Origin of the sequence: Paraburkholderia sp. WS6, from assembly GCF_030464835.1 — a bacterium.
GTDB classification, from domain to species: domain Bacteria; phylum Pseudomonadota; class Gammaproteobacteria; order Burkholderiales; family Burkholderiaceae; genus Paraburkholderia; species Paraburkholderia madseniana.
Genome location: NZ_JALQCK010000015.1, coordinates 1 through 56,731, shown reverse-complemented (window position 1 = coordinate 56,731; position 56,731 = coordinate 1). Strand labels below are relative to the sequence as shown.

Annotated in this window: 52 protein-coding genes and 1 riboswitch (1 of these 53 cut by a window edge); of the genes, 29 read left to right on the top strand and 23 right to left on the bottom strand. The window is 63.3% G+C overall.

Features of this window, described 5'->3' with window-relative positions; all coding sequences use genetic code 11:
- The 4 genes from flgJ to flgL form a co-directional block, all read left to right on the top strand.
- On the top strand, positions 1-746 hold the 3' portion of the coding sequence (gene flgJ, locus M0D64_RS19215) for a flagellar assembly peptidoglycan hydrolase FlgJ (protein ID WP_171927629.1). The gene continues 253 nt to the left of window position 1, outside the view; 746 of the gene's 999 nt are visible here — the last part of the coding sequence; its start codon lies off the left edge, out of view; it ends in the stop codon at positions 744-746.
- Positions 747-1,156: 410 nt separating this feature from the next.
- Entirely contained in the window at positions 1,157-1,930 is a 774-nt protein-coding gene (locus M0D64_RS19210; protein WP_171927628.1) for a flagellar brake protein, read from the top strand.
- Positions 1,931-2,086: 156 nt separating this feature from the next.
- Entirely contained in the window at positions 2,087-4,063 is a 1,977-nt protein-coding gene (gene flgK / locus M0D64_RS19205) for a flagellar hook-associated protein FlgK (RefSeq protein WP_266258884.1), read from the top strand.
- A gap of 10 nt (positions 4,064-4,073) precedes the next feature.
- On the top strand, positions 4,074-5,294 hold the full coding sequence (gene flgL / locus M0D64_RS19200) for a flagellar hook-associated protein FlgL (protein WP_154559845.1): 1,221 nt from the start codon (positions 4,074-4,076) through the stop codon (positions 5,292-5,294).
- Positions 5,295-5,371: 77 nt separating this feature from the next.
- On the opposite strand, the gene fliR is transcribed toward flgL, so the two are convergent.
- From fliR to fliF, 13 genes are all read right to left on the bottom strand, one after another.
- Positions 5,372-6,154 (bottom strand): flagellar biosynthetic protein FliR, encoded by a 783-nt coding sequence (gene fliR, locus M0D64_RS19195; RefSeq protein WP_266258883.1) that lies wholly within the window; start codon positions 6,152-6,154, stop codon positions 5,372-5,374.
- Between the two features lie 46 nt (positions 6,155-6,200).
- Positions 6,201-6,470, bottom strand: coding sequence for a flagellar biosynthesis protein FliQ (fliQ, locus tag M0D64_RS19190; RefSeq protein WP_028198519.1), 270 nt, complete (start codon positions 6,468-6,470; stop codon positions 6,201-6,203).
- A 38-nt stretch (positions 6,471-6,508) separates the two neighbouring features.
- Entirely contained in the window at positions 6,509-7,351 is an 843-nt protein-coding gene (gene fliP / locus M0D64_RS19185; RefSeq protein ID WP_266258881.1) for a flagellar type III secretion system pore protein FliP, read from the bottom strand.
- Positions 7,351-7,995 carry a flagellar biosynthetic protein FliO gene (gene fliO / locus M0D64_RS19180; protein ID WP_266258880.1) on the bottom strand — a complete coding sequence of 215 codons (645 nt, stop codon included), beginning with the start codon at positions 7,993-7,995 and terminating at the stop codon, positions 7,351-7,353. Before fliO ends, fliP begins: the two co-directional genes overlap by 1 nt.
- The gene (gene fliN, locus M0D64_RS19175; protein WP_093640882.1) at positions 7,992-8,456 is read right to left on the bottom strand and encodes a flagellar motor switch protein FliN; all 465 of its coding nucleotides are present in this window, start codon (positions 8,454-8,456) and stop codon (positions 7,992-7,994) included. Before fliN ends, fliO begins: the two co-directional genes overlap by 4 nt.
- Positions 8,449-9,447, bottom strand: coding sequence for a flagellar motor switch protein FliM (gene fliM, locus M0D64_RS19170; protein WP_154559841.1), 999 nt, complete (start codon positions 9,445-9,447; stop codon positions 8,449-8,451). The genes fliN and fliM overlap by 8 nt, the downstream gene beginning before the upstream one ends.
- A 77-nt stretch (positions 9,448-9,524) precedes the next feature.
- Positions 9,525-10,031, bottom strand: coding sequence for a flagellar basal body-associated protein FliL (fliL, locus tag M0D64_RS19165; RefSeq protein ID WP_266258879.1), 507 nt, complete (start codon positions 10,029-10,031; stop codon positions 9,525-9,527).
- A gap of 955 nt (positions 10,032-10,986) precedes the next feature.
- On the bottom strand, positions 10,987-12,525 hold the full coding sequence (locus M0D64_RS19160; protein WP_266258878.1) for a flagellar hook-length control protein FliK: 1,539 nt from the start codon (positions 12,523-12,525) through the stop codon (positions 10,987-10,989).
- Between the two features lie 61 nt (positions 12,526-12,586).
- Positions 12,587-13,036 (bottom strand): flagellar export protein FliJ, encoded by a 450-nt coding sequence (gene fliJ, locus M0D64_RS19155; protein WP_154559838.1) that lies wholly within the window; start codon positions 13,034-13,036, stop codon positions 12,587-12,589.
- A 2-nt stretch (positions 13,037-13,038) separates the two neighbouring features.
- Complete coding sequence (fliI, locus tag M0D64_RS19150; protein ID WP_266258877.1) at positions 13,039-14,742, bottom strand: flagellar protein export ATPase FliI; 1,704 nt, start codon at positions 14,740-14,742, stop codon at positions 13,039-13,041.
- Entirely contained in the window at positions 14,736-15,419 is a 684-nt protein-coding gene (gene fliH / locus M0D64_RS19145) for a flagellar assembly protein FliH (protein ID WP_171927622.1), read from the bottom strand. The genes fliI and fliH overlap by 7 nt, the downstream gene beginning before the upstream one ends.
- Positions 15,406-16,401 (bottom strand): flagellar motor switch protein FliG, encoded by a 996-nt coding sequence (gene fliG / locus M0D64_RS19140; RefSeq protein WP_054040817.1) that lies wholly within the window; start codon positions 16,399-16,401, stop codon positions 15,406-15,408. The genes fliH and fliG overlap by 14 nt, the downstream gene beginning before the upstream one ends.
- Entirely contained in the window at positions 16,391-18,190 is a 1,800-nt protein-coding gene (fliF, locus tag M0D64_RS19135) for a flagellar basal-body MS-ring/collar protein FliF (protein ID WP_171927621.1), read from the bottom strand. The genes fliG and fliF overlap by 11 nt, the downstream gene beginning before the upstream one ends.
- Positions 18,191-18,427: 237 nt before the next feature.
- On the opposite strand from fliF, the gene fliE reads away from it, so the two are divergent.
- The 5 genes from fliE (at position 18,428) to M0D64_RS19110 (ending at position 21,693) form a co-directional block, all read left to right on the top strand.
- Entirely contained in the window at positions 18,428-18,763 is a 336-nt protein-coding gene (gene fliE / locus M0D64_RS19130; protein WP_171927620.1) for a flagellar hook-basal body complex protein FliE, read from the top strand.
- A gap of 295 nt (positions 18,764-19,058) precedes the next feature.
- A complete protein-coding gene (gene fliS / locus M0D64_RS19125) occupies positions 19,059-19,493 on the top strand; it encodes a flagellar export chaperone FliS (RefSeq protein ID WP_093640913.1) in 435 nt (144 codons plus the stop codon).
- Positions 19,490-19,816: a flagellar protein FliT gene (locus tag M0D64_RS19120; protein ID WP_154559833.1), complete on the top strand. Its 327-nt coding sequence runs from the start codon at positions 19,490-19,492 to the stop codon at positions 19,814-19,816. Before fliS ends, M0D64_RS19120 begins: the two co-directional genes overlap by 4 nt.
- Before the next feature lie 81 nt (positions 19,817-19,897).
- Entirely contained in the window at positions 19,898-21,328 is a 1,431-nt protein-coding gene (locus tag M0D64_RS19115; protein WP_266258875.1) for a flagellar hook-length control protein FliK, read from the top strand.
- Complete coding sequence (locus M0D64_RS19110) at positions 21,328-21,693, top strand: EscU/YscU/HrcU family type III secretion system export apparatus switch protein (protein WP_097390661.1); 366 nt, start codon at positions 21,328-21,330, stop codon at positions 21,691-21,693. Before M0D64_RS19115 ends, M0D64_RS19110 begins: the two co-directional genes overlap by 1 nt.
- A gap of 8 nt (positions 21,694-21,701) precedes the next feature.
- Here M0D64_RS19110 and M0D64_RS19105 read toward each other — a convergent pair whose 3' ends face one another.
- Together M0D64_RS19105 and M0D64_RS19100 are read right to left on the bottom strand one after the other, a co-directional pair.
- Positions 21,702-23,120: a coniferyl aldehyde dehydrogenase gene (locus M0D64_RS19105; RefSeq protein ID WP_266258874.1), complete on the bottom strand. Its 1,419-nt coding sequence runs from the start codon at positions 23,118-23,120 to the stop codon at positions 21,702-21,704.
- Between the two features lie 43 nt (positions 23,121-23,163).
- Positions 23,164-24,861 (bottom strand): isovaleryl-CoA dehydrogenase, encoded by a 1,698-nt coding sequence (locus M0D64_RS19100; protein WP_266258873.1) that lies wholly within the window; start codon positions 24,859-24,861, stop codon positions 23,164-23,166.
- Between the two features lie 308 nt (positions 24,862-25,169).
- Here M0D64_RS19100 and M0D64_RS19095 point away from each other — a divergent pair, with 308 nt between their 5' ends.
- Positions 25,170-26,819: a GMC family oxidoreductase gene (locus tag M0D64_RS19095; protein ID WP_266258872.1), complete on the top strand. Its 1,650-nt coding sequence runs from the start codon at positions 25,170-25,172 to the stop codon at positions 26,817-26,819.
- Positions 26,820-26,991: 172 nt separating this feature from the next.
- Positions 26,992-28,716: an OmpA family protein gene (locus M0D64_RS19090; protein ID WP_266258871.1), complete on the top strand. Its 1,725-nt coding sequence runs from the start codon at positions 26,992-26,994 to the stop codon at positions 28,714-28,716.
- A gap of 144 nt (positions 28,717-28,860) precedes the next feature.
- Here the strand turns inward: M0D64_RS19090 and M0D64_RS19085 are convergent, their stop codons facing one another.
- Entirely contained in the window at positions 28,861-29,835 is a 975-nt protein-coding gene (locus tag M0D64_RS19085; protein ID WP_266258870.1) for a LysR family transcriptional regulator, read from the bottom strand.
- 224 nt (positions 29,836-30,059) lie between these two features.
- Between M0D64_RS19085 and M0D64_RS19080 the strand changes: the two genes are divergently transcribed.
- The 13 genes from M0D64_RS19080 (at position 30,060) to M0D64_RS19020 (ending at position 43,758) form a co-directional block, all read left to right on the top strand.
- On the top strand, positions 30,060-30,857 hold the full coding sequence (locus tag M0D64_RS19080) for a glycosyltransferase family A protein (RefSeq protein ID WP_266258868.1): 798 nt from the start codon (positions 30,060-30,062) through the stop codon (positions 30,855-30,857).
- Positions 30,858-31,011: 154 nt separating this feature from the next.
- Positions 31,012-31,146: riboswitch (S-adenosyl-L-homocysteine riboswitch) on the top strand.
- A 33-nt stretch (positions 31,147-31,179) separates the two neighbouring features.
- On the top strand, positions 31,180-32,595 hold the full coding sequence (ahcY, locus tag M0D64_RS19075; RefSeq protein ID WP_266258867.1) for an adenosylhomocysteinase: 1,416 nt from the start codon (positions 31,180-31,182) through the stop codon (positions 32,593-32,595).
- A 152-nt stretch (positions 32,596-32,747) separates the two neighbouring features.
- Positions 32,748-33,101 carry a phage holin family protein gene (locus M0D64_RS19070; protein WP_028198543.1) on the top strand — a complete coding sequence of 118 codons (354 nt, stop codon included), beginning with the start codon at positions 32,748-32,750 and terminating at the stop codon, positions 33,099-33,101.
- Between the two features lie 11 nt (positions 33,102-33,112).
- Positions 33,113-33,943 carry a methylenetetrahydrofolate reductase [NAD(P)H] gene (gene metF / locus M0D64_RS19065; protein ID WP_266258866.1) on the top strand — a complete coding sequence of 277 codons (831 nt, stop codon included), beginning with the start codon at positions 33,113-33,115 and terminating at the stop codon, positions 33,941-33,943.
- A gap of 316 nt (positions 33,944-34,259) precedes the next feature.
- Positions 34,260-35,903 carry an ABC transporter substrate-binding protein gene (locus tag M0D64_RS19060; protein WP_266258865.1) on the top strand — a complete coding sequence of 548 codons (1,644 nt, stop codon included), beginning with the start codon at positions 34,260-34,262 and terminating at the stop codon, positions 35,901-35,903.
- Between the two features lie 202 nt (positions 35,904-36,105).
- The gene (locus M0D64_RS19055) at positions 36,106-37,734 is read left to right on the top strand and encodes an ABC transporter substrate-binding protein (protein ID WP_266258864.1); all 1,629 of its coding nucleotides are present in this window, start codon (positions 36,106-36,108) and stop codon (positions 37,732-37,734) included.
- Positions 37,735-37,866: 132 nt separating this feature from the next.
- Positions 37,867-38,877 (top strand): ABC transporter permease subunit, encoded by a 1,011-nt coding sequence (locus M0D64_RS19050; RefSeq protein WP_154559820.1) that lies wholly within the window; start codon positions 37,867-37,869, stop codon positions 38,875-38,877.
- Between the two features lie 7 nt (positions 38,878-38,884).
- Complete coding sequence (locus M0D64_RS19045; RefSeq protein ID WP_154559819.1) at positions 38,885-39,802, top strand: ABC transporter permease subunit; 918 nt, start codon at positions 38,885-38,887, stop codon at positions 39,800-39,802.
- Between the two features lies 1 nt (position 39,803).
- A complete protein-coding gene (locus M0D64_RS19040; protein ID WP_171927607.1) occupies positions 39,804-40,808 on the top strand; it encodes an ABC transporter ATP-binding protein in 1,005 nt (334 codons plus the stop codon).
- Complete coding sequence (locus tag M0D64_RS19035) at positions 40,805-41,824, top strand: peptide ABC transporter ATP-binding protein (RefSeq protein ID WP_266258863.1); 1,020 nt, start codon at positions 40,805-40,807, stop codon at positions 41,822-41,824. Before M0D64_RS19040 ends, M0D64_RS19035 begins: the two co-directional genes overlap by 4 nt.
- A complete protein-coding gene (locus M0D64_RS19030; protein WP_171927606.1) occupies positions 41,817-42,968 on the top strand; it encodes a TraB/GumN family protein in 1,152 nt (383 codons plus the stop codon). Before M0D64_RS19035 ends, M0D64_RS19030 begins: the two co-directional genes overlap by 8 nt.
- A 202-nt stretch (positions 42,969-43,170) precedes the next feature.
- The gene (locus M0D64_RS19025; RefSeq protein ID WP_266258862.1) at positions 43,171-43,449 is read left to right on the top strand and encodes a BrnT family toxin; all 279 of its coding nucleotides are present in this window, start codon (positions 43,171-43,173) and stop codon (positions 43,447-43,449) included.
- A gap of 51 nt (positions 43,450-43,500) precedes the next feature.
- On the top strand, positions 43,501-43,758 hold the full coding sequence (locus M0D64_RS19020) for a BrnA antitoxin family protein (RefSeq protein ID WP_097390646.1): 258 nt from the start codon (positions 43,501-43,503) through the stop codon (positions 43,756-43,758).
- 98 nt (positions 43,759-43,856) lie between these two features.
- Here the strand turns inward: M0D64_RS19020 and M0D64_RS19015 are convergent, their stop codons facing one another.
- From M0D64_RS19015 to pxpB, 6 genes are all read right to left on the bottom strand, one after another.
- Positions 43,857-45,662 carry a tetratricopeptide repeat protein gene (locus M0D64_RS19015; RefSeq protein ID WP_266258861.1) on the bottom strand — a complete coding sequence of 602 codons (1,806 nt, stop codon included), beginning with the start codon at positions 45,660-45,662 and terminating at the stop codon, positions 43,857-43,859.
- Between the two features lie 218 nt (positions 45,663-45,880).
- Positions 45,881-46,837 carry a DUF979 domain-containing protein gene (locus M0D64_RS19010; protein ID WP_266258860.1) on the bottom strand — a complete coding sequence of 319 codons (957 nt, stop codon included), beginning with the start codon at positions 46,835-46,837 and terminating at the stop codon, positions 45,881-45,883.
- Complete coding sequence (locus tag M0D64_RS19005; RefSeq protein ID WP_093640979.1) at positions 46,834-47,583, bottom strand: DUF969 domain-containing protein; 750 nt, start codon at positions 47,581-47,583, stop codon at positions 46,834-46,836. The genes M0D64_RS19010 and M0D64_RS19005 overlap by 4 nt, the downstream gene beginning before the upstream one ends.
- Before the next feature lie 302 nt (positions 47,584-47,885).
- Positions 47,886-48,638, bottom strand: coding sequence for a 5-oxoprolinase subunit PxpA (gene pxpA, locus M0D64_RS19000; RefSeq protein ID WP_266258859.1), 753 nt, complete (start codon positions 48,636-48,638; stop codon positions 47,886-47,888).
- 19 nt (positions 48,639-48,657) lie between these two features.
- Positions 48,658-49,710 (bottom strand): biotin-dependent carboxyltransferase family protein, encoded by a 1,053-nt coding sequence (locus M0D64_RS18995; protein ID WP_154559810.1) that lies wholly within the window; start codon positions 49,708-49,710, stop codon positions 48,658-48,660.
- Complete coding sequence (gene pxpB / locus M0D64_RS18990; protein WP_154559809.1) at positions 49,707-50,360, bottom strand: 5-oxoprolinase subunit PxpB; 654 nt, start codon at positions 50,358-50,360, stop codon at positions 49,707-49,709. Before pxpB ends, M0D64_RS18995 begins: the two co-directional genes overlap by 4 nt.
- A 207-nt stretch (positions 50,361-50,567) precedes the next feature.
- Between pxpB and M0D64_RS18985 the strand changes: the two genes are divergently transcribed.
- Entirely contained in the window at positions 50,568-51,080 is a 513-nt protein-coding gene (locus M0D64_RS18985; protein WP_115783482.1) for a winged helix DNA-binding protein, read from the top strand.
- 58 nt (positions 51,081-51,138) lie between these two features.
- Here the strand turns inward: M0D64_RS18985 and M0D64_RS18980 are convergent, their stop codons facing one another.
- On the bottom strand, positions 51,139-51,681 hold the full coding sequence (locus M0D64_RS18980) for a 5-formyltetrahydrofolate cyclo-ligase (protein ID WP_233464816.1): 543 nt from the start codon (positions 51,679-51,681) through the stop codon (positions 51,139-51,141).
- 77 nt (positions 51,682-51,758) lie between these two features.
- Between M0D64_RS18980 and M0D64_RS18975 the strand changes: the two genes are divergently transcribed.
- The 4 genes from M0D64_RS18975 to M0D64_RS18960 all read left to right on the top strand — a co-directional run bounded on the left by M0D64_RS18975 (position 51,759) and on the right by M0D64_RS18960 (position 56,674).
- Positions 51,759-53,726, top strand: coding sequence for a lytic transglycosylase domain-containing protein (locus M0D64_RS18975; RefSeq protein WP_266258858.1), 1,968 nt, complete (start codon positions 51,759-51,761; stop codon positions 53,724-53,726).
- Between the two features lie 81 nt (positions 53,727-53,807).
- Complete coding sequence (locus tag M0D64_RS18970) at positions 53,808-54,761, top strand: complex I NDUFA9 subunit family protein (protein WP_154559807.1); 954 nt, start codon at positions 53,808-53,810, stop codon at positions 54,759-54,761.
- Between the two features lie 30 nt (positions 54,762-54,791).
- Positions 54,792-55,445, top strand: a complete 654-nt coding sequence (locus tag M0D64_RS18965) for a glutathione S-transferase family protein (protein WP_266258857.1) — start codon at positions 54,792-54,794, stop codon at positions 55,443-55,445.
- Positions 55,442-56,674 carry a multifunctional CCA addition/repair protein gene (locus tag M0D64_RS18960; protein ID WP_266258856.1) on the top strand — a complete coding sequence of 411 codons (1,233 nt, stop codon included), beginning with the start codon at positions 55,442-55,444 and terminating at the stop codon, positions 56,672-56,674. The genes M0D64_RS18965 and M0D64_RS18960 overlap by 4 nt, the downstream gene beginning before the upstream one ends.
- Positions 56,675-56,731: the final 57 nt, after the last annotated feature.

The following is a 56,731-nucleotide window of genomic DNA, read 5'->3' as shown; positions in this document are numbered from 1 at the left end:
AGTTGTCGCAACAACTGTCGCAGAAGGGCATTGGTGTCGCCGACGCGATGCTCAAGCAGATGATGCGCAATCAGGGCATGCAGGTGGGCGGCGCGAGCGGTGCAGGCGGCGGCCTCGCCGGCATGGCCAATGCGCTCGGTGGCGGCAGCGGCGGCGACGAAGGCCAGACCGCGGCGCTGAACGCGCTCGCGAAGGCTTACGGCAACGCGCAGGCCAACGGCCAACTGGCGATGGGCAAGGGCTACTCGGCCAACAGCGCGCTGACTCCGCCGATCAAAGGCGACGGCAGCTCGCCGAAGGTCGACGCCTTCGTCGACAAGCTCGCCGAGCCGGCGCAAGCCGCCAGCGCGGCAACCGGCATTCCGGCGCGCTTCATCATCGGCCAGGCCGCGCTCGAATCGGGTTGGGGTAAGAGCGAGATCAGGAAGTCGGACGGTTCGACCAGCCACAACGTGTTCGGCATCAAGGCGACCAAGGACTGGACCGGCAAGACCGTCTCGACGGTCACGACCGAATATGTGAACGGCAAGCCGCAGCGCACAGTCGAAAAATTCCGCGCGTACGACTCGTACCAGGAAGCGATGACCGACTACGCGAGCATGCTCAAGGGCAACCCGCGTTATGCGCAGGTGATCAACTCCTCGCATGACGTGAATGGCTTTGCCAACGGCATGCAGCGTGCGGGTTACGCGACCGATCCGCATTACGCGAAAAAGCTGATGTCCATCATGCAGAAAATGGGCTGACCTGCCGTTAATGCAGGTGTGCAGTCGCACTCGACTGCGCAGCCGATCGGTTTATGCAGTCTGATTTTCTCGAATAAAGTATGCACGCGACGGGGCCAGGTGCATAACAAGACGGACGAGGCCGGCCGCCTACGGGCGGCCGGTCCACCCGCATAACCGGCGTGATTGTTGCCGGTATCCCATGCACGCGGATTCCACTGGCGGAATATCGGCGTTTAACGTTTGCGGCAAATATTTCATTACACGCCCCTAAATTTTGGCTGAATGCTGCCGCTAATTAGTTAGACCCGATACCGGAAAGCGTTTAATGTCCGGTTGAATGCGCGTGCTGCGGCTTCGATGAAGGCCGCGCGAAAGCCCCGGCAGGAGCCCTGGCACGCGCCCGCAAGAACATGCATACCGGCAAGCCTATGGATACTACCCAGTCGCACGGCCAGACCGACGCACCCGGCCAGTCGCACGCCACGCTAGACGAAAGCGCACCCGATTTCGGCCGTCGCAATCCGCTGGAGATCGGCGTTCAGTTACGCAACCTCGTCAATCGCGGCGATTTCCTCACCGTTGAATATGCGGGCGGTCAGCTCGTGACGCGCCTGCTCGATGTCGACGTGCGCGGGCGCACCTTCACGTTCGATTGGGGCGCACTCTCCGAACAGAACAAAGGCTTATTGGGCGCGCCGCGCTGCCAGTTCCACGCGTCGCCTGACGGCGTGCGCGTTGAGTTCGCCACAGGCACCCCGCGCGAAACCCGTTACGAAGGACTGCCCGCATTCGAGTCCGACTTCCCCGAAGTGCTGTACCACGTGCAGCGCCGCGAGTATTTCCGCGTCGATGCGCCGATTCTCGATCCGTATATGTGCAGCGGCCGTTTGCCCGAAGGCGATACGTTCCGCTTCGAAGTGCACGATCTGTCGCTCGGCGGCGTCGGCATGCGCACCTCGGATGAACGCGTGGCCGAATTGCCGATGGGCACGCGGCTGCAGGATTGCGAACTGTCGCTCGGCTCGCTTGGCCGCCTTTCGCTCGATCTGCAACTGGTGTCGCACCGTTCCACCGCATTGCCGAACGGCACGCAGCGCTATCAACTCGGCTTCCGTTTTCTGACGCTGCCGGGCAGCGCCGAAAACACGCTGCAGCGTCTGATTACGCAACTCGAAATGAAGCGCCGCTCGCTGGTGCGCTGAACGGCGAAAGAGCCTTGCTGCACGCGCCTCGCAAACGTTGAAACAAACGTCGAACAAGCATCGGAATGGCCCTCAATTTTTCCTCGTGGGGGCCGTTAAACAGGATGTTCAAGTAACGCGGCGGCAAGTGGTCGGTGTCGCCCTTCAGGATGACGCATGTCGAGCAACCTCATCAATCTCGGACTCAGTGGACTGAACGCAGCCCAGTGGGGACTCACGACGACCGGCCAGAACATCAGCAATGCGTCGACGCCGGGCTACACGATCGAAACGCCGGTCTACGCCGAAACCGGTGGCCAGTACACGGGTTCCGGCTTTTTGCCCCAGGGCGTCTCGACCGTCACCGTGACGCGCCAGTACAGCCAGTATCTGACCACTGAGTTGAACAATGCGCAGAGCTCGGGCGGATCGCTGTCGACGTACAACACGATGATCTCGCAGTTGAACAATCTTGTCGGTAGCCCGACAGCCGGCATTGCAAGCGCGATCACCAGCTACTTCACCGGTTTGCAGAACGTCTCGAACAACGCCTCCAGCCTGTCCACCCGCCAAGGCGCGATAAGCGGCGCGCAGACGCTCGTGAATCAGATCAATGCCGCGGGTCAGCAATACGACGCGATGCGCCAGAGCGTCAACACGCAGCTCAGCAACACCGTTTCGCAAATCAATAGCTACACGCAGCAGATCGCCCAATTGAACGGGCAGATCTCCCAGGCCAGCACGCAAGGTCAGCCGCCGAACCAGCTGATGGATCAGCGCGATCAAGCCGTGTCGAACCTGTCGCAACTGATTGGCGTGAACGTCGTGAACAGCAACGGCAGCTATAGCGTGTTCATGGGCAACGGCCAGCCGCTCGTATCGTCCACCAATAGCTACAACCTGGGTACGGCGCCTTCGACAGGCGACACCAGCGAACTGTCGGTGCAGTATCTCGGCCAGGCAGGTGCAAACCCGGCCGCTGCGCCGCAAAACCTGCCCGACAGCAAGATCACGGGCGGCACGCTTGGCGGCCTGCTGGCGTTCCGCAGCCAGACGCTCGATCCGTCCGAAGCGCAACTCGGCGCGATTGCGGTGAGCTTTTCCGCGCAGGTCAACGCGCAGAACGGCCTCGGCATCACGCTCGCTGGCGCCCAGGGCGGCGCGCTGTTTTCGGTGGGCGGCCCGACCGTCTACGCGAATACGAAGAACACCGGCAACGCGTCGCTGAACGTCTCGTTCGCGAATCCTGCGCAGCCGACCACCGGCGATTACACGCTGGCTTATAACGGCACCAGCTACACGCTGACCGACAATTCGACCGGCAGCGTGGTGGGCTCGGCGACCACGCTGGCCCTGCCGATCAACGGCCTGAATTTCTCGACCACCGGCACGATGAACGCCGGCGATTCGTTCACGGTAGAACCGACCCGCGGCGCGCTGAACAGCTTCAACACCGCGACTACGGACCCATCGGCGATTGCCGCCGCGGCACCGGTACTCGGGGCGGCAACGGCGAGCAATACCGGCACCGGTACGATCTCGCAAGGCTCGGTGACGGCCGGTTACACGATGCCGAATGCGACCACCACGCTGTCTTACAACGGCGCGGGTCTCTCAGGCTTCCCGGCCGGTTCGACGGTGACGGTAGCGGGCTCGCCCCCCACCTCTTACCCGATCGCCACTGCGGCGACCGTGGTGCCGTATTCGTCGGCTACGGGGGCAGCGCTGACGATCACCAACCCGACCGCCGGCCAGATGAACAACGTCTCGGTGACGATCAGCGGCGCACCGGCTGCCGGCGACACGTTCACCATCGGCCCGAACACCGGCGCGAGCAACGACGGCCGCAATGCACTGGCGCTGTCGAACCTCTCCGCGGCGAAGGTATTGGCGGGCGGCACGGTCACGCTGACGGGCGCGTATGCGAACTACGTCAACCAGATCGGCAACCAGACCAACCAGATTCAGACCTCGAGCACGGCGCAGACCGCGCTGGTGACGCAGATCACCACCGCGCAGCAGTCGGTCTCGGGCGTGAACATCAACGAAGAAGCAGCCAACCTGCTTCAGTATCAGCAGCTCTATCAGGCGAACAGCAAGGTCATCCAGACTGCGCAAACCCTGTTCCAGACGATACTCGGCATCTTCCAGTGAGGCGTTGAACATGCGCATCTCCAGTACGCAGTACTTCAATATGAACGTGGCGACGATGAGCGATCAGCAAGCTCAGTTGTCGCAGTTGTATCAAGAGATCTCGAGCGGCGTGAGCCTCTCCACGCCGTCGGACAATCCGCTCGGCGCGGCGCAGGCGGTGCTGCTGAGTTCGACGGCGACGAGCCTGTCGCAGTACACGACCAACCAGGGCGCTGCACTCTCTTCGCTGCAACAGGAAGATTCGACGCTCGGCAGTGTCAATACCGTGCTGCAGAGCATTCACACGCTGGTGCTGAGCGCCGGCGACGGTTCGCTGAACAACGGCGACCGCGGTTCGATCGCGACGCAATTGCAGAGCTTGCGCAGCCAGTTGATGACGCTCGCCAATGCGACCGACCCGCAGGGCAATGCCTTGTTCGGTGGTTATCAAACCACTGCGACGCCGTACACCACCAACGCGGCCGGTGTCGTGAGCTATTCGGGCGATACCGGTACGCCTTCCATGCAGATCACGTCCTCGCACACGATTCAGACCGGCGACAACGGTCTCGCGATCTTCGGGAGCGTGGCAGCGATCGGCACCAGCTCGGTGCCGGCCGCGACGGCCGGCAACACGGGCACGGGCGTGATCAGCACCGTGAGCCTGACGAATCCGACCAATCCGGCCAATGCGGATACGTACGCGATCAATTTCACGTCGGCGACCACCTACACGGTGACCCAGACCCCGCCGAGCGGGGCGCCGACCACGAGCGCGCCGCAACCGTTTACGGCCGGCTCGGCGATCACGCTTGGCGGCCAGACGGTGAACATCACTGGCGCACCGAACGCGGGCGACAGCTTTTCCGTGACGCCGGCCACGCAAGGCAGCATGGATGTGTTCGCCAATCTGAGCCAGTTGATCACCACGTTGCAATCGCCGCTGTCCGGCGGCGCCTCGACGGCCAGCTACCAGAGCGCACTGACCACCAGCATGACCCAGCTCGAAAACACGATGAACAACGTCGTGACCGCGCAGGCGGCGGTGGGTGGCCGCGAGCAGCAAGTGCAGGCGTTGCAGACCGTCACCCAGACCAACACGTTGCAGACGTCGAGCAACCTCGCGGATCTGACGCAGACGGACATGGCCAAGACGATCGGCCAGTACACGATGACGCAAAACGCGCTGCAAGCGGCGCAGCAGGCGTTCGTGAAGATCCAGAGCGTTTCGCTGTTCCAGTACCTGAATTAAGCGAGCAGTCTGAAACGAGGAAGGGCGGAAGCCGGTGTGAGCCGGCTCCGCCCTTCTTTGTTTTGGGTGGGGCCGCGCTACTTCAACCCCGCCGCCACACGCCCCATCTGATCGAGACCGACGTCGAACAGGCGCATGAAGAACGGAATCATGTTCGGGATCATCAGTTGCAGGAGCAGCATGCCGATCAGCATGGTCAGCGGAAAGCCGATCTGGAATACACCGATTTGCGGCGCGGCGCGGTTCAGGATGCCGAGCGAGATATTGGTGATCAGGAGCGCGACGACCACCGGCAGCGACAGCAACAGGCCCGCCGAAAAAACCGTGCTGCCGAAATTCGCCAGCGTGCGCCAGCCGGGCGCGCCCAGAATGTTCGCCGACACCGGCACGGACTGGAACGTGGTCAAGAGCGCGCTGATCATCTGCAAATGGCCATCGATCACCAGAAACACCAGCATTGCAATGACGTTCATGTAGCTCGACAGCACCTGGCTCGAACTGCTTGCCTGCGCGTCGAAGAATGTCGCGAAACCGAGGCCCATGCCGAGGCCGACAAAGTCGCCGGTGGCGCTGATTGCCTGGAACACGATCTGCATCGTCATGCCGAGCGCGATGCCGATCAGGAACTGGTTGACGATGATCCACACGCCTTCGGCGGAAAACACCGTGACCTGCGGCAGCGCGCCGAGCGTAGGCGCGACGATGATCGTGATGAAAGCCGCGAGGCCGATCTTCACGCGCGTCGGCAGCGAGCGGTTGCCGAGCACCGGCGCGGTCGCCACCAGCGCGAGAATCCGCACGAACGGCCACAGGAACGCTGTGAGCCAGACGTTCAGTTGGGCGTAGGTGACGGAAAACATGGCGGTGGGGAAGGGCGGAAGCGCCGGGCAGAGGCGGGGGCCGCGCTCAGTTGACGAGCGACGGGATGTTGGTGAGCGTCTGGCGCAGATAGTCGAGCATGGTCGTCAACATCCACGGACCGGCGATCACCATCGTGATGGCGATCGCGAGCAGCTTCGGAATGAACGACAGCGTGGTTTCGTTGATCTGCGTGGCGGCCTGGAACAGGCTCACCACCAGACCGACCACCAGCGCGACCAGCAGCAACGGCGCGGCAAGCAGCAGGCCGACATACATGGCCTGGTGCGCGAGCGTCATGACGGATTCCTGATTCATGGCGTAGTACCGGAAGCGTGAAGGATTGAGTGAGCCCGTTAAACAAAGCTCTGCGCGAGCGAGCCGAGCAGCAGTTGCCAACCGTCGACCAGCACGAACAGCATCAGCTTGAACGGCAGCGAGATGGTGGCGGGCGACACCATCATCATCCCCATCGACATCAGCACGCTCGCCACCACCATGTCGATGATGAGGAACGGGATGAAAATCGTGAAGCCGATCTGGAAGCCCGTTTTCAATTCGCTCGTCACGAACGACGGCACCAGCAGCGACAGCGGCACGTCTTCCGGACCTTGCATGGGCGCTGCGTGCGAGATGCGGGCGAACAAGGCAAGATCGCTTTCGCGGGTCTGGCGCAGCATGAAGGTCTTGAACGGCGCGAGGCCGCGGCTCACCGCCGTCTCCATCGGCATCGAGCCTTCGGAGAACGGTTTGTAGCCGTCGTTATAGGCCTTGTCGAGCACTGGAGACATCACGAACAGCGTGAGGAACAGCGCGAGACCGACCAGCACCTGGTTTGGCGGCGTGGTGGTCGTGCCGAGCGCCTGACGCAGCAGCGACAACACGATGATGATGCGCGTGAAGCTCGTCATCATCAGCACCATCGCCGGCAGGAACGACAGCATCGTGAGCAGCAGCATCGTCTGCACGCTCAGCGAATACGTTGTGCCGCCGTTCGGACCCGGGCTCGTGTTGAAGGCCGGCAAGCCGGCGGCTTGCGCGAACGACAGCGTCGGCAGCGCGAACATCAGCGCCGGCAACACGACTGGCGCGACGCGGCGCAGGACGGGAATGACTTTCGATGTGACGCAGGACATGCGAGTGGCGTGCGCTTGATGGTCTGATTGCACGGGGTGCGCTGATAGAAGACTGAACTGCATTACCGATCCCCGCTGCCTTGCCCATTGAAACGTTTGCCCACTTCGCCTTTTAAAGCATCGCGAAAGCGTTGGCCGAAGGTGCCGGGCAACGCGGCGCCTTTACTCGATGCATCCGATGCGCCGGATGTGGCCGGTTGCGTGCCTGCGACCGGATCGATTGCGGCCGAACCGGCAGGCATCGTGTGCAGCAGACGCACATTGCCGGGCGCCGTGCCGAGCACGAGCCACGTATCGCCGATCTCGACCACCGCGACCCGCTCCTTGCCGCCGAGCGAGGCGCCGCCGATCGTCTTCACGAGGCCGCCGCGATTGGCCGGCTGCAAGCCGAAGCGGCGCGCGAGCCACGCACAGGCGAACACCAGACCGATCACGACCAGCAGGCCGACGATGGTTTGCAACACGGCGCCGACGCCGAGCGCCGGAACGGCCGTGCCCGCGCCCACACCCGACGCGATTTTCGCGGCGTTGTTGACCGCGTTCATGTCGGCCGCATGCGCGGCTGATGGGGCGAGTGCCACCACGGAGGTCACTGCGAACATCAGCGCCGGGGTGGCCGCTGCCGTCGTTGCCATTGCTGCGAGCACAGCGCGATTGAGAACATCGCGCGACGCATGCAGCATGGCGCGACCGGCAACGCATTTCATCGATTCAGTTTCCGGATACGTTCGGACGGCGTGATGATGTCAGTCAGACGGATACCGAACTTGTCGTTCACGACCACCACTTCGCCCTGGGCGATCAGGCAGCCGTTGACCAGCACGTCCATCGGTTCGCCCGCCATACCGTCCAGTTCCACGACCGAGCCCTGTGCGAGTTGCAGCAGGTTGCGGATCGCGATCTTGGTGCGGCCGAGTTCGACGGTCATCTGGACAGGAATGTCCAGGATCATGTCGATGTCGTTGCGCGTCGAGGTCGGTTCGACCTTCGAGAGCGGCTGGAACACGCCGGCCGTGGTCGCGCTGACTTCCGTGTTGTCGTTCTGCTCGGCCAGCGCGCTGGCCCAGTCGGCCATGGCCGCTTCGTCTTCGGCGCTGGTTGCGTCGGCGGCCAGTTGCGGCTCGCCAGCGGCCAGTTCGGCCTCAGTCTTTGCGTTCAGGTCACTCATATCCACCATCCTTCATCGTGTCGGCTGCGCTGATCATTTTCTGGACCCGCAACGCGTACTGACCATTGAAAATTCCGTAGCCGCACTCCATCACCGGCACGCCATCGACTTTCGCAGTGATGTGTTCGGGGATGTTGATCGGCAGAACATCGCCTTTGCGCATGTTCAGGATCTGTTCGAACGTGACCGGCACCTGGGCTAGGTCGGCGGTCAGTTCCACTTCTGCTGCCTGCACCTGTTGCGACAACACGCGGACCCAGCGGCGGTCGACTTCGAGCGCCTCGCCCTGGATCGGCGACGAGAGAATGTCGCGGATCGGCTCGATCATCGAATACGGCATGCAGATGTGCAGCGTGCCGCCCGTCGTGCCGAACTCGATCGAGAACTGCGTGACGATGACGATTTCGTTCGGCGTCGCCACGTTGGCGAACTGCGTATGCATTTCCGAGCGCACGAATTCGAACTGCAGCGGCCGCACGCTTTTCCACGACGCCGCGTAGTGCTCGAACGTGAGGTTGAGCAGCTTCATGATGATGCGCTGCTCGGTTGCCGTGAAATCGCGGCCTTCGACGCGGGTATGGAAACGCCCGTCGCCGCCGAACAGGTTGTCGACCACGAAGAACACCAGGTTCGGGTCGAACACGAACAGCGACGTGCCGCGCAACGGCTTCACGTGGACCAGGTTCAGGTTGGTCGGGATCGGCAGGTTGCGGGTGAACTCGCTGTACTTCTGCACCTTCACCGGACCGACGGAAATTTCCGCCGAGCGCCGCATGAAGTTGAAGATGCCGACGCGCAACAGACGCGCGAAGCGGTCGTTGATGATTTCGAGGCCGGGCATCCGGCCGCGGACGATGCGTTCCTGCGTCGCGATGTTGTACGGGCGTACACCCGCACGATCGGTCTGCTCGGCTTCCGAGTCGGACTCGCCGGTGACGCCCTTGAGGAGGGCATCGACCTCCTCCTGGGACATGAACTCTTCGTGGCCCATTCCTTATTCCTCGTGCGTCCCGAAGCGGTTGATGATGGCGGCGCTTAATAACGCCACTGAGAACGTCACGGAGAACGTCACTGCACGACGAATTCGGTGAACAGCACGTCCTGGACGTGGATCGGCGCGGCGCCCTTATCGGTCGGCTGTTCGATCAGCGTCTGGAGTTCGGTGGCGAGCGCGCGTTTGCCTTCGAGCGGCGCGAGTTCTTCCGGATGTTTGTTCGACAGTGCGAGGAGGATGCGGCTGCGCACTTCCGGCATATGGTCGGAGAGTTCCTGCTGGGTTTTCGGGTCGTTGAGCTTGAGCGTCAGGCCGATTCGCAGGAAGTGTTGCTGGCCGTCGTCCGATTGCAGGTTGACTGTCATCGATTCGAGCGGGAAGAAGAGCGGCACGGCGAGCGGCGCCGGTGCGCTGGCGGTTGGCGCTGACGCGGGGGCCGGGCTGCGCTTGGACATGAAGAACCACACACCCGTGCCGGCAGCGCCTGCGGCGATGATCGCGATGAGGACGATCAGGATGATGCGCTTCAAGGGGCCCGGGGAAGCGGGCGCGGCTTGCTGGTTTGCGGTCGTGGTTGCCATGAGGTTTGCTTTGCTTGCCTTTAGTGCTGGTGATGGTGATTGTTGTTTATTTGCCTGCGGCGCGATGGGTCGAAAAGAAGGGTTATTGAGGGCTATCTCTTGTTTTTGCCTTTCAGGCGGGGGGCGCCTTGCGGCGTGGTTTTGGGTTTTTGTTTTGCCTGCGCGGCGCTTTTTGTCTGTGTTCTTAGGGCTTTGGCCTTTCCTTGAATTGTTAGTGGTTTATTAGCGTTGCCCCTGTGCGGGGCGGCACCTACTTCTCTTTGCCGGCTGCAAAGAGAAGTAGGCAAGAGAAAGCAGCTTAAACCGCTAATGCTAAGTGGGCACCGTGGTCTGCTGCGGGTAGTGGTGCATCTGGAATCTGTGTTCGTGCACCTGCATGCGCCAGTGACAAGGGCGTCATACTTCCGGCGGCGCTGCGCGCGCCGAAGAGCACTTCATAAAACCACCCGCTACGTTTCAGCTCCCGCGTTTCACTCGGAACCGCGGTTTGCCATTGCATATCACTATCAATATGCACAGCTACGAGTGTTGCGACACACGGCCTTCATTGGAAGTGAGGGCTGCGTGACTGCAGAGGCGTCTCGCCGAGGCGAAGCCGACGGCTCCCACAGACCTGAACCGAAGCCCTTGGTTTCCCTGGCAGACCCGTCCGCGACGCACGCAGTGCGGAGTGGGAGCGGATGAGTCCTTTGTCACTAACGCGGAGTGTGCGAGAACACGGATTCCAGATGTACCACTACCCGTTGCAGGCTACGGTGCCCACTTAGCATTAGCGGTTTGAGCTGCTTTCTTTTGCCTACTTTTCTTTGCAGCCGGCAAAGAAAAGTAGGTGCCGCCCCGCACAGGGGCAACGCTAATAGACCACTAACAAAACAAGGAAAGGCCAAAGCCCTAAGAACACTGACAAGCAAGCGCCGCGCAGGCAATCCCCCGCCCGACCGGGCAAAACCCCAGATTAAGCAAACGTATCCACCAACCCAACAGTCCGCCGCACGGCAACATTAGCAACACCAGAATCAGAATCCGAACCAGCGCCGCCGGCAAAGCTCGCAGCACTACCGCCGCGCGCCCCAGAGCGCCCCGAATCTGCACTTTGCTGCTGCCCGCCCTGCCGGGCAAACCCATCGCTAACACTAGCGCTCCCAAGCCCAATACCGTTGGACTCCATCGCCTCGCGAAGCTTCGGCAACGCCGCCTCGACAGCCTCCCGCACCTGCTGGTGCTGCGAAACAAACAACGCATGTGCATGGTTATCGGCAACCTGCAACACAACCTGTAGCGGCCCCAGATCCTTCGGATTCAAAGTCAGCTCGGCACTCTGCGAATGCGCATTCGACAAAAACACCACCTTCTGACTCAACGCGTCTTCCCAATCCGTCGTGCCCACCTGCGGTGATAACGTATTCGCCACTTCGGCAGCACCGGCATTACCCGTCGTCTGCACGGCCGCCGTCGTACTCGCGGCGCTCGCCGCAGCCTGGCCAGCCGCCAGCGCAGCAGTCGCGGCATCCGCTGCACTCTTGAAGGACGCCAGATCGTCAGCCTGCGCACCACCGGCCGTCGCAGTCGCCGTCGCGCTCAGCGCGTCAGCCGCTGCCTTCGCTGCCGCCGATGGATCCGCCACGGTCGTGGCAGCAGCCGTCAACGCGGTCTTGCCTGCGCTCGATCCCTTGCCGTCGCCGAACAAACCGGCCGCAAGCGTCTTGCCGTCCGCCGTTCCGTTGAGTCCGTTACTCGTGCCAACACCCAAACCGTTCGCCGCCGTTGCGGCATTCGCTGCCGCGCCGCTCGCCAGTGCCTGCGGCGGAACCACGCCCTGGCCGCTCGCCAGCGCGGCCAGCGCCGCCTGCAAGGCGTCCTGCGCCGACTTCGAATCGGTCGCGCCAGTCTTTTTGCCCGTGGTGGTGCCCGTCGTCGTGTCCGTGCCCGTGCCGGGCAGCGTGGTCGCAGCGTCAGTCAGTGCCGCGGCGGGATCTGCGGTCGTCGGGTCGGTCGCGCTATTCGCGTTGGCCTGCGCTTGAGCCTGCGCCTGGGCAGCGGCAGCCGCTGCTGCTGTGGCAGCGTCGGTCTGCGTGGTCGTGCTGCCGGATTTCGCGGGCGTCGTGTTGGTCTGGTCGGTCGAGGCCTGCTGCGTACTCGCAGACGAAGTGGAGGACGCAGCCGACGATGAGCCGGACGAGGAAGCGCTCGTCGAATTGCTGTTGTCCGTGTTGCTGCTCGCGGCATCCTGGCTCTTCGTCGAAGGATCGGGCGGCGGCGGCGCGTCATGCACGCTGGACGAAGCTGCCGAGGACGACGAAGCGGACGCAGACGAAGAGGACGACGGAGCCGGCGGCTTGCTCGCGCTCTGCGCGGCCGCGTTGTTTTGCAGATCGATGCTCTGCTGCAGGGTTTGCGAGAACGGCTTGGCGTTCGCCGCAGCGGCCATCGCCGCGCTGGTGGACGTGCTGCTGGCCGAGCCGAGCAGTGAGCCGATCTGTGAAAGAAGCGACATAGGGAATCCTGTCAATCCGTCAAACGGGGTGTTCGGTCAATCGAAGCGGTGCCCGGGCGCATCAGACGCCCTCGACACGCATCCTCAGAATGCGGGCGGCGTGTTCGTCTGAATCTCGCTGATCGCGCCGCGCCATGGTTTTCGCTTCGGCGGCAACGCCGCGCGCCTGCAGCACTTCATACGAGCCGAGCTTCTGCTTCTGGCGTTGCCAGTCGGGCTTGGCCGCCTCGACGCGCGCATTGGCCGTCACCAGCAGATTGCGCTGCTGTTCGATGGCGGCGTCGAGCGTGTCGATGAATGCCTGGAAATTGCGCATGTTGCCGGCGGGCATGCCAGTCTGAGCGGTCGCCGTGAAACGCGCGTGATATTCGTCGCGGTACTGCACCAGCGAGTCGAGCTGCGACTGCACGTCGTTGCGCTCGCGCTGCGCGCGGCCCAGACGTTGTGCGGCGGCGTCCACATCGTCCTGGGCCAGGCCGATGAGCGTCTTGATCGGAAAGTGTTTCGCCATCGTCAGCCTCCTTGGGCAAACAGAGCGTCCAGCATCTCGAGACTCGGTTCAAAGTTCGCGCATTCGCGAAAACCTTGTTGCAAAAACGCTTCCATCCGCGGATACAGCGCAATCGCCCGGTCGAGCAGCGCGTCGCGCCCACTCGAATAGGCGCCGACGTTGATCAGATCGCGGTTGCGCTGATAGCGCGACAGCATCTGCTTGAACATACGCGTCTTCTCGAGATGGTTATCGTCGATCAGCGCGGTCATTGCCCGGCTAATCGAGGCTTCGATGTCGATCGCCGGATAGTGGCCGGCCTCGGCGAGCGAGCGCGACAGCACGATGTGGCCGTCGAGAATCGCGCGCGCGGAGTCGGCGATCGGGTCCTGCTGGTCGTCGCCTTCGGTCAGCACGGTGTAGAAGGCGGTGATCGAACCGCCGCCCGCCGGGCCGTTGCCGGTCCGTTCGACGAGCGCCGGCAGCTTGGCGAACACCGAAGGCGGATACCCTTTGGTGGCAGGCGGCTCGCCCACGGCGAGCGCGATTTCGCGCTGCGCCATCGCGTAACGGGTCAACGAATCCATCAACAGCAGCACGTGCTTGCCCTGGTCGCGGAAATATTCGGCGAGCGAGGTTGAGTACGATGCGGCCTGCATCCGCAAGAGCGGTGAGACGTCGGCCGGCGCGGCGATGACGACCGAGCGCGCGAGGCCTTCCTCGCCAAGAATCTGTTCGATGAATTCCTTCACTTCGCGGCCGCGTTCGCCGATCAGGCCGATCACGATCACTTCGGCACTGGTGTAGCGCGCCATCGTGCCGAGCAGCACCGATTTACCGACGCCCGAACCGGCAAACAGGCCCATGCGTTGGCCGCGGCCAACGGTCAGGAGCGCGTTGATCGCGCGCACGCCGACGTCGAGTACCTTGTGAATCGGCTCGCGGTTCAGCGGATTGATGACCGGCGAGGACAGCGGCGCATCGGCATGCGCGCCGAGCGGGCCGAGGCCGTCGAGCGGGCGGCCGGACGCGTCCAGCACGCGGCCGAGCAATTCCCAGCCGACCGGCAGGCGCTTCGCGCCCGCCATCGGATCGGCGATCGGCGCGCTTTCGAGCGGGTACACGCGTGCGCCAGGCAAGAGGCCGATCACTTCGGTGGTCGGCATCAGAAACAGTTTGTCGCCGGAGAAACCGACGACTTCGGCTTCGGCCATCGCCAGTGAGCTGCCGAAGGGCAGTTCGATCATCACTTCGGCGCCCACCGACAGGCGCAGGCCGACCGCTTCGAGCACCAGACCGGCGGCGCGCGTCAAACGTCCGCAGGCACGCATCGGCTTGGCGATTGCGTTGCGGGCGCGCAGCGCGTCGAGCCGGCCGCGCCAGGCTTGCATGTGCGGATTGCTGTCGAGTGCGGGATCGTACGGGGCAGGGGCGGGAGGGGGGGAAGCGGGACTCGAAGAAACGGCAGATTCACGGCTCGCAGCGGCGGATTCTCGGCTCGCCGCCGCTCCCTTCGCCTGGTGCCGGGCGCCCGGATGCCCGGCGCCCGGATGCCCGTGAGCGGGATCGCGCAGCGCGGCGTCGATGGCTGCGACGGCGGCCGCAGCGGGTGTCACCGCGGCCGGCACATCCGCCAGCGCTTCGGCGCCGAACGACGCCAGCGCCAGCTCGCGTTCGAGCGGCGTCAGATCGCTGGCGCGGATCTCTTCGAGTGTCGGCTTCACCATGTGCTCACCTTGCCGAGTGCGGCGGCGACGCGCTCCCAGCGCGTGTCGATACCGGCGTCGACTTCACCGGTGCCGGCTTGCGCGCGGCAGCCGCCGCGCTCGACCGACGGATCGGTACGCACGGTCCAACCGCGCGTTTGCAGTTCTTCCATCAGATAGGCTTCGACGACCGGCAGGTCGGCGGGGCTGACGATCAGCGCCGGCGCGCCGACCAGCGCCGGTTCGGTGGCCAGCACCTCGCGGGCGGCGGCAATCAGTGCGGTCGGATCGTGCTGCACATGCTGGCGTACCACCTGTTGGGCGATGTCCAGCGCCAATGCGACCAGCGTCTCGGAGATCGCGCCTTGCGTGCCGTCGAGTGCTGCCTTGAAGGTTTCGGCCAGCGCGGCGAGGCGCGCCGCTTCTTCACGTGCTTCGCTCTGGCCTTGCTCGAAACCCTGTGCGTGGCCTTGCTCATAACCGGCCTGATAACCGAGCGCCTGCCCGGCCACGTGACCCGTCGCGATGCCCTGTGCATGCGCGGCGTCGCGCAGACGTTCGAGTTCGGCTTCGAACGCGCCGTCGTCGACTTCGGGTTCGGGCGGCGCCGGCGGCACCGGATCGAACGAGGCCATCTCCCAGCGCTGGTAGGCCGAGAGGCGCTCCTTCGCTGTGGAGTTCTGATCAGACATATGCATCTTCCGCCTTGCCGCCTAGAACGATCTGACCGCTTTCCGCCAGATTGCGCACGATCTGCAGGATGCGGCGTTGCTGCGTCTCGACTTCGGAGACGCGGACCGGGCCGCGCGCATCGAGGTCTTCGGCGAGCAGTTCGGCAGCACGCTGCGACATGTTCGACAGGAACTTCTGGCGCAGCGCGGGCGGCGCGCCCTTCAGCGAGATGATCAACGCCTCGGACTCGACTTCCTTCAGCAATAGCTGGATCGCGCGGTCTTCCAGATCGAGCAGGTTCTCGAACACAAACATCTGATCAATGATCTTCTGCGCGAGTTCCGCGTCGTATTGACGAACGTTCTCGATGACGCCTTCTTCATGGTTGCTCGACATGAAGTTGAGAATTTCGGCCGCCGTGCGGATGCCGCCCATCGGGCTGCGCTTCAGGTTGTCGCTGCCGGACAGGAGGCCCGTCAGCACATCGTCGAGTTCGCGCAGGGCGGCCGGCTGGATGCCGTCGAGCGTGGCGATCCGCAGCAGCACGTCGTTACGCAGCCGCTCGGTGAAGCAGGCGACGATTTCGGAAGCCTGATCGCGGTCCAGGTGAACGAGGATCGTCGCGATGATCTGCGGGTGCTCGTTCTTGATGAGTTCGGCCACCGCCGCGGAGTCCATCCACTTGAGGCCTTCGATACCGCTGGTATCGCTGCCCTGCAGAATCCGGTCGATGATCGCGCCGGCCTTGTCGTCGCCGAGCGCTTTGGTCAATACCGAGCGGATGTAGTCGCTCGAATCCAGCGAAAGCGCCGTGTGTTTCTCTGCCTCGCGCACGAACTCCTGCAGGACCTCGTCGATCTGCTCGCGCGTGATGTTCTTCAGCGCGGCCATTGCCACGCCGATCTTCTGGACCTCACGCGGCCCGAGGAATTTGAACACCTGCGCGGCTTCTTCCTCGCCGATCGACATCAGCAGGAGCGCGCTCTTCATTACGCCTTCAGCGCTCATCGGACACCCAGTTTTTCACGACGGTTGCGACGATCTTCGGATCCTGGCGGGCGATGTTGCGCGCAAATTCCAGATTCCGTTCGTATTTGTGTTTCGAGTTTTCCAGCGCGAGCAATTCGTTGTCGCTTTCCAGTTCGGCGACGGTTGGCGCACCCGCCCGCTCGGCGGCGGGGATGCCGTCCAGCAGCACCGGCTCGTCCGGCGATGGCAGCGCGGCGGCGACGACCGGCTCCGGCGGCGGGAAAGCGCGGCGCAGCGCGGGCTTCACCATCACGAAGTACAGGAACAGGGCGACTGCGCCGATCCCGAGGTAGGTCGCGATCTGCTTGGCAAGCGCGATCATGTCCGGCGTGCGCCACCACGGCAGGTCGGCGTCCGGGTCGATGTCGGCGGTGAACGGGCTGTTGACCACGTTGACCGAGTCGCCGCGCGCCTGATCGAAGCCCATCGCGTCCTTCACCAACTGGTTGACCTGCGCGAGCTTGTCGGCGGTGACCGGTTGCATCGTCGCGTGGCCCTTGGCGTCGACCACCCGCAGATAGTTGACCACCACCGCCACCGACAGGCGCTTGATGCCGCCCATCGGTTGTTCCAGATGCTGCACGGTCTTGTTCAGTTCGTAGTTGGTGGTCGAATCCTTGCGGTCGCTGACCGGCGTCGTGGTCACGCCGCTCGCGCCGTTGCCCGCCGTGATCGGTGCGGAGGCCGGTTGCGGCGGCTGGTTCGACAGCGCGCCCGGCACGCCCGAGGCCCCGGCTTGCGACATTTCGGTGGCGGTGCTCGTTTGCTGACTGCGGATCGCCGACTGTTGCGGGTTGCCGTTCGGACCGTAGTTTTCCGAGGTCTGCTCGGTGTGCGAGAAGTCGATATCGGCGCTGACCTGCGAGTGTGCGTTGCCGGAACCGAACAGCGGCGACAGGATCGCGTCGATGCGTTGCTGGGTGTTGCGCTCGATCTGCTGGCGGTACTTGAGTTGTGAGGCGTCCAGACCGCTGCCGGTGGACGGCTGCGTCAACAGGTTGCCGTCCTGGTCGAGGATGGTCACGCCCTTCACCGGCATATCCGGCACCGCCGAGGACACCATATGGGTGATCGCCAGCACCTGGCCTTCGTCGAGCGCGCGGCCCGGATAGAGGTTGACCAGCACGGAAGCCGACGGCGCTTCCTTGTCGCGCACAAACACGGAAGGCTTCGGAATCGCCAGATGCACACGCGCCGACTTCACCGACGAAATCGACTCGATCGTGCGCTCCAGTTCACCTTCCAGCGCGCGCTGGTAATTGATCTGCTCGGCGAACTGGCTGATGCCGAACTTCTGGTTGTCCATCAGTTCGAAGCCGACCGAGCCGCTCTTGGGCAGACCTTGCGAAGCCAGACGCAGACGCATTTCATGCACCTGCTCGGCCGGCACGAGGATCGCGCCACCGGCATCGGAGAACTTATAGGGAATGTTGGCCGCCTGCAGCGCGGTGATGATGGCGCCGCCGTCGCGGTCCGACAGGTTGCTGTAGAGCACCTTGTAGTCCGGTGCGCGCGACCACAGGAACAGACCCGCGACGATGGCGACCAGCAGCGCGACCGCGAAAATCAGCGGGGCGCGCGGGTTGCCGCGCATTTGCGCGAGACCTGACAGACGCTGGCCGAAGTTGCCGCCCAGGTTGCTCCCAAGGCCGCCGAGGTCCGCGGCACCGCCGGCCTGGCCGGTGCCGGCAGCACCGGCGCCCGGCTGCGCGCCGGCGAGGCCCATGCGGGCGTCGGGGTTGATCAAAGAGTTGGCTGACGAATCCATGCGTCGGGTATCTCCGGGATGCCTTTGCGTTCTGCCGTTTGAGCGCGCCGAGGGTCGGCAGGCGTGCGGACAGAGACTTTCACCATTGAAATTATCCGCAGCGCGGCTCAACCCGATTGCTTGAATAGAGCCGGGTTTCCCCCCTAGTTTCGGGGCTTTCCCTGATGACCCACTGCTATGCTTTCGTTCAGATCGGTACGGTTTCCGGCATGCCGGTCGTCATTCCCTGGAGAGAACATGACTTTGCCCGTGAACGCGCTCTCGTCGGCGCTGCAACAGATGCAGTCGATGGCGGCGCAAGCGGCCGGCGGCAACACACCGGTGGCCGGCCAGTCCGGTGCGGCGACGGCCGGCGGTTTCGCCTCGGCGCTGAAGGCCTCGTTGGACAAGATCAGCGGCGATCAGACCAAAGCGGCCGGCGAAGCGCAGGCGTTCGAACTCGGCGCGTCGAATGTCTCGCTGAACGACGTGATGGTCGACGGGCAGAAGGCCAACATCGGCTTCCAGTTCGGCCTGCAGGTGCGCAACAAGCTGGTGACGGCCTATAACGACATCATGCAGATGCAGGTGTAAGTGCGCCTCGGGCGACAGGGCTGTTCCGCCCGCCCGAACGCATGCGCCCAGATGCAACGCTGCGTGGCTTCACGGCAGGACTGTCAGCCCGATGCGCCCTCGAGGCGCTTCGTGGCAGGCGGCCTTGCCACGCTCAGCGCGGTATCGCCCCTATCGGCCCCTTAATCCTCCTTACAACGGCCTAAAGCTTTCCCGCTGCCTATCCGATAACCAGATACAGGCAGAAATCCGGGTGCTGCAACGTGCACGGATGGGGTGCCGCGACCAACCGCAGTAGAAGAAAGGAGGAGCGCCGATGTTTTCCCCAGGACACTCTGGAGCCAATGCGTACGCGCGCGTCGGCGTCGAGACAGGGGTGATGGGCGCGAGTCCGCATCGTCTGATCGTGATGTTGTATCAGGGCGCCCGGCAGGCGATTGCGCAAGCGCGCATGCATGTGCAGCAAGGCAATGTGTCGGCGCGTGGTGAGGCGATCGGCAAGGCGATTCAGATCGTCGAAAGCGGGCTGCAACTGTCGCTGAACCTTGAGGTGGGCGGTGAGATTGCAGAGCGGTTGGACGCGCTATATAGCTATATGTCGCGGCGGCTGCTCGAAGCCAATATAAAACAGAGCGAGGCGATGCTGGTCGAAGTCGACGGCCTGCTGGCGACGCTCGAAGAGGCATGGATCGGGATTGCCCCGGAGATCGCGCGGATGGCAGCCCAGCCGGCCGCGGAAAGCATGAGATGACATCGAACGCAGAATATTTCGCCCGCTACGAGGCGATTGCAGCGATTTCCCGCCGCATGCTGACGGCTGCCCGGCGAGCCCTGTGGAACGATCTGGTCCACTTGCAGGAGGACTATCGGAAGCTGGTGGACGCGTTGAAAGACGCGGAAGCCGGCGTCAGACTGGACGATGCGGAGCGCCTGCGCAAATACGCGCTGATCCGTCAGATCCTGGCTGACGACGCTGCGATCCGCGATCTGGCGAATCCACGCATGGCCAATCTGTCGGCGCTGTTCGCCGGACGGCCGACTCGTGTGCTCAAGGAACTGTACGGGGCGCGCTGAGTTTGCCCGCGAGCAAGGCGCTGCTTGAGTCCGCCTGACCGGATTTGAGCGCGTTGCTGTCAATGTGACCAAGGAATCGGTATGAACGGAATCGACGCGGTCGTCACTTCCCTGCTCGCGAACCGGGTCGACAGTCTGCTCAATCTCACGCCGGGTAGTGCGACCGCCTCGCAGACTGGCGCGGCGGGCGTCGATACCGAGATTCTCAATACCACCCCTGTTGCGCCCCCCGCCACGCCGCCGGCTTCCGCACAAACCGCGCTGTCCGCCGTCGCGCTCACGCTCAATGCGATCGTGAACTCTGGCGGCGAGGCAACCCCGGCGGTGCTCGGCCAGACGCCGATCTGGCCGGCCGCGCCGGCGCTCGACGTCGAAGCGGGCGGCTTTGCGCTGTTCGATACGGCCGCCACGCCTGCTGCTTCATCCGCGAATCCGAATACCGCCGCTACCACCGGTACGACGGCCACCGCCAATGTGGCAGCGGCTCAGGTGCCGGTTGCGGCGCTTGCGGCCGCGCTCGAGCAGACGGTGGGTGATAGCGGCCTGTTCTACGAATCTCATCTCGCGCAATGGCTGGCCGGCCAGCGCCCGCCCGCAGCCCTCGCCGGCGAAGCGCAAAACAAGCTGGTGGCCGCCGCCGCGCAATTGCCGCTCGACCGGGCGAGCGACGCCGATCCGGCTTCTTCCGCTAATGCGACAGGCCGGCCAGGCATGGGTGCGGCGCCCAACGGTCCGGCCAACGGCGCGCCGGATGGCAACGCGGCAGCCCGCGCGATGCCGTCGATTCAGACCGCGCAGGCCGCGCGCTTCGTGGCCGGCGAGGTGCTGGCAAGTTCTCTGTCCGACCTGAACGGCCAGCCGGCGCACTCGAGCGTGCACAGCGCTGCGGCGCAACTGGCCGAAGACGGGGCGTCGCAAAACTCGCAATCGATGGCAGCCGCGGTCCATCCCGCGACGGTTCCTTTGGTGCGTCAGCAACTCGATCTGCTCGCCACCGGGCAGTTTCGCTGGACCGGCGAAGCATGGCCGGGCGCCAAGCTTGACTGGACCATCGAGCAGGAAGGCGACGAATGGGATCGCAGCGGCGGCGGCACGGCGAGTGAGGACGGCCAGCCGTGGCGTACGCGGCTGACGCTGTCGCTGCCCACACTCGGTACCGTCGATGCGGACCTGACGCTGACCGGCATGCGGCTGGTCGCGCGCGTGCAAGCGAGTCCGGCCGGTGCGGCCCGATTGGCGGCGCAGGGTGAGAACTTTCGGCAGCGGCTCGCGGCAGCGGGCATCGAACTGAACGGACTGACGATTCGCGAGATCGGCGGCGGCATGCCGGCTAGCGCGGCGGGGGCAACGGGTGCGGCGGCGGCCGGGCAGGCAGCGGCCTCGGCTTATGCGCGTTCGGCGTCGGCTGCTGCGGCGGCCGCGGCGGCCGATAAAGCGCCGGCGGCGCGCCGCACAGCGCGCGTTGCCCGCCCGGGAGCCGCGTCGGTCGATGATTTCGATTGGGATATGTGATGAGCCGCAAACATCGCCGCAGCGCGGCCGCGCTCGTCTACGACGCACAAGGCAGCGATCCCGCACCACGCGTGATCGCCAAAGGCTACGGCATGCTGGCCGAGATGATCGTGCAGCGCGCCAAGGAAGCCGGGCTGTACGTGCACGAAGCGCCGGAAATGGTCTCGTTGCTGATGCAGGTCGACCTCGACACGCGGATTCCGCCGCAGCTTTATCAGGCGGTGGCCGAGTTGCTCGCTTGGCTGCATCGGCTGGAAAGCGGCGCGGAGCATGAGCCCGAGAGCGGCGTGGCCGCCGCGCAGGACGTCACGGATGTGGTCGCCACGGACATTGCGGACGTTTCCGGTGGGGCGCCGAGGCGCTGAGTGCCTCGTCAAAACTTCATCATCAGCTTCAGCAGCGCATTCACCCGCTTGCCGTACGGCGGCGAGATCCATCCGCGCGCGTTCAGGCGCGCCTGTGTCAGCACCGGCTTCATCTTCGAGAAGGTCACGAAGCCTTCGTAGCCGTGATACGCGCCCATCCCGCTCGCACCGACGCCGCCGAACGGCAGGCTTTCGCATGCCAGATGCATCAGCGTTTCGTTGATCGCCATCCCGCCCGCGATGGTGTCGCGCGTGACACGGTCGATGGTCGCATTGTCGTCGGCATAGAGATACAGCGCGAGCGGGCGGGGACGCGTGTTGATCCACGCGATTGCGTCGTCGAGCGTGTCATAGGGGACGATCGGCAGTAGCGGGCCGAAGATTTCCTCCTGCATCAGCGCGCTTTCGTCCGGCGCATTCGTGACCGCGATCAGCGGGAAGCGGCGGCTTGCCTCGTCGGGTGTGCTGTCGGTGAGCGTGTGCAGTTGCGCGCCGGCGGCCTGCGCTTCGTCGGCGAGACGTTGCAGCCGAGCGAAGTGCCGCTCAGAGATGATCGATGTGTAGTCGAGGTTACGCGCAAAGTCGGGATACATCGTCGCCATCCGCGCGCGTGCCCGTTCGATGAACGCCTGCTCCTTGCCGCGCGGCACCAGCACGTAGTCCGGCGCGACGCAGGTCTGGCCCGCGTTGAGCGTCTTGCCCGCGACGAGGTTATCCACCGCGTTGTCGAAGCGCGCGTGCTGACCGATGATGGCCGGCGACTTGCCGCCCAGTTCGAGCGTGACCGGCGTCAGATGTTCGGCGGCGGCGCGCATCACTTCATGGCCGACCTTGGTCGAGCCGGTGAACAACAGATGGTCGAACGGTTGCGCGCTGAACGCAGCGGCCAATCCAGCATCGCCGTTCACTACGGCGACGTGGTCGCGCGCGAAGGTCTGGCCGATCAACTGCTCGAATAGCGCCGAGGTGCGCGGCGTCAGCTCCGACATCTTGATGATGGCGCGGTTGCCGGCCGTCAGCGCGCTGATCAGTGGGCCGACGGCGAGCAGCACCGGATAATTCCACGGCACGATGATGCCGACCACGCCGAGCGGCTGCGGCACTACTTTCGCGCGCGCCGGCATCAGCCATTTGTTGGTGCTGCGGCGTTGCGCTTTCATCCAGCGTTTGCCGTGTCTGAGCGCGGCGTCGATCTCACCCTTGATCAGCAGGAATTCGGCGAGCAGCACTTCCTGTTTCGCGCGATTGCCGAAGTCGGCGTTCATCGCGTCGGCGAGTGCGTCGCGGTTGTCGAGCATGACTTTGCGCAGCGCTTTCAGATGGCCGGCACGCGCTTCCCATGATGGATACGGCGCGCGCAAATACGCGTGGCGTTGATCGCGCAGCAGCGCTTCGAGCGCGACGACTTCTGGCAAATCGTTCTTCATGTGTGTCCACTCCCTGATGGATAACGTGCGCGTTGAGTCGCGCTTATTGGTGTGTTGTGCTGTTAAATGCCCGCTCGACGATCGCCGCGTGGTCGAACGTGACGGGCAGCGTGCCGTACACCCGGCCGTTCTCGCCGCAGCCGTCGGCAAGACGCGTCGCGATGAAGGCATCGGCGACTTCCGGCGGCGCGTGCTTCACCAGCAAGGTGGCTTGTGCGATCAGCACGATCTGCTGCGCGATCCGTCGTGCGGAGGCTTCGCGATGTTCGGCGGGTCCGTTAAGCGTGGCGGCGAGCTTGCCGAGCGCGGCGCTCAAAGCCGGGTGTCCTTGTGCATCCGCTTGCCAGGCGGCGAACAGGGCCTGCGCGGCTTCGGGCTCGCGCTCCATGGCACGCAGCACGTCGAGGCACATCACGTTGCCCGAGCCTTCCCAGATCGAATTGACGGGCGCTTCACGATAGAAGCGCGCCATCGGACCGGTTTCGACATAACCATTGCCGCCCCACACTTCCATCGCCTCGCCGGTGAATTCCAGCGCGCGCTTGCAGACCCAGTACTTCGCTGCCGGGGTGACGATCCGGCGCCACGCGCGCTCGGCGGGCGCAGCCGACGATGCATCGGCCGACGCTTCGAACGCGCGCGCGAGCCGCATGAACAGCACCGTTGCGGCTTCCGATTCCAGCGCCAGGTCGGCGAGCACATTGCGCATCAGCGGCTGATCGGCCAGTTGCCGGCCGAAGGCGCTGCGGTTTCGGGCATGGTGGATTGCCTGCACCAGCGCCGCACGCATCAGGGCCGCGCTGCCGATCACGCAATCGAGCCGCGTGTAGTTCGCCATTTCGATGATGGTCGGCACGCCGCGGCCTTCGTCGCCGATCATGATGCCGAACGCGTCGAAGAATTCGACTTCGCTGCTCGCGTTCGAGCGGTTGCCGAGCTTGTCTTTCAGACGCTGGATCTGCACGGCGTTCTTGCTGCCGTCCGGTGCGAAACGCGGCACGTAGAAGCACGACAGGCCTTCGTGATCGTCGGTGCGGGCCAGCACCAGATGCGCGTCACATTGCGGCGCGGAGAAAAACCATTTGTGGCCGACAAGGCGATATTCAGCGCCACGGCCGCTTCCGCGCGTGGCATAGGCACGCGTCTGGTTGCTGCGCACGTCCGAGCCGCCTTGTTTTTCGGTCATACCCATGCCGATCATCGCCGAGGTTTTTTGCGTGAGCGGGAGGTCGCGTGGATCGTGTTCGCGGGCGTAGAGCTTGTCGCGCAGCGTCTCGAACAACGCGGGTTCGCGTTGCAGCACCGGGATGCTCGCGAAGGTCATCGTCAGCGGGCAGAGGGAGCCGGATTCGAGTTGCGCATGCAGGAAGTAGCCGGCGCAACGCGCGACCATCGCGCCGCGTTGCGGATCCGAAAACGGCAACGCGTGCAGGCCTTCGCGGCGCAACAGCCCCAGCAGCGTATGCCACGAAGGATGAAACTCGAGCGCGTCGATGCGTTCGCCGCGCGGGCTGTGCGTGATCAATTCGGGCGTATGGCGGTTCGCCAGTTCGGCGAGCGCGAGTGTCTCCGGCGTGGTGAGCGCCGCACCGTGCCGCAGCAGCGCCTCGCGATGCCACGCGGCCCCTTCGCGTTCGAGCGCGGCGGACAACGCCACGTCGCTCGAAAACAGGTTGTAATCCGCTAGCGGAGGCGCCTGATTTGTCACGTCGTGAGTGTGGCCGATGCTGTGCCGTTCCATCTGCTGTCTCCGTTCACCGGATGCGCGCCGTCGCTGATCGACGGTGTGCTGTTTTATCGTGGCGTGTCGTGCCGCACGCTCTGAGGACGGCGCGCGGGGCGCCGTGTTTGAATGCCCTGCGCGGCGGCCTGACGGGCGCACGCGCGTCTTTCATCATAGGGTCGCGGGAGGGCTTTCGTTTAGAGGGATCGCTCTGACACGAACCCGCCGTCGCAACCGAACGCTCCCTACAATGCCGATAAAACGCACGTAGACAAGTGTGTACTAGACAGGGTCCGCGAGCAACGCGGGCCCAATTGGAGGAGCGGATGCAATACGACTACATCATCGTCGGTGCGGGCTCAGGCGGCTGTTCGCTCGCGAGCCGTCTGGCGGATAGCTGCCCGGACGCCACGATTGCCCTGATCGAAGCCGGTCCGCATACGGACCGCAATCTGTTCGTGAACATGCCGGTGGGCGTGGCGGCCGTCGTGCCGCACAAACTCAAGACCAACTACGGCTATCTGACGACGCCCCAGCCGGGGCTCGCCGGACGCCAGGGCTATCAGCCGCGCGGGCGGGGCTTCGGCGGATCGAGCGCGATCAACGCGATGATCTATACGCGCGGCCATCCGCTCGATTACGACGAATGGGCGCAGCTCGGCTGCGAAGGCTGGTCATGGGCCGACGTGCTGCCGTATTTTCGCCGCGCGGAAGGCAACGAACGCGGCGCCGATGCATGGCATGGCGCGGACGGCCCGCTGACGGTGTCCGATCTGCGCTATCGCAATCCGTTTTCGAAGCGTTTCGTGCAGGCCGCGACCGAAGCCGGTTACAAACCGAACAGCGACTTCAACGGCGCGGACCAGGAAGGCATCGGCTTCTATCAGGTGACGCAGCGCGACGGACGGCGCTGCAGTGTCGCGCGCGCTTATATCTACGACCGCGAGCGCCCCAATCTCCATACGATCGCCGATGCGACGGTGCTGCGCGTGACCTTCGACGGCAAGCGCGCGAGCGGCGTCGAGATCGTGCGCGGCGGCCGTACCGAAACGCTGGAAGCGCGTGCCGAAGTGGTGCTGGCAGCGGGCGCGTTCAATTCGCCGCAACTGCTGATGTGCTCGGGCATCGGGCCGGCCGCGCATCTTCAGTCGCTCGGCATCGCCGTGCTGCACGATGCCCCCGAGGTCGGCCAGAACCTGATCGACCACGTCGACTTCACGATCAACAAACGGGTGTCGTCGATTGAGCCGACCGGCTTTTCGATTCGCGGCATTGCGCGGATGCTGCCGCAGTTCGTGACCTTCATGCGGCATGGGAAGGGCATGCTGTCGAGCAATGTCGCCGAAGCGGGCGGTTTTCTGAGGAGCCGGCCGACGCTCGATCGCCCGGACCTGCAACTGCATTTCTGCGCGGCGATTGTCGACGACCACAACCGCCATATGCACTGGGGCCACGGTTATTCGCTGCACGTGTGCGTGCTGCGGCCGCATAGCCGCGGCACGGTGACGCTTGCGAGCGCCGACGCGCGTATCGCGCCGGTGATCGATCCGCGTTTTTTCAGCGACTCGCGCGATCTCGACCTGCTGGTGGAAGGCGCGCAGATGGCGCGGCGCATTCTCGACGCGCCGTCGCTGGCGCTGCATGGCGGCAAGGAGCTGTACACCCATGCCGGCCAGACCGAGGAGGAATTGCGCCGGACCATCGCCGAGCATGCCGACACGATCTATCACCCGGTGGCAACCTGCCGGATGGGCGGCGATGCGCAATCGGTGGTCGATCCGCAGTTGCGGGTGCGCGGCGTGACGGGGTTGCGGATCGTCGATGCGTCCGTGATGCCGACGCTGATCGGCGGCAACACGAATTCGCCGACGGTGATGATCGGCGAGCGCGCGGCCGAACTGATCGCGGCGACCCGGTTCGAGGGGCAAACGATGCCCTCGATGGCGTCGACGGGAGTCGCCGGCGTGGCGGCTTGAGAGAGCAGTAATATTCTTAATCTTGGTCGAAAATATAAGAATATTCAGGCGAACGTCGGTTAATTCGTCATAAATTGTGCCGCTTCGTTTATGAGATTTCCCCAAACCTATAATCGCGCCGCGAAAAAGAGCGCGTCAGGTGACGCGTTCGGGAAATCAAGGAAGCGAAGCGATGAGTATCAATGTGATTCAGCTGATTCAGTCCGCGTTGACGGACGGCGTCGTGCGACAGATGGCGGCCCGCTTCGGGCTGCCGCCGGACGCGACCCAGAAGGTGCTTGCAACAACCGGGCCGGCGCTGGTCGCCGGTCTGATGCAGAAGGGCGCAACGCTCGACGGCGCGCGTTCGCTGTTCGCAACGATCCTCTCGCCTGAGGTGAACGGCCACATCGCCGAGCAGTTGCCGCAACTGCTCGGCAGCACCACCGGCGTGAGCCAGTTGGAAGGTGTGGGGCGGCAGTTGCTCGAGCGCGCATTCGATCGCCGCGTCGATACGCTCAGCGACGAGGTCGCCACTCAAACCGGCGTCCCGGCGCATGCGACGCACGCCATGACGGGTATCGTCGGCGCAACGCTGCTGGGCCTGCTGAAGCGGCATTTTCTCGAAGGTCAGGGTAACGTCGGCCAGTTGCCGACGCTGCTGGGCCATCAGTTGCCGGCCATTGCGCCGTATCTGAACGACCGTCTGATGGCCGGGCTTGGCCTGACTGGACTCGGCGCGTTCACCGGCAATATTCTGTCGCAGCTTAAGGCGGTCTCGGCGCACATCGACCATCCGACGCCTGCCGCCAAGCCAGTGGCCGAAGCCATGTCGAGCATCCGCGTGCCAACCGACGCGGTGGTGCGCGAAGAGCGCCGTTCGCGCAAGTGGCTGTGGTGGTTGCTCGCGGCGATTGCTGCGGTGCTGGCTTTCCTGTTCCTGCGTGGTTGCCATAGCGAGCAACGACGCGAACAAAGCAGCGAGCGCAGTAGCGCCGGAGCCGCGGCAACTGTGCAGCCGGCGTCCGCATCGGCTGAGGCCTCGGCCGCCGCGGCTGCAACGCCTGCCGCTGTAGCTGCAAGCGCCACCAGCGAAGCGCAGCAACCTGCCGCCGCGCCCGCGCCGACCAAAGACAGTCAGCTCAGCTTCACGGTCGACGCCGCCGGCAAACCGACGCTTACGGCCACGGTTGGCAGCGAAGCCGAAAAGACCCATCTGATCGACGCGCTGACAAAGCATTTCGGCGCTGACCGTTTCGTCGCGAACGTCACGGTCGATCAGGACACCAGGCAGGCCGACTGGCTCGTTCATCTGGACGGCCTGCTGCCGCTGATGGCATTGCCGGGCGCCGAGGTGAAAGTGGATGGCGCGCACGTCGAACTGAGCGGCAGCGCGGCAAACGCGAAGCTCGGCTGGCTCGATAAACTCAAATCGCTGTTCGGCGCCTCGTATCAGATCGGTTCGTTCAACGTCGAACAGGCGCTCGCCAACGCAACCGAAAACTTCCGCAGCGCGATCAAGGGCCTCCTCACGCCGGACAGCTCGTGCGTAACAGCGGACGTGGTCAAGGTGTTGAACCTGCAGGTGATCAACTTCGCAAGCGCCGGTGCTCGCGTGCCGGCCTCGGCGCTGGAAGATCTGAACCAGTCGGCGCAAGTGTTGAATGCCTGCGCGCGTAACGGCAAGACGGCCAAGCTCGAAGTGGCCGGCTATTCGGACAATGTCGGCGGTGCGCAAGCCAATCTGCAACTGTCGAAGAAGCGCGCCGAAGCGGTTCGCGCGTATCTCGTGAAGACGGGTGTGCCGGCGGATTCGCTGGTCGCGCAAGGTTATGGCGATGCGCGTCCGGTCGCGAGCAACGACACGGCAAGCGGCCGTTTCGCCAACCGCCGCATCGAGTTTGTCGCGCAGCAGTAATGACGGCGCTGACTGAGCCTTGAAGATAAGTCTCTGAGATGCGCCCGTCGCGATAGGCTTCCGAGGCGGTGCTTGGAGATAAGCCTTCGAGGTCAGCCGTGTCTTGAAGACATGCCGCCCGGTTCGCGCCGGGGGGGCATGTTGTCATTCGGCTGGCCGCGTATGCGGCGGTGTCTTAGCGGGCGCCGTGATGCCGGTCATACCGATGCCCGGCCCCACCATGAAATCGTCGCCGGCCTGGCCTGGCAGCGTCTCGCGCGCTACCTCCAGCCATGCGCGCGCCGCGTGTGACAGATAGCCGTTGCGGCGCCAGCCAATCGCCACTTCCCATGGAATCTCCGGTTTCACTACGGGGCGGCAGGTGAACTGCGCCGCGTCGAGCCGTCGGCAATACGGCGCAGGCAACAGCGCGATACCGACCCCGGCCAGCACTAACGCCGCCATGAAATCCCAGTGCCCGCTGCGCCCGACGATGGTCGGCGCAAAGCCGGCGGTCCGGCACGCGTTCAGCACGACGTCGTTGAGCGCGAGGCTCTCGCCATAGAACACGAACTGCTCGTTGGCGAGCTCGGCGAGCGGCACTTCGTGCAGATCGTCCCAGCGCGAGCCGGTGCGCGCGACCAGCCACAGCAATTGCCGGGTCATCGGCAACACCTCGATGTTCTCCGGGTCGACCGGTTGTAACACGCCGCCTAACTCCAGTTCGCCGTGGATCAGCGCGGTCTCGATCGCGCGTGAACCCTGCTCGAACAGCTTCAGCTCAATTTTCGGATAGCGCTGGCGGAAGGCGGCGATGGCGGGTGTGAACAGCGAGCCGCCCATTGGCGGAATGCCGATGGTCAACTCGCCGCGGCCGAGCGTATCGAGGTCATTCAACTCGGCCTGCAACTGCGCGTGCGCGGCGAGAACGTCCTGACCGCGCTGATAGACGATCCGGCCGGCGTCGGTCAGCACCATTTGGCGCCCATCGCGTAGCAGCAACGGCGAGCCGATTTCGTCCTCCAGCGACTTGACCATCTTGCTGATGGTCGGCTGCGTGACGAACATCTGCTCGGCGGCGACGGTGAAGCTCTGTTGACGGACCACTTCGACGAAATACCGCAGCGCTCGTAGTTCCACGATCTCAGGCTCCAGAATTCCAATTTGGAATGATCCGAGCGATTGTAAGTCATCGTATTTATGTTGCGGGGTAAGCTGATGGCGACGCTTCGTGTCGGCGCCGTTTGCGCGCAGTGCGTTGGCCGGTGCGGTCGCGCACGTCGCTTTTCCAGGATGGACCTGACGGGAAGCGGGCTACCATCGACGGTTCTCTATCGTTCGGCCCGCAGCGCCTGTTTCAATCCATGAAGCCCATCTCGATCATCATTCCCTGCTACAACGGCGCGGCGACGCTCGCCCGTGCGCTCAAAAGTTGCCTGATTCAGCCGGAAGCCGCGCAGATTGTCGTGGTGGACGACGGCTCGACTGATGGATCTTCCGACCTGGTCGCACACTACGGACGTCTCGACCCACGCGTGTGCTTGCTGCAGATGCCGTACAACGGCGGCCCGGCTCGGGCGCGCAACTGGGGCGCGATGCATGCAGCTTACGGTCTGCTCGCCTTCCTCGACGCCGACGACGAATACCTGCCCGGCGCGCTAGCCGCCGCGAGCGCGTTTCTCACGCAGAACCCGAATGAAGTGTCCGTGCGGCTCGACGTCGACTACACGGATTTTCCGGTCGAGCTCACCAACCATCCCGACTTCGGCAAGCACGCCGCAACGCTCAGCAACACGGTGCCGAGCAGCCTGATCATCCGCCGCGCAGCGTATGCCGCGCTCGGCGGCTTTCCGATGGACAACGCGTTTCGTCGCATCGGTGGCGAAGATGGCGCGTTTTCGTGGGCCTTGCGTGACATTTTCGGCAACCGGCGCCTGGATGACGCGAAACGCGTGCGCATGCACTATCACGCGGGCATTCACGCCGAACGCTATTTCCGCATCGTTCTTGGTTTGCAGACACCGGATCCTGCCGACGTGGCCGACGCGTTCCGCTTTTCGAGGCAGTTTCTCGAATCCGCGCGCGCGGGCATCGAGCAGTTGCGCACGGCAAGCGTCGCTGCCGGGGCGGCCGCCTCGGCTCCCCCGAATCACGCTGCGTAGATTCCAAACACCGACGTGGCTCGAGCGCAGGGCCGAGGCGCGCTGCGCCCGGCCAGCACCGCCTGCCGCCAAACACCCTGGAGTCACAAAAAGCTCCAACTCCGCCAGTCCAGCCTCACCCCGAAGCCATCTCGATTTGCTACAATCGCCGTTCGTCTTCGAGGAGCGTTGCGACGGGTACCGCGAATCAGCATATTCGCCGGCCGCCCGCCAGGCTCGGAGGCTTCAATCGGAGGGCCAGGATGCGCATTGCGCTCCCATCCACCGCATCGAACCGCGCTCACGTCAAATTTCTAGTCAATTCTTTAGAAAGGAGGGCGTGATGAACGCCGCAGTTCTCGATTCAAAGCAAGATTTTCTCGTCGCCGATATGTCGCTTGCAGCCTGGGGCCGCAAGGAACTGAATATCGCTGAAACCGAAATGCCCGGCCTCATGCAGACGCGCGAGGAATACAAGAGCTCGCAGCCGCTGAAGGGTGCGCGCGTCGCGGGTTCGCTGCACATGACGATTCAAACCGGCGTGCTGATCGAAACCTTGACGGCACTCGGCGCGGACGTGCGCTGGGCATCGTGCAATATCTTCTCGACGCAGGATCATGCAGCCGCCGCGATTGCGCAAGGCGGCGTGCCGGTGTTCGCATTCAAGGGCGAATCGCTCGACGAATACTGGGAATTCTCGCACCGCATTTTCGAATGGCCGAATGGCGAATTCGCCAACATGATCCTCGACGACGGCGGCGACGCCACGTTGCTGCTGATCCTCGGCTCGAAGGCTGAGAAAGACCGTTCGGTGATCTCGAAGCCGGAAAACGAAGAAGAAGTCGCGCTGTACAAGTCGATCGCCAAGCATCTCGACGCCGATCCGGTGTGGTACTCCACGCGTCTCGCGCACATCCAGGGCGTGACCGAAGAAACTACGACCGGCGTGCATCGTCTGTATCAGATGGAAAAGGAAGGGCGCCTGCCGTTCCCGGCCATCAACGTGAACGATTCGGTCACGAAGTCGAAATTCGACAACCTGTATGGCTGCCGCGAGTCGCTGGTCGACGGTATCAAGCGCGCAACCGACGTGATGATCGCGGGCAAGATCGCGGTCGTGGCCGGTTATGGCGACGTGGGCAAGGGCTGCGCGCAATCGCTGCGCGGTCTGGGCGCGACGGTGTGGGTCACGGAAATCGATCCGATCTGCGCGTTGCAGGCAGCGATGGAAGGTTATCGCGTCGTGACGATGGAATATGCGGCGGACAAGGCCGACATCTTCGTGACGGCAACCGGCAACTTCCACGTGATCGGCCACGATCATATGGCTGCCATGCGCAACAACGCGATTGTCTGCAACATCGGTCACTTCGATTCGGAAATCGACGTTGCATCGACGCGCAAGTACACGTGGGAAAACATCAAGCCGCAAGTCGACCACATCATTTTCCCGGACGGCAAGCGCGTGATCCTGCTGGCTGAAGGGCGCCTGGTGAATCTGGGTTGCGCAACGGGTCATCCGTCGTTCGTGATGTCGGCGTCGTTTACGAACCAGACGATCGCGCAGATCGAGTTGTTCGTGCACGGCGACAAGTACGAAAACAAGGTCTACGTGTTGCCGAAGCACCTTGATGAAAAGGTCGCGCGTCTGCATCTGGGGCGTATCGGTGCGGAACTGACGGTGCTGTCGGACTATCAGGCGAGCTATATCAGCGTCGACAAGAACGGTCCGTTCAAGCCGAACCACTACCGCTACTAAGCATCCGCTTCCAAGCATCATTAAGCACGCGGGCGGTTTCAAAGCATGACAGTTTGACGACAAGGCGGCGCGCAAGGCGCCGCTTTGTTCACCATGCCCGCCTCGTCCCGCGCTTTTTCCCGTGATCGGACACCCTGCCAAAGGAGCTCTACATGACCGTGCTGCTGACCTGGCTGATCAACGCGCTTGCGCTCCTGATCATCACCTACCTCGTACCGTCGATTCATATCCGGAGTTTCGGCACCGCCCTGATCGTCGCGGTGGTGCTCGGATTGATCAATACGATCCTGCGTCCGGTGCTGATCCTGTTGACGCTGCCCGTCACGATCGTCACGCTCGGACTCTTCATTCTGGTGGTCAATGCGCTGTGCTTCTGGCTGTGCGCGTCGCTGCTGAAGGGATTTGAAGTGTCGGGTTTCTGGTCGGCGTTCTTCGGCTCGATTCTGTACAGCATCGTTTCGTGGCTGCTGTCCGCGCTTATTTTCGGCAACCGCAGTATCGGTTGATCTACTGAATCATGAACCCGATCGAACTTTCATTCGAATTCTTCCCGCCGAAAACGCAGGAAGGCGTCGACAAGCTGCGCGCCACCCGCGCGCAACTCGCCGCGCTCAAGCCCAAGTTCGTGTCCGTCACGTTCGGCGCCGGCGGCTCGACGCAACAGGGCACGCTCGACACCGTCGTCGAAATGGCGAAGGAGGGGCTCGAAGCGGCGCCCCACGTATCGTGCATCGGCTCCTCGAAAGAGAGCCTGCGCGCGATCCTCAACGAGTACCGCGCGCATGGCATCCGCCATATCGTCGCGCTGCGCGGCGATCTGCCGTCCGGCATGGGCGCAGTGGGTGAGCTGCGTTACGCGTCGGAACTGGTGAGCTTTATCCGCGCCGAATTCGGCGACTGGTTCTGGATCGAGGTGGCCGGCTATCCGGAGTACCACCCGCAGTCGCGCTCGCCGCGTCACGATCTGGAAAACTTCGCCCACAAGGTGAAGGCCGGCGCCAATTCGGCGATCACGCAGTACTTCTTCAACGCCGACGCGTACTTCCGTTTCGTCGACGACGCGAGGAAGCTCGGCGTGGACGTGCCTATCGTGCCGGGCATCATGCCGATCACGAACTTCTCGCAACTGATGCGTTTCTCGGAGATGTGCGGTGCGGAAGTGCCGCGTTGGATCGCGCGCCGTCTGGAAAGCTTCGGCGACGACCGCGAGTCGATTCGCGCGTTCGGGCTGGACGTGGTGACGGACCTGTGCGGGCGTCTCATCGACGCGAAGGTGCCGGGCCTGCACTTCTACACGCTCAATGGCGCCGCGGCGACCAAGGCGATCTGCGAACGGCTGGGCGCTTAACGCTTCGGATCCGTCGTACATGGCCGCGCGGCTTACTTGCCGCGCGGTTTTTTTATGGTTGAAATCTGACGCTGACGCTGCCGCGCCTCGCGTCTGAAATGTGCCCGCGCATTCTGTGCCTTACGTTGCACCGGCGTGCAATGCAGGGCCAACGGCGCGGGCAATCCGAACTCCGCGTCAGGCATCGCATACTGCTGCGATGCAACAAACATGCCCATTTGGGCATTTCTTGCGAAGCGTAAGCCCTCATTGAACCCGATTTTTGAGCTGTCTATGATCAAAGCGCAGCTGACGTGGCTGCAGTGCGGAGAACATGATGACAGTATCCCGATTGCTGTTTGCAGTTCGCCATACCTGCCTTCCAGCCTTGAGCATGTGCGCGGTCCTGGCTGCCGGCCTTTCGCCCGTCGCTGTTCAGGCGGCCGCCTTGCCCGACAAAACCCTTGTGTTTTGCTCCGAAGGCAGTCCGGCGGGTTTCGACACCGCCCAGTTCACCACCAGCGTGGAATTCACCGCCGGCTCGTACACGGTCTATAACCGGCTGATCGAGTTCGCGCACGGCAGTACCGATATCGAGCCTGGCCTTGCCGAGAAATGGGACGTGTCGCAGGACGGCCTGACCTACACTTTCCATCTGCGGCACGGCGTGAAGTTCCAGACCACCTCGTTCTTCAAGCCCACTCGCGAATTCAACGCTGACGACGTCGTCTTTACTTATCAGCGGATGCTCGATCCGGAACAGCCGTTCCGCAAAGCCTACGCAGTGCCGTTTCCGTATTTCACCGACCTTGGCCTCGCGAAGAACATCACCAAGGTCGAGAAGCTCGATCCGTATACGGTGCGTTTCACGCTGAAGGAAGTCGATGCGCCGTTTTTGCAGCAGATCGCAATGCCGTTTGCGTCGATTTTGTCGGCTGAATACGCCGATCAGTTACTGAAAGCAGGTAAAGCGTCCGATATCAATCTATATCCGGTCGGTACCGGTCCATTCATTTTCCGCAGCTATACGAAGGACGATTCAATTCGGTTTGACGGCAATCCCGATTACTGGAAACCGGGCGTCGTCAAAGTCAGCAAGCTGATATTCGCGATTACCGTCGACCCGGCCGTGCGGCTGCAAAAATTGAAGCGCGGCGAGTGCCAGGTGATGTCGTATCCGCGTCCCGGCGATATTCCAGCGGTTAAAGCCGATGCATCGCTCGCCATTCCGAGTCAGGTCGGTTTCAATCTCGGCTATATCGCGTACAACAACACCAAGAAGCCGCTCGACAATCTGATGGTGCGCCGTGCGCTCGATATGTCGATCAACAAGAAAGCGATTATCGAATCGGTGTATCAGGGCGCCGGCCAGGCGGCGACCAATCCGATGCCGCCGACGCAATGGGGCTACGACAAGAATCTGAAGGACGCCCCGTACGACGTCGACAAAGCGAAAGCGCTGCTCAAGGAGGCGGGCTACCCCGACGGCTTCGATCTGACGCTGTGGGCAATGCCGGTTCAGCGGCCTTACAACCCGAACGCGCGTCTGATGGCGGAAATGCTGCAGGCGGATTGGGCGAAGATCGGCGTCAAGGTGAAGATCGCTACTTACGAATGGGGTGAATATATTCGCCGCGGTCATTCGGGCGAGCATGAGGCAATGCTGATCGGCTGGACCGGCGACTATGGCGACCCGGATAACTGGTTGGGCGTATTGCTCGGCTGCGACGCGGTGAACGGCAGTAATTTTTCCAAATGGTGCTACAAGCCTTACGACGATCTGATCCGGAAGGGTCGCAGCACGACCGATCTTGCCGAGCGCACCAAGGCTTATACGGAAGCCCAGGAAATCTTCAAAGACCAGGTGCCGTTCACGCCAATCGCCCATTCCACGGTGTATCAGCCCATCAGCAAGAACGTCACGGGCTTCAAGATCGACCCGTTCGGCCCGACGCAATTCATGAACGTCGGCCTGAAATAAGAGCAGGCGGGCGGTTTTCCGGCCGAGCCCGCCTCGCCTCGCAACAGCCGTACGCTCCAGCCAGCGCCGGCGTACGGCCGCCCACATGCCCTAACTGTTTCCGATCGTCAACAGGGGTATTTTCCTCCGCTTGTTGCTGTGAGCCAAGCTCAAGTAAGATCGCGCTACGCCGGCGGGAGCCGGCCCCGAACCTGGAGGAAACATGAAGCAAAACAACCTGTTGCGCGCCGCGCGTGTTACGACGCTCGTCGCTGCTGCAGCGGCATCGATGCTGGGCGCTACGAGCGCGCATGCCGAGATTCCGAACAAAACACTCGTTTACTGCTCAGAAGGCAGCCCTGCGGGTTTCGATCCGGCCCAGTACACCACGGGTGTCGACTTCACGGCCAACACGTTCACCGTTTATAACCGCCTCGTCGAGTTCGAACGCGGCGGCACGAAAGTCGAGCCTGGCCTGGCAGAAAAGTGGGATGTCTCGGCGGACGGCAAGACCTACACGTTCCATCTGCGCCACGGCGTGAAGTTCCAGACCACCTCGTTCTTCAAGCCGACGCGCGAATTCAACGCGGACGACGTCGTGTTCACGTTCCAGCGCATGCTGGACACGAACCAGCCGTTCCGTAAGGCGTACCCGGTCCAGTTCCCGTACTTCACGGACATGGGCCTCGACAAGCTGATCGCCAGCGTCGAAAAGGTCGACCCGTACACGGTCAAGTTCACGCTGAAGGAAGTCAACGCGCCGTTCATCCAGAATCTGGCAATGGAATACGCGTCGATCCTCTCGGGTGAATACGCCGACCAGCTGCTGAAGGCCGGCAAGGCTGCCGACATCAACCAGAACCCGGTCGGCACGGGCCCGTTCATTTTCCGCAGCTATACGAAGGATGCGACGATCCGTTTCGACGGCAATCCGGACTACTGGAAGCCGAACGAGGTGAAGATCTCGAAGCTGATCTTCTCGATCACGCCGGACGCCGGCGTTCGCGTGCAGAAGATCAAGCGCGACGAATGCCAGGTGATGAGCTATCCGCGTCCGGCCGACATCGCGCCGCTGAAGGCTGAAGCGAACATCGCGATGCCGTCGCAACCGGGCTTCAACCTGGGCTACCTCGCATACAACGTGTCGCACAAGCCGGTCGACAAGCTCGAAGTGCGTCAGGCGCTCGACATGGCGATCAACAAGAAGGCGATCATCGAGTCGGTGTATCAAGGCGCAGGCCAGGCCGCGACGAACCCGATGCCGCCGACCCAATGGTCGTACGACAAGAACCTGAAGAGCGCCGCGTACGATACGGACAAGGCCAAGGCACTGCTGGCGAAGGCCGGTTATCCGAACGGCTTCGACATCACGCTGTGGGCGATGCCGGTCCAACGCGCGTACAACCCGAACGCCCGTCTGATGGCGGAAATGATCCAGGCCGACTGGGCCAAGATCGGCGTGAAGGCGAAGATCGTCACGTATGAATGGGGCGAGTACATCAAACGCGCGCACGCAGGTGAAGACGACACGATGCTGATCGGCTGGACCGGCGACAACGGCGATCCGGACAACTGGCTCGGCACGCTGCTCGGCTGCGAAGCGGTGAACGGCAACAACTTCTCGAAGTGGTGCTACAAGCCGTTCGAGGATCTGGTCCAGAAGGGTCGCGAGTCGTCCGATCAGGGCGCGCGCACGACGGCGTACACGCAGGCGCAGCAGATTTTCGCGCAGCAACTGCCGTTCTCGCCGATCGCTCACTCGACCGTGTACCAGCCTGTCAGCAAGAAGGTGGTCGACATGCGTATCGAGCCGCTCGGTTATGCGCGCTTCGACGGCGTCAGCGTCAAGTAACAGTTATACAGTCAAGCTTACGCAGTAGCTTTTCGCACGGTTAGAAAACTGGTCGAAATGGTCCGGCGGCCGGGGTCACAAGCCCTCGTCGCCGGTTGCGTTTTTTCTTCATCAAGACCATAGGGACGAACCATGTTCCGCTTTGTTTTGCGCCGCATCGGCATGGTGATACCGACGTTCATCGGCATCACGATCCTCGCGTTTGCGCTGATTCACCTGATACCGGGCGACCCCATCGAAGTGATGATGGGCGAGCGCGGCGTCGATCCCGCCATGCATGCCGCCGCGATGCATCGCCTCGGGCTCGACGAGTCCTTGCCGATTCAATACGTTCACTACATCGGTCGCGCCATGCACGGCGACCTCGGCACCTCGATCATCACCAATACCAGCGTGATGGGCGAATTCCTCGCACGTTTTCCCGCTACCGTCGAACTGTCGATCTGCGCGATGCTGTTCGCATTGATCGTCGGCTTGCCCTCGGGCGTGTTCGCGGCGCTCAGGCGCGGCACGGTGGTCGATCACGGCGTGATGGGCACGGCGCTCACCGGCTACTCGATGCCGATCTTCTGGTGGGGTTTGATCCTCATCATGTTTTTTTCCGTCGACCTTGGCTGGACACCGGTGTCGGGCCGCATTGCGGTCGAATACGACATTCCGCACGTGACCGGCTTCATGCTGATCGACGCGTTGATGTCCACCGACGAAGGCGCGTTCAAATCCGCGGTCAGTCATCTGATTTTGCCGGCCATTGTGCTCGGCACGATTCCGCTGGCGGTCGTCGCGCGCATGACGCGTTCGTCGATGCTCGAAGTGCTGCGCGAAGACTACATTCGCACTGCGCGTGCGAAGGGTTTGTCGCCTGGCCGCGTGATTGTCGTGCATGCATTGCGTAATGCGCTGATTCCGGTCGTGACCGTGATCGGCCTGCAGGTCGGCACCTTGCTCGCAGGCGCCGTGCTGACGGAGACACTGTTTTCGTGGCCGGGTATCGGCAAGTGGCTGATCGACGCGATCGGCCGGCGCGACTATCCGGTGGTGCAGGGCGGTATCCTGATGATCGCTACGCTGGTGATCGTTGTGAACCTCGTCGTCGATCTGTTGTACGGCGTGCTGAATCCGCGCATTCGCCATACGAGGTAACCTGACCATGGCAGACATTCAAAATACAGTCCCCACAGCGGTGACGCCGCCCAGCGGCCGCGCCATCGCCGCCCGCGAATTCTGGGCGAATTTCTCGCGTAACCGTGGTGCGGTCGCCGCCGGCGTCATCGTGCTGGTGTTGATCTTCATCGCAATCTTCGCACCCTTGATCGCGCCGCATAGCCCGATCGAGCAGTATCGCGACTCCGTGAAAATCCCGCCCGCCTGGCTTGACGGCGGTAACTGGAAGTTCGTTCTCGGCACCGACGAAGCAGGCCGCGACATCCTCTCGCGTCTGATGTACGGCGCACGGCTGTCGTTCTGGATCGGCTTTGTCTCGGTGGTGCTCGCGCTGATTCCGGGCATCGTGCTCGGCTTGATCGCGGCGTTCTTCGAGAAATGGGCCGATACGCCGATCATGCGCATCATGGACGTGCTGCTCGCATTGCCCTCGCTGCTGCTGGCAGTCGCGGTGGTCGCGATCATCGGTCCGGGTCTCGTCAACACGATGCTGGCGATTGCGATCGTCGCGCTGCCGGGCTATGTGCGTCTGACGCGTGCGTCGGCACAAGGCGAATTGCAGAAGGAATATGTGACGGCTTCGCGGGTTGCAGGCGCGGGCACGCTGCGTTTGATGTTCTCGCAAGTGCTGCCGAACTGCACCGCACCGTTGATCGTGCAGGCTACGCTGGGCTTTTCGTCGGCGATTCTCGATGCCGCCGCGCTCGGCTTCCTCGGTCTCGGCGTGCAACCGCCGTCGGCGGAGTGGGGCGCGATGCTGGCCTCGGCGCGTGACTATATCGACAGCGCCTGGTGGATCGTCACGATGCCGGGTCTTTCCATCCTGATCTCGGTGCTCGCGATCAATCTGCTCGGCGACGGGCTGCGCGACGCACTCGATCCCAAACTGAAACGGATGGCTTGACATGACCAATTTATTGACCATCCGCAACCTCGCGGTGGATTTCAACGGCCTGCCCGCTGTGGATCGGATCAACCTCGATGTCGCGCAGGGCGAAGTGGTCGGCGTGGTCGGCGAATCGGGCTCGGGCAAGAGCGTGACGATGATGGCGCTGATGGGCCTGATCGACGCGCCGGGCAAAGTCACCGCCGACGAAATCACCTTCAACGGCAAGAATCTGCTGAAGGCGTCGGCGAAGGAACGCCGCAAGATCATCGGCAAAGACATCGCGATGGTGTTCCAGGACGCGCTCACCAGTCTGAATCCGAGCTACACGGTCGGCTATCAGATCAAGGAAGTGCTGAAGCTGCACGAAGGCCTGCGCGGCAGCGCGTTGGACAAACGCGCGCTGGAGTTGCTCGACCAGGTCGGTATTCCGGACGCGAAGAGCCGCATCACGTCGTTCCCGCATCAGATGTCGGGCGGCATGAACCAGCGCGTGATGATCGCGATGGCGATTGCCTGCAACCCGAAGCTGCTGATCGCCGACGAACCGACCACCGCGCTCGACGTGACGATCCAGGCGCAGATCATGGAACTGCTGATCAAGCTGCAGAAGGAACGCGGCATGGCGCTCGTGCTGATCTCGCACGATCTGGCGGTGGTGTCCGAAGTCGCGCAGCGTGTCGCGGTCATGTACGCTGGCGAAGTGATCGAAACGAACCGCGTGCCGGACATCTTCGCCGCGCCGCATCACCCGTACACGGAAGCGTTGCTGGCGGCGATTCCCGAGCACAATGTCGGCGCGGTGCGGCTCGCCGCACTGCCGGGCATGGTGCCGGGGCGTGATGATCGTCCGAAAGGGTGTCTGTTCGCACCGCGCTGCAAGTATGTGGTCGACGACTGCATGAAGGCGCGACCGGCATTGACACCGATGCAAGGTCACGCCGAAGTGGCGCGCGTGCGCTGCATCAAACCCCTGAACCTGAGCGGTGACGCCAACGTTCACACCCATGGAGGCGCACGATGAACGCAGTACTCGAACCGCGGCGCCAGTCGGACCATGCGGGCGATCACGTCCTGGTTGCCGACAAGCTTGCGCGTTACTACACGGTGAAGCGCAGCATGTTCAGCCAGGGCACGGTCAAGGCTTTGAACGGCGTGTCGTTTGCGCTCGACCGCGGCAAGACCCTGGCGGTGGTGGGCGAATCCGGTTGCGGAAAATCCACCCTTGCACGTCAACTGACCATGATCGAAAAGCCCAGCGCGGGCCGTCTGTTGATCGACGGTGAAGACGTGGCGGGCGCCGATCACGCGAAGATCGCGGCGCTGCGGCGGCGCGTGCAGATGGTGTTTCAGAATCCGTTTGCCTCCCTGAATCCGCGCAAGACAGTCGAGCAGACGCTCAGCGAACCGCTCGCGATCAACACGCAACTGAGCACGACCGAACGCGCCGAACGGATCGCGCAGATGATGCGCACGGTCGGCCTGCGTCCGGAGCATGCCAAGCGTTATCCGCATATGTTCTCAGGCGGTCAGCGGCAACGCGTGGCCATCGCGCGCGCTATGATCCTCGATCCGCAGATCGTGGTCGCCGATGAGCCGGTGTCCGCGCTCGACGTGTCGATCCAGGCGCAGATTCTCAATCTGTTCATGGACCTGCAGGAGCAGTTCAAGACCAGCTACGTGTTCATCTCGCACAATCTGTCGGTGGTGGAGCATATCGCCGACGATGTGATGGTGATGTACTTTGGCGGCGTGGCGGAGCTCGGCGACAAGAAGCGGATTTTCTCGAATCCGCGTCATCCGTACACGCGTGCGCTGATGTCGGCCACGCCTTCGATCTTCGAAGCGGATCGCACCATCAAGATCAAGCTGCAAGGTGAAATGCCGTCGCCGCTGAATCCGCCATCGGGCTGCACGTTCCATCAGCGCTGCCCGTACGCGATCGACTGTTGCCGCAGCGAAGAACCGAAGTTGCGTGAAGTGGATGGCCGTCAGGTGTCGTGTCACCGCGCCGAGGAGGTGGGGGACATAGATGCCTGATGCAGTGGCGGCGCGTCGTCTTGCGCGCCGCTCGCGCGATGGTGGCCGCCACGCTGCTTTCGCGCGGCGCTGGGGAGCGTTTGCACTGACCGGTGCCACGCTCCTCGGCGTATGTTCTGCTTTTCACCTGAGCGCAGGGCCGATCGGCCTCGCGCATGCCGCTGGGGCGGCTGCCAATACGCCCGCCCAGGCAGGACGGCCGGCGATGCCGGTGCCAAGTCTGCCGGCACCGCCACGCGCCACCTTGCCGGGCTTCAATCCTCCGCCCGCTACGCCCGGCACCACGGCGAGCGGCCCGGTGCGCGCGCAGCCTGCGCGCATGCCGTTCTATGTCGCGACACGCGGCACCACGACCATTTACGTGCTCGGCACGTTGCATGTCGGCGACCCCGCCGACTATCCGCCCGGGCAACCGTTCCGCGCGCCGATCCTGGGCGCCCTGGCGGCTTCGCCGACGCTGGCGCTCGAACTCTCACCCGACGAACTGCTGGTCTCGCAAGACGACGTGTCGAAGTACGGCGTATGCCGCCGCGACTGTCTGCCGGGTCTGCTGCCCGAACCTTTATGGCGCAAGCTGGCCTTGCGCCTGCGCGGCAATCCCGCGGCGCAGGATGAAATCAAGAAGATGCGGCCGTGGCTCGCGTCACTGGTGGTCGAAACCTACGATTCGTTGAGTGCAGGCTTGCAGACCGAGTACGGCACGGAAGCGCAATTGCAGAACGTCTATATCAGGACGCGCGGCAAGATCGTCGGTCTCGAGACCTTGCCGCAGCAAATGCGTGCGTTCACCGGACTCACGCTTGCGCAGCAACGCGAAATGCTCGCGCAGGACCTGGTGCAGACGCCCGCGGAAAACGTCGACGATGTGAAGACGTTGCACCGGCTGTGGCGAGTGGGCGATGCCGATGCGATTGCGGCGTGGCAGGCCGCGAAGTCCGAAAAGCTGGCGCGCGACAAGCGGATCTCCGATTCGATCGACAACCGGATCGTGTACGAACGCAACCGGCGCTTCGTATCGCGGATGCTGCTGATCGCCGGGCCGAACAAGCCGGTGTTCGTGGCGATCGGCGCGTTGCATCTGGGTGGCCGCAAGGGCGTGCTGCAGCTTTTGCGGCAGCACGGGTTCGTGGTGGATGCGGGGTGAGAGTCGTCCCAGCCTTACGCTGCGAAATCTGCGGCGTGGCTGATCACAGTCCTAACCGGGGTAGGCCGTTCGGCCAGATCAGGAACCGGTAATTTCACAGCCAGTCCGACGCTGACGTGTGTCGCAAACTGCTCGCGGCTCATGCGGACATAGCTACGCGTGCGTGCTATGATGTATGTACAGACGTCAATACAGGTGCTGTGTGCGGTTTGAATGGGACGAACTCAAGAATCAAATCAACATTCGTAAGCATGGCATCGATTTCCGAGATGCGGTCGACGTGTTCGATCATCCCGTGCTGACGGCGATAGACCAGCGGGAAGGCTACGGTGAGGATCGCTGGATCGCGCTAGGCTGGATGGCCGCCATCGTAGGCGTGGTGGTGTACGTCGAACGCAGTGCGGATGTGATCCGTATCATTTCGGCGCGCAAGGCGACGAAGCACGAGGTCAAACGCTACAAGTACAGCGTCTGGAATTGACTGGCACGGTGGGTAGCGTGGGAATGGCTGAAAAGGAGCAGAGGCGAAATTATGGGTAAAACATCAGGAACCGACTGGAAGCGACTTGCAAAAGCAGGCGACGCGCAAATCGACACGAGCGACGTGCCCGAATTGGGCGACGATTTTTTTGACCGTGCCGAGTTGCACGTTCCGCCGAAACAGGCTGTGACCATGCGCCTGGACGCGGATGTACTGAGCTGGTTCAAAGAACAGGGGGCGGGCTATCAAACGCGCATCAACAAGTTGTTGCGCGCCTACATGCTGGCGCAGCAGCGTCGCCGTCCTTAAGGCGCGGCGCCGCGGCGTTCTGTCTGCGTAAGAAGGTGCGTACGAAAGGATTGAGAAGGCGCTGCGCAGCAACGCCTGAAATCTGCGCAGCGTAGGTTTTATAGACTGCCGTCGCGTAGTTCTTCCGATACGCGTTCGACCACGGGCGCCCAATCGCCCAACCTGGTCTGCCGGAACAACTTCATCGCCGGATACCACGGCGAATCGCTGCGCTCTTCGAGCCAGCGCCAATCCGAGTTGGCGGGCAGCAACACCCACACCGGCTTGCCAAGCGCGGCAGCCAGGTGCGCCACGCCGGTGTCCACGGCGATCACAAGATCGAGATTCATGATGAGCGCGGCGGTGTCGTCGAAGCTCTTCAGATCTGCGGTGAAATCGTGGGCGCGGAAAGCTTCAGGTGCATCAGCCAACTGATCGTGCGCTGGCCCCTTTTGCAGCGCGTACCACGCGATGTCATTCAGCTCGCTTAGCTGGCTCAGGTTGGCCAATGCCATCGAGCGATAACGATCGTTGCCGAACGTCGGGCTGCCGGACCACACCAGGCCCACTTTGCGTTTTGCTGTGCCGGCTGCGTCCACCCGCTTGCGCCATGCCTTGATCTTTGCCTTGTCGGCGAACATATACGGCACATCCGCGGGAATGGTCGACAGTTCGGTGCCGATGCACGACGGCACGCTCATCAACGGCACCCAGAAGTCGTACGGGCCTTCAGGCTTGCCACTGAACGCGCGATGCACGCCCGGGATGCGCTCGACCAGCGGCAGAAGCGGCTCGCGCACACAGAGATCGACTGTGGCGCCGAGTTGCTCGAGCACGCGCGCATAGCGCAGAAACTGGAAGTGGTCGCCGAAACCCTGTTCGCCGACCAGCAACAGACGGCGCCCGTCGAGCGGCTCGCCATGCCACTCCGCAACACCCGGCACGGCGATCGCCTCGTAGTCGCTCTTGCGCCAGCGTTGCGCAAATTCCGCCCAACCCTGCTTGTAATCTCCGCGCTTGAGCAACAGCCACGCGAGGTCCTGATGCGCGTCCGCGTAGTTGGGATCGAGCGCCAGTGCGTAACGGTAGAAGCCTTCTTCTTCATCCAGGCGGCCCTGCGCGCCGAGAGATCCGCCGAGGCAAACCAGATTGGTCGGGTTCGGCTTGAGTGCGACCGCACGCCGATACTGCGATTCGGCACCGGCGTAGTCACCGAGCTTGCCGATCAGGCTGCCCAGATTGATGTGGGCCTCGGCATAATCGCCACGCAGTGCCAGTGCCCGTTCGAAACTGGTGATGGCGGCGGCGTGGTCACCTTGCGCGTTGTACGCATTGCCAGCACTGAAATGCGCTTCCGCCGAGTGCGGATCGAACGCCAGCGCGTGCTGATAGCAGGCCAGCGCCTCGTCGTAGCGGCCGAGCTTGTTCAGCGCCGTGCCGAGGTTCAGATGTGCGTCGACCAGCGACGGATTCGCCGCCAACGCTAGCCGGTATTGTTCGATCGCTACTTCGAGCGAGCCTTGCGCTTGCAGCGCGACGCCGAAGTTGTTGCGCGCGTCGGCGAAATCCGGCTGCAACTGCAGCGCCTGGTCATAGCAGATCATCGCTTCTTCGCGATGGCCGAGCGCAGCGGCGACGAGACCACGGTTGCTCCAGCAGGCGGCGTCGGTGCGATCGAGTTTGAGCGCTTCGCTCATCAACTCGGCGGCGAAACCATGGTCGCCGCGCTGATGTTGCAGTACGCCGAAGTAATGCAGCACTTTGGCATGCGTTGGGTCGAGTGCGAGCGCTTCACGGTAAAAAGGCTCGGCCGCATCGAGGCGGCCGGCCTGGTGTGCTTCGAGCGCGGCCTCAATCAGAGAGGTGAGGTAAGCGGAGGGCGGCGCGTCGGTGGGCGCGGTGTCGGGGTGGGCTTGATGTTCCATGAGGGACCTGCTGGAAAGCGCTGACGGCGCGCGTTGCGCGCGTCGCCAGCGCATGTGGATGGAAGAGCATCCACCAGCTTATGTTCAGGCCCCTTCCCTGGCGATCGGACGCCTCCGAATTCGGCGGCGTCCATTTGCCGCGGACTCACGCGCATGCATCGATCACAGCGAAAGTCCTATGCGATATCGGAGGCTGTCACGCGGCTCGGCCAACGGCCCTACAGGAACATCAGGAAATTCAACAGGAAGATGTTCACAACGAGCAAGCTCAGCGCGGTGGGCACCTGCACCTTGATCACCGCATTCTTATCCGGCAATTCCAGCAGCGCGGCCGGCACCATGTTGAAGTTCGCGGCCATCGGCGTCATCAGCGTGCCGCAGTAGCCCGAGAACATGCCGATCGCGACCATCACCGCCGGGTTGCCGTGAAACACGCCGACCAGGATCGGCACACCGACGCCGCCTGTCATCACCGGGAACGCGGCGAAGCCGTTACCCATCACCATCGTGAAGAGCGCCATGCCGACGCAGTACACGGCCACCGCGATAAAGCGGTAGTCGAGGCTGATGTAGGCCGTGGTCACGTGAGCCACCGCCTTGCCGACGCCGGCGTCCGAGAACACGAGACCGAGCATGCCGAGCATCTGCGGCAGCACCGCGGCCCATGACAATGCGTCGACCAGGCGGCGCGCCTCTTTCATCGACTGGCCGACGGTATCGCGTGTCATCACGCAGGCAATCGCAAGTGCAATCACGCAGCCGATGCCGAAGCCGATCAGCGTGACGTTGGCCTTCTCGAACAACGGCATGCCGCCAAAGATCAGATGGCTGGCCGATAGCGTAATGATCACGGTGACGACGGGAATCGTCAGCGCGGGTACAAACAGCTTGTTACCCAGACGCGCGGCGCTTGCCTTGCGCGCTTCGAGCGACAGCACCTTCGGCTTGGCCGCGGTCACGCCGCCGAATCCTGCGGCCAACGCCATCACGATCACCAGCACGCCGACCACCGACGGCGGCAGCTTGTCGCCGATCAGGAAGATCAGCGCGTAAAGGATCCAGAAACCGCCGGCGGTGAAACGGCGCGGGTGTTCCTTATCCGTGACGATCATGCCGCCGATGACGAGCAAAACCACGCCGAGCAGCCAGAACAGATAGGTAATCGTGAACGTCATGCTTTGTCTCCCGCGGCGGGTTGCGTCGGCGCGACGGAGGCGGTGTTCGCGGCGGCATTGCCGCGCAGTTCGCGTTCGAGCCTGCGGTCGAGCAGATAGAGACGGAAGCCGTGAATGATGAACGCGCAGATCGCGGTCGGAATGCCCCAGACGGCCACGTGAATCGGCTCGACGATGATGCCGGCTTCTTTCAGGAAGGTCGTCATCAGCACGATTGCGCCGAACGCGACGAAGATGTCTTCACCGAAGAACAGGCCGACGTTGTCGGTCGCCGCGGAGAAGGCGCGCAATTTGAAACGCACGGCGTCGCTGATCTTGCCGAAGCGCGTTTCAGTCGCGCCCTCAGCCATCGGCGCGATCAGCGGACGCACCATCTGCGGATGGCCGCCGAGACCGGTCAGGCCGACCGCGGCGGTCAGTTCGCGCACCAGCAGATAGACGATCAGCAAGCGCCCCGCGGTCGCGGCCTTGATGCCGCCGATCCAAGCTTGCGCGCGCTCGCGCAGGCCGTGCCGTTCCAGCAGGCCGATCACGGCCAGCGGCAGCAGGATGATCAGCGGGATATTGCGGGTCTTGATGAAGCCGGTGCCGATTTCAGCGAGGATCTTTTCTGGCGGGAAGTGCGCGGCCAGACCGGTGATGATCGCGGCAACCGCCACGATCAGCATCGGATTGAACCGTAATAAAAAGCCGACGATGATGACGGCCACGCCAATGAGCGGCCATAGACTGACTGTTGTCTGCATCTGGATCTCCAAACAGGGTTTCAACCTCGCCGCTTGTTGCGGCTAACGTGGGCCGGCGCCTGGTGATCCACGCGCCGTCTTGCTGCCACGGCTCTTGATGGCCGCGTTGCTTCGACTACACCTGCACTTGCATCTGCTGCTTGTTTGCTGATTGTTTGCCGTTTATCTGCTGCTCATTTGCTGTTCCACCGCGGGTACTGCAATGCGTCCTGCACCTGACAAACGCCCCGCACGGAGCGGGGCGTTCGGGGTTGGGTAACGGTTGAATCGCGCTGTCTGGTTCGCAATGATCGACGCGCGAGTCAGACGCTCGCGGCGCCGGCCGCGTGAACAGCAATGCCCGCGTCCTCTAGCGCGCTGCGGATGCGCCGCGCGAACGCCAGCGCGTGCGGGCCGTCGCCGTGCAGGCAGATGGTTTGGGCGTTGAGCGGCACCCAGTGTCCGTCGACGGCCTGCACGCGGCGCTCGCGCACCATGGCGAGCGTGCGCTCCAGCACCACGTCTTCGTCGTCGAGCAGCGCGCCCGGTTCCTTGCGCGGCACGAGCGAGCCGTCGGCGCGATAGCCGCGGTCGGCGAATACTTCTTCGACGGCAGTCAGGCCGGCTGCCCGGGCAGCCGTCACGAGTCCGCTGTTGGCGAGCGCGAACACCGCCACCGACGGGTCGAAATCGTGAACCGCCGAGACGATCGCATCGGCGATCTTCGCGTCGCGCGCGGCCTGGTTGTATAACGCTCCGTGTGGCTTCACGTGCGCGATGCGCCCGCCTTCGGCCTGCGCGATCGCCGACAGGGCGCCGAGCTGATACAGCACGCCTGCGTAGATATCGTTGGCCGGCAGATCCATTTCCTTGCGGCCAAAATTCTCAGGATCGTTAAAGCTCGGATGCGCGCCGATCGACACGCCTTTTTGCACCGCCCAGCGCACGCAGTCGCGCATGGCGTTTGGGCCGCCCGCGTGCCAGCCGCACGCGATGTTGGCCGAGCTGACGAGGTCGAGCAGCGCCTCGTCGGAACCGCAGCCTTCGCCGAGGTCGGCGTTCAAATCGATTTCCATGGTGTTCCCCTACATAGTGTTACAGCGTTGCGACCGCCTGCTGGCGCGCGCAACGTTCTTCGTGCATGGCAATCGCGGCGTCGATCTGCCGCAAATACGTGCGCTCTTCCAGCAAAGCCTGGCGTGCCTCATAGGGCGTCGTCGGGATGAAACGGATGGCGGCGTTCAGGCGAACCTGCGCGAGCTTCCATAGATCGGCCTGGATCACGGCGCCGATCTTCGGGTAGCCGCCGGTGGTCTGCGCATCGCTCATCAGCACGATCGGCTGGCCGTTCGGCGGGACCTGAATCGTGCCGGGCAGCACGGCGTGCGAGAGCAGATCGTTTTTCCGGGTGCGCTTCAGTTCCGTACCGGCGAGGCGGTAGCCCATACGGTTGCTGTTCGGTGTGACCAGCCATTCATCGGACCAGAACGATTCGTGCGCTTCTTCAGTGAAGCTATCGTATTCCGGGCCTTGCAGCACGCGGATCGGCACGGCCCACGGCACGCCGGACGGATGCCGGCCGCGCCGCAGCGGTTCGTGAACCAGCACGAACTTGCACCAGGCGGGCGCCTTCACGCCGAACTCGGGCGCTTCGGGGGTAAAGCCGAGGTGGCCGCGTTGCGGCGGCGCGCCGACCGGCAGACGGTCGCCGTCGCGCAACGCCCGGCCGCCGAGTCCGCCGAAATGGCCGGCGAGATCAGTGCTGCGCGAACCGAGCATCGGCAACACGTCGATGCCGCCCGCGATGCAGACATAGCCGCGCATGCCGCGTTTGGCCGCTTGCAGAACCAGCTCCTGGCCGGCCTGCACCGGCAGGCTCCACCATGAATAGACCGGCTTGCCGTCGAGCGTCGCGCCGAATTCGGTGCCGGTGATGGCCACGCGTGTGGCGCGCAGAAAGCGCAGCACGGTCGGGCCGAAGGTAATTTCCAGGCCGGCCGCATCGGGCCGGTTGCCGACCAGCCGGTTGCCGACTTCAAGCGACAGACGGTCGAGCGCGCCACCCATCGCGACGCCGAGATGCCGGTAGCCGTGACGGCCGAGATCCTGAATCGTGGTCAGCAGACCCGCGCGAATCACATCGATCATGCGTGTATCCCCGCGACGGTAAAGCGCACCCGGTCGCCCGGTTGCAACAGCGTGGGCGGACGCCGAGACGGATCGAACAGCGGCAGTTCGGTGCGGCCGATCAACTGCCAGCCGCCGGGAGAGGTCGCCGGATAAATGCCGGTCTGTTCACCGCCGATGCCGACCGAACCGGCCGGCACTTCCAGCCGCGGCGACGAACGGCGCGGCGTGTGCAGCGCTGTGTCGAGCCCGCCCATATAGGCAAAGCCCGGCTGAAAACCGAGGAAGAACACCACGTACTCGCCGTCCGCATGACGTTGCACGACCTCGCGCACGCTCAGGCCGCTGTGATTGGCGACCGCTTGCAAGTCGGGGCCGAACTCGCCGCCGTATTGCACCGGAATGTCGACTTGACGACCGGCCGCGGGCACGTCGCTTGCCGCGTTCCAGGCCGCTTGCAGAAGGCTCACCAGCGCTTCGCGATCGGCTTCGAGCGAATCGAATACGAGCGTCAGATTGTTCATACCGGGCACAACCTCGAGCACGTGCGGCCAGTCGCGCGCGGCCTCGGCGGCAGCCCACACGCGCCGCTGGCAGTCCAGCGTGGCAGGCGGCGGCGCCTCGCAGACTAGCGCGGCATCGCCGAGCGGAAAGATTTTTGGTTGGCTCATCGCTTAACGGCCCAGGTTGAGTCGGAGATGTCGAGCATATCGGACCCTGTGCCTATTTATCAGCATAGGGTCCGTGATGTCTGAAGCGTACATTATCAATAAAATCTCAACAAATTCTCAATAAGCGTTTTCGCCAGGGTCCCGAGAATGGGCTGCTCGTCGTACACTCCCGACACCTTCCCATCCTGTTTCTCGAGAATTTTCACCATGTCGCGCCATCCCACCAAGATCGTTTCCTCGGAACATCTCGTGTCTGACACAAGCGCGGAGCTGTCCGAGCTGGAGTACGCACTCATCATGGCGGGCAACGCATTCAACCGGTGGATGGTGCGCTGCATGTCGGCGGCCGGCGAAAAGGACATGACCGCGATCGAAGTCTCGTTGCTGCACCACGTCAGCCATCGCGAGCGGCGCAAGAAGCTGGCGGACATCTGCTTTGTGCTGAACATCGAAGACACGCACGTCGCCACTTACGCGTTGAAGAAGCTCGTAGCTAGAGGGTATGTAAAAAGCGAAAAGACCGGCAAGGAAGTGTTCTTCTCGGCGACCGATGCAGGCCGTGAGCTTTGTCTGAAGTACCGCGAGGTGCGCGAGAGCTGCCTGATTTCGACGCTGAAGGAAAGCGGCCTGACCAACGAGCAGATTGGCGAGGCGGCGCAACTGATGCGCAATGCGTCCGGACTGTACGACACGGCCTCGCGGGCGGCGGCGTCTTTATAACGGGCTTTGCCCTCGGTGGTGGGAGAGGGATGCGCCTCGCACGGCGCTCTTCAAACGCTTAATCTGCCGGCTGTGGATAGAGACCGGCTTCCGTCACGATCAGATCGAGCGGGATGTCGTGGGCCTCGCGCTGCAATGCGTCCGTGCGGCACGCTTCATAGGCGATGCCGACCGTGACCGGCTTCTTCGGCCCAGGCCATGCGGCCAGCGTGCGATCGTAGTAGCCACCGCCGTAGCCGAGCCGGAAGCCGTCGGCGTCGAAGCCCACGCACGGCACGAACAGCAGATCGGGAAGCACCACGCGCCCCGAAGTGGGCTCGGCGATCTTGTGATGGCCGATCTTCATCGCCATATCCGGCGCCCACGCGTGAAATTCGAGCGGCACGCCGCGTTCCTTGACGATCGGCAAACCCGCCTCGCGTTGCGAGTCGGCCGCGAGCCAGATCGCAATCGCGGCGCGCGCGTCGAATTCGCCCGCCAGCGGCCAATAGAACCCCACGCTGCTCACGCCGTAGTGCTTCAACGCATCGAGAACGCGACGGTTGAGCGCGGCGTTGTGCGCCGGCTCGGAAGCCGCTTGTAGCCTTGCTTCCAATAGCATTCGACGCAGCGCCTTTTTCGATTCTGCGACGGGGTTGCATGCTATGCTTGGGTTCAATTCGCGCTCCAGAAACAACGATGTCAAAACGCCTCTATCGAGTATATCGCGCGGCTGGTCTGGCGCTTGCCGCTGCGGCACTCGTCGCGTGCAGCACGGCCTCCGCCGTCAAGCCCATTTCCCTTTCGCAACTCACGAACGACGACCAGACCTTCGTCCAGCTTCGCGAAGCCGCCCGCAATAATGACGCGGCGCGCGCGGCGCAACTGGCGAGCATGATTCCGAACTATCCGGCGCCTTCGTATCTGGAGTACTTCCAGCTCAAGCCGCAATTGTTCGATTCCAGCGGCCATGCGCGTATTGACGCGCCGGATGCGCCGGTGCTGTCGTTCCTGCAGAAGTACGACGGCCAGGCGATCGCCGACCGCATGCGCAACGACTACCTCACGGTGCTCGGCACGCGTCACGACTGGCGTAACTTCGATCAGCAATACGCGCGTTTCGTGCTGAACGACGACACGCAGGTGAAGTGCTACGCGCTCGAGTCGCGTGCCGCGCGGGGTGAAAACGTCGCCGACGCGGCGCGTGCGCTGCTGGTCGATCCGAAGTGGTACGGCGACGGCTGCGTCGATCTGGTCACCGCGCTGGCGGTCAACCAGCAATTCAGTTCCGACGACGTGTGGCAACAGATCCGCCTCGCGTACGAACAGAACTACACGAGCACAGGCAGCAAGCTCGTCGATGCGCTCAGCAACCAGCCGCCCGATCCGGTGCTGTTCGGCCAGGCCACGAGTACGCCGCCGTTGTTGCTGGCGCGCGGTGTCGGTCCGGATACGCAATCGCACCAACTCGCGTTGCTGGCGATCACGCGCATGGCGCGCAACGATCCGGCCATGGCAGCGGCCACATTCGCCTCGGTGGCGCCGTCGTTGAGTTCGCCCGAGCGCGCAATCGGTTGGGGCACGATTGCGTATCAAGCCGCTGCCAAGCAGATGCCGAGCGCGGTGGACTGGTACCGCCTGTCGGTGAATGCGCCGCTGTCGAACCCGGCGTACGAATGGCGCACCCGCACCGCGCTGCTCGCCGGCGACTGGACGATGGTGCGCTGGTCGATCGAACAGATGCCGGCGGCGCTGCGCAATCAGCCGTCGTGGGTCTACTGGCACGCCCGCGCGCTCAAACAAGCCGGCGACACGACCACGGCCAACCAGGAATTCGAGTCGATCTCGCAGGGCTTCAACTTCTACGGCCAACTGGCTGCGGAAGAGCTTGGCCAAAAGATCACCGTGCCGCCGAAAACCACCGTGACCGACGCCGAAATCCAACAGGCCGGCAACACGCCGGGCTTCGATCTGGCGCAGCGTTTCTATGCGCTGAATCTGCGCCTCGAAGGCAATCGCGAATGGAACTGGCCGCTGCGCGATATGAGCGACCGGCAACTGCTCGCCGTTGCCGAATACGCGCGCCGTATCCAGTTGTATGACCGCACTGTCAACACGGCGGATCGCACGAAGAGCGAGCACGATTTCTCGCTGCGCTATCTGTCGCCGTTCAAGGACATCGTCGAGCGCGACGCGCAGTCGAATGGGCTCGACGTCGAATGGGCATACGGGCTGATTCGCCAGGAATCGCGCTTCATCATGAACGCGCGCTCGGAAGTCGGCGCGAGCGGTCTGATGCAGCTGATGCCGGGCACCGCGCAACTGGTGGCAAAGAAGATTGGTCTCGGCCCGATTTCGCGCGAGCAGATGAACGATATCAACACCAACATCCTGCTCGGCACGAACTACCTGTCGATGATCTACAATCAGTTCGACGGGTCCGCCGTGCTGGCTACTGCGGGTTACAACGCGGGCCCGGGCCGTCCGAGCAACTGGAGGCAATCGTTGCAGCATCCGGTTGAAGGCGCGATCTTTGCCGAGGCGATTCCGTTCCAGGAAACACGCGATTACGTAAAGAATGTGTTGTCCAACACGGTCTACTACGCGGCATTGTTCGAAGGCCGTCCGCAATCGCTGAAGGCGCGTCTGGGTTATATCGCGCCGTAAGCGCCGTGCCGCCGCCGCATCACTCTGATGCGGCGGTGCGCCACGCCAGCCGTTGCCGCGGCTTCCACTAGGGAGTCGAAAATGCGACATCAAGCCATTGCGATCATCGGCGGTTCCGGTTTTATCGGCAGCCATCTCGTCAACGCTCTCGTTGAAATGGGCAAAGACGTGCGCATCGCCACCCGGCGCCGCTACAACGCTCGCCATCTCACGTTGCTCCCCATCGACGTGATCGAAGCCGACGTGTTCGATCCGGTCCAGCTCGCGCGTTTCGTCGAAGGCGCCGATTGCGTCATCAACCTCGTTGCCACGCTGCATGGCAAACGCGGCACGCCTTATGGCCCGGAGTTCGCGCGCACGCACGTCGAATTGCCGACCAAAATCGTTGCGGCTTGCGAAGGCAAGGGCGTGCACCGGTTGATTCATATCAGCGCGCTCGGCGCCGACTTGAATGGGCCGAGCATGTATTCGCGCTCGAAGGGTGACGGCGAAAAGGCCGTGCACGCGGCGAATCTGGCGTGGACGATTTTCCGTCCGTCCGTGGTGTTCGGTCCTGAAGACCAGTTCCTCAACAAGTTCGCGTTCCTGCAGCGGATGTTCCCGGTGATTCCGCTTGCGATGCCGGACGCGAAATTCCAGCCGGTGTACGTCGGCGACGTGGCAAAAGCGATCTGCAACGTGCTCGATCTCGACGCGGCCAGCGGCCATACCTACGACCTTGGCGGGCCGACCGTCTATACACTCGAAGACCTCGTCAAGTATTGCGGCGACGTGATCGGCAGGCATGCGCGAATCATTCGCCTGCCGGAGGCGTTGGCGCGCTTGCAGGCGTTGACGTTTGAAATGGCGCCGGGCGAACCGGTGATTTCGCGCGACAATCTCGATTCGATGAAAGTCGACAACGTGTTGAGCGGACCGCTTGCGCCTGAACTCGGCATCGAACCCGCCAGCATTGAAACGATCGCGCCCGTGTATCTGACCGGCGCGTCGACGCGTTCGCGCTTCGACGCGTTTCGCGCGAGCGCGGGGCGTTGAACCTTTTTATCTCTTCCTTTCATATCAGGCATGAAGCTGCTTATCGGTGACAAGAACTACTCGTCATGGTCGATGCGTCCGTGGCTGCTGCTCAAACAATTCGGCATCCCATTTGAAGAGGTGCTGATTCATCTGCATGAATCCGGGACGAAGTCCGCGATTCTGGCTTACGCGCCGACGGGGCCGGGCAAGCTGCCGTGCCTGATCGGCGAAGATGGATCGGCTACCTGGGATTCGCTGGCGATCGCCGAGACGCTGGCTGAGCGCTTCCCGCAGCATGCGCTGTGGCCGCGCAACCCGGCGGCGCGTAGCCACGCACGCAGCATCAGCGCCGAGATGCATTCGGGTTTCGGCGAATTGCGCTCGAACATGTGGATGAACATTCGTGCGTCGTTTCCGGGTAAGAACGCAACGCCGGGCGCGCTCGCCGACATCGCACGCATCGACGCGATCTGGAGCAGGTGTCTCGATACCTACGGCGGTCCTTTCCTGTTCGGCGAGTTCAGCATCGCCGACGCGATGTACGCACCCGTCGTGATGCGCTTCAACACGTGGCAACCGGCGCTCTCCGAAGCCGCCGCGGCTTACGTTCGTCGCGTGACGGCGTTGCCGGCGGTGAAGGCATGGATCGACGACGCGCTGCGCGAAACGCATGCCATTCCGTACCAAGACGTATGCCTATGAATATCTACGCAGTAGGCGGCGCGATCCGTGACGAGTTGCTGGGCGTACCCGTGCAGGACCGGGATTACGTGGTGGTTGGGGCGACGCCCGAGCAGATGGTGGTGCAGGGCTATCGTCCGGTGGGCAAGGATTTTCCGGTGTTTCTGCATCCGCAGACACACGAGGAATACGCGCTTGCACGCACCGAGCGCAAGACGGCCGCGGGCTATCACGGCTTCCAGTTCTTCTACGCGCCGGATGTCACGCTCGAAGAGGATCTCGCTCGCCGCGACCTGACAATCAACGCGATGGCGCGCGAAATGCGCCCGGACGGCGAACTGACCGGTCCGGTGATCGACCCGTTCAACGGCCGGGGCGATTTGCAGGCGCGGCTGTTTCGCCATGTCAGCGATGCGTTCCTGGAAGACCCCGTGCGGATTTTGCGGATTGCGCGGTTCGCGGCGCGCTTCGTCGATTTCACGGTGGCGCCGGAGACGATGGCGCTGATGCGCAAGATGGTGGCCGACGGTGAGGTCGATGCACTGGTCGCCGAGCGCGTGTGGCAGGAGGTGTCGCGCGGGTTGATGGAGAAGAAGCCGTCCCGCATGTTCGAGGTGCTGCGGGAATGCGGCGCGCTGGCGCGGATTCTGCCGGAGATCGACGCGTTGTTCGGCGTGCCGCAGCGGGCTGACTATCATCCCGAAGTGGATACGGGCGTGCACGTGATGATGGTGGTCGACCATGCCGCGCAACAGGGTTACGCGTTGCCGGTTCGGTTTGCGGCGCTCACGCATGATCTGGGCAAGGCGACGACGCCGGACGACGTATTGCCGCGGCATATCGGGCATGAGGGGCGCAGCGTGGATTTGCTGAAGCCTTTATGTGAGCGGCTGCGGGTGCCGAATGAATGCCGCGATCTGGCGCTGCTGGTCGCGCGGGAGCACGGGAATATTCATCGCGTGATGGAGATGGGGGCGGCCGCGTTGGTGAGGCTGCTCGAGCGCAGCGATGCGATTCGGAAACCGGCGCGGTTTGCTGAAGCCTTGCAGGCTTGTGAGGCGGATGCGCGTGGGCGGCTTGGGTTTGAGATGCGGGAGTATCCGCAGGCTGAGCGGCTGCGGATTGCGCTTGTTGCTGCGCGGGGGGTGGATGCTGGTGCTGTGGCTAAGCGGCTCGTTGACTCGCCTGCGGGGATTAAGGATGCAGTGCATCAGGAGCGCGTTCGCGCTGTTGAAGGGGCTCTTGTTTGAGGTTTTTTGCCTGCTCGGCGCTTTTTGTCAGTGTTCTTAGGGTGTTGGCCTTTCCTT

What these genes read in the sequence shown, in the direction of transcription:
- M0D64_RS19210 (WP_171927628.1), top strand. Translation starts at nt 1,157, where the DNA reads ATGGATACTACCCAGTCGCACGGCCAGACCGACGCACCCGGCCAGTCG.
- flgK (WP_266258884.1), top strand. Translation starts at nt 2,087, where the DNA reads ATGTCGAGCAACCTCATCAATCTCGGACTCAGTGGACTGAACGCAGCC.
- flgL (WP_154559845.1), top strand. Translation starts at nt 4,074, where the DNA reads ATGCGCATCTCCAGTACGCAGTACTTCAATATGAACGTGGCGACGATG.
- fliR (WP_266258883.1), bottom strand. Translation starts at nt 6,154, where the DNA reads ATGTTTTCCGTCACCTACGCCCAACTGAACGTCTGGCTCACAGCGTTC.
- fliQ (WP_028198519.1), bottom strand. Translation starts at nt 6,470, where the DNA reads ATGAATCAGGAATCCGTCATGACGCTCGCGCACCAGGCCATGTATGTC.
- fliP (WP_266258881.1), bottom strand. Translation starts at nt 7,351, where the DNA reads ATGCAGTTCAGTCTTCTATCAGCGCACCCCGTGCAATCAGACCATCAA.
- fliO (WP_266258880.1), bottom strand. Translation starts at nt 7,995, where the DNA reads ATGAAATGCGTTGCCGGTCGCGCCATGCTGCATGCGTCGCGCGATGTT.
- fliN (WP_093640882.1), bottom strand. Translation starts at nt 8,456, where the DNA reads ATGAGTGACCTGAACGCAAAGACTGAGGCCGAACTGGCCGCTGGCGAG.
- fliM (WP_154559841.1), bottom strand. Translation starts at nt 9,447, where the DNA reads ATGGGCCACGAAGAGTTCATGTCCCAGGAGGAGGTCGATGCCCTCCTC.
- fliL (WP_266258879.1), bottom strand. Translation starts at nt 10,031, where the DNA reads ATGGCAACCACGACCGCAAACCAGCAAGCCGCGCCCGCTTCCCCGGGC.
- M0D64_RS19160 (WP_266258878.1), bottom strand. Translation starts at nt 12,525, where the DNA reads ATGTCGCTTCTTTCACAGATCGGCTCACTGCTCGGCTCGGCCAGCAGC.
- fliJ (WP_154559838.1), bottom strand. Translation starts at nt 13,036, where the DNA reads ATGGCGAAACACTTTCCGATCAAGACGCTCATCGGCCTGGCCCAGGAC.
- fliI (WP_266258877.1), bottom strand. Translation starts at nt 14,742, where the DNA reads ATGGTGAAGCCGACACTCGAAGAGATCCGCGCCAGCGATCTGACGCCG.
- fliH (WP_171927622.1), bottom strand. Translation starts at nt 15,419, where the DNA reads ATGCATATGTCTGATCAGAACTCCACAGCGAAGGAGCGCCTCTCGGCC.
- fliG (WP_054040817.1), bottom strand. Translation starts at nt 16,401, where the DNA reads ATGAGCGCTGAAGGCGTAATGAAGAGCGCGCTCCTGCTGATGTCGATC.
- fliF (WP_171927621.1), bottom strand. Translation starts at nt 18,190, where the DNA reads ATGGATTCGTCAGCCAACTCTTTGATCAACCCCGACGCCCGCATGGGC.
- fliE (WP_171927620.1), top strand. Translation starts at nt 18,428, where the DNA reads ATGACTTTGCCCGTGAACGCGCTCTCGTCGGCGCTGCAACAGATGCAG.
- fliS (WP_093640913.1), top strand. Translation starts at nt 19,059, where the DNA reads ATGTTTTCCCCAGGACACTCTGGAGCCAATGCGTACGCGCGCGTCGGC.
- M0D64_RS19120 (WP_154559833.1), top strand. Translation starts at nt 19,490, where the DNA reads ATGACATCGAACGCAGAATATTTCGCCCGCTACGAGGCGATTGCAGCG.
- M0D64_RS19115 (WP_266258875.1), top strand. Translation starts at nt 19,898, where the DNA reads ATGAACGGAATCGACGCGGTCGTCACTTCCCTGCTCGCGAACCGGGTC.
- M0D64_RS19110 (WP_097390661.1), top strand. Translation starts at nt 21,328, where the DNA reads ATGAGCCGCAAACATCGCCGCAGCGCGGCCGCGCTCGTCTACGACGCA.
- M0D64_RS19105 (WP_266258874.1), bottom strand. Translation starts at nt 23,120, where the DNA reads ATGAAGAACGATTTGCCAGAAGTCGTCGCGCTCGAAGCGCTGCTGCGC.
- M0D64_RS19100 (WP_266258873.1), bottom strand. Translation starts at nt 24,861, where the DNA reads ATGGAACGGCACAGCATCGGCCACACTCACGACGTGACAAATCAGGCG.
- M0D64_RS19095 (WP_266258872.1), top strand. Translation starts at nt 25,170, where the DNA reads ATGCAATACGACTACATCATCGTCGGTGCGGGCTCAGGCGGCTGTTCG.
- M0D64_RS19090 (WP_266258871.1), top strand. Translation starts at nt 26,992, where the DNA reads ATGAGTATCAATGTGATTCAGCTGATTCAGTCCGCGTTGACGGACGGC.
- M0D64_RS19080 (WP_266258868.1), top strand. Translation starts at nt 30,060, where the DNA reads ATGAAGCCCATCTCGATCATCATTCCCTGCTACAACGGCGCGGCGACG.
- ahcY (WP_266258867.1), top strand. Translation starts at nt 31,180, where the DNA reads ATGAACGCCGCAGTTCTCGATTCAAAGCAAGATTTTCTCGTCGCCGAT.
- M0D64_RS19070 (WP_028198543.1), top strand. Translation starts at nt 32,748, where the DNA reads ATGACCGTGCTGCTGACCTGGCTGATCAACGCGCTTGCGCTCCTGATC.
- metF (WP_266258866.1), top strand. Translation starts at nt 33,113, where the DNA reads ATGAACCCGATCGAACTTTCATTCGAATTCTTCCCGCCGAAAACGCAG.
- M0D64_RS19060 (WP_266258865.1), top strand. Translation starts at nt 34,260, where the DNA reads ATGACAGTATCCCGATTGCTGTTTGCAGTTCGCCATACCTGCCTTCCA.
- M0D64_RS19055 (WP_266258864.1), top strand. Translation starts at nt 36,106, where the DNA reads ATGAAGCAAAACAACCTGTTGCGCGCCGCGCGTGTTACGACGCTCGTC.
- M0D64_RS19050 (WP_154559820.1), top strand. Translation starts at nt 37,867, where the DNA reads ATGTTCCGCTTTGTTTTGCGCCGCATCGGCATGGTGATACCGACGTTC.
- M0D64_RS19045 (WP_154559819.1), top strand. Translation starts at nt 38,885, where the DNA reads ATGGCAGACATTCAAAATACAGTCCCCACAGCGGTGACGCCGCCCAGC.
- M0D64_RS19040 (WP_171927607.1), top strand. Translation starts at nt 39,804, where the DNA reads ATGACCAATTTATTGACCATCCGCAACCTCGCGGTGGATTTCAACGGC.
- M0D64_RS19035 (WP_266258863.1), top strand. Translation starts at nt 40,805, where the DNA reads ATGAACGCAGTACTCGAACCGCGGCGCCAGTCGGACCATGCGGGCGAT.
- M0D64_RS19030 (WP_171927606.1), top strand. Translation starts at nt 41,817, where the DNA reads ATGCCTGATGCAGTGGCGGCGCGTCGTCTTGCGCGCCGCTCGCGCGAT.
- M0D64_RS19020 (WP_097390646.1), top strand. Translation starts at nt 43,501, where the DNA reads ATGGGTAAAACATCAGGAACCGACTGGAAGCGACTTGCAAAAGCAGGC.
- M0D64_RS19015 (WP_266258861.1), bottom strand. Translation starts at nt 45,662, where the DNA reads ATGGAACATCAAGCCCACCCCGACACCGCGCCCACCGACGCGCCGCCC.
- M0D64_RS19010 (WP_266258860.1), bottom strand. Translation starts at nt 46,837, where the DNA reads ATGACGTTCACGATTACCTATCTGTTCTGGCTGCTCGGCGTGGTTTTG.
- M0D64_RS19005 (WP_093640979.1), bottom strand. Translation starts at nt 47,583, where the DNA reads ATGCAGACAACAGTCAGTCTATGGCCGCTCATTGGCGTGGCCGTCATC.
- pxpA (WP_266258859.1), bottom strand. Translation starts at nt 48,638, where the DNA reads ATGGAAATCGATTTGAACGCCGACCTCGGCGAAGGCTGCGGTTCCGAC.
- M0D64_RS18995 (WP_154559810.1), bottom strand. Translation starts at nt 49,710, where the DNA reads ATGATCGATGTGATTCGCGCGGGTCTGCTGACCACGATTCAGGATCTC.
- pxpB (WP_154559809.1), bottom strand. Translation starts at nt 50,360, where the DNA reads ATGAGCCAACCAAAAATCTTTCCGCTCGGCGATGCCGCGCTAGTCTGC.
- M0D64_RS18985 (WP_115783482.1), top strand. Translation starts at nt 50,568, where the DNA reads ATGTCGCGCCATCCCACCAAGATCGTTTCCTCGGAACATCTCGTGTCT.
- M0D64_RS18980 (WP_233464816.1), bottom strand. Translation starts at nt 51,681, where the DNA reads ATGCTATTGGAAGCAAGGCTACAAGCGGCTTCCGAGCCGGCGCACAAC.
- M0D64_RS18975 (WP_266258858.1), top strand. Translation starts at nt 51,759, where the DNA reads ATGTCAAAACGCCTCTATCGAGTATATCGCGCGGCTGGTCTGGCGCTT.
- M0D64_RS18970 (WP_154559807.1), top strand. Translation starts at nt 53,808, where the DNA reads ATGCGACATCAAGCCATTGCGATCATCGGCGGTTCCGGTTTTATCGGC.
- M0D64_RS18965 (WP_266258857.1), top strand. Translation starts at nt 54,792, where the DNA reads ATGAAGCTGCTTATCGGTGACAAGAACTACTCGTCATGGTCGATGCGT.
- M0D64_RS18960 (WP_266258856.1), top strand. Translation starts at nt 55,442, where the DNA reads ATGAATATCTACGCAGTAGGCGGCGCGATCCGTGACGAGTTGCTGGGC.